This window comes from Streptomyces sp. SP18BB07 (genome assembly GCF_036322545.1).
GTDB lineage: Bacteria > Actinomycetota > Actinomycetes > Streptomycetales > Streptomycetaceae > Streptomyces > Streptomyces deccanensis.
The window spans coordinates 1-57,671 of record NZ_JAQYWT010000316.1; the positions used below are offsets into that span (position 1 = coordinate 1).

The following is a 57,671-nucleotide window of genomic DNA, read 5'->3' on the forward strand; positions in this document are numbered from 1 at the left end:
GGAGGGGTATCTGGCGGTGGACACGGTGGTGTACCGGGGGGGCCGTCAGGGGGGCGTTGCTGCTGAACGGCGTGGAGAAGAGATTTACCACGCCCCCCCCCCCCCGGCCCCCGTCCCGCCCGGCCCCCCCCCCCCTTTGGACGGGCGCGCCGCCGTCCGGGGGGCGGGGGCACCCCCGCGACCAGCCCCCACCGGACCCGCGGATGGGGGTCGAAGGGGCGCAGCCCCTGGGGATGGGACGGGTAGGGGCGGCGGGGGCGAGGAAACCCGGGCGTACGCCCTGCCGCGCTGCTCAGCCCAGCCCCGCCGCCTCCAACAGCCGCTCCGCCTCCATCCGCCGAGCCACCACCGTCTCGTCGTCGTCACCCCCGTCGGCGAACGCGGCCAGCACACCCCGCGCCCGCTCGGCAGCCGCACCACCCCGCCGAAGGTCCGCCTCCAACCACCCCGCCGCCAACTCCGCGGCGGTACGCGCGCCCAGGAAGTCCGGCCCCAGGGACTCGTACACCGACACCGCCCGCTCCACGAACCCCAGCGCCTCCTCGAACACCGGCCCGAACGAGGCGAGTTCCGCGTCCTCGGCCACCGACCGGGCGAGCAGGTCGCCGAACTGCCGGTACGTCTCGCCGAGCTCCGCGACGATCCGCCGCCGGTGCTCCTCGCCGGCGACGTCGGACAGCGCCGCCTCGCAGCCCACCACCGCGTCCCCCATCAGCTCCCGGGCCTCGTCCAGGGTCGCGGGCCCCGCCCCCTCGCGGCTCTCCCGCGCCGCGTACCACGCCCGCGCCCGCAACGCCCGCACGTACCCGTGGACGTTGCCCAGTTCGCCCCAGAGGTCGACCGCGCGCGCGTACGCCCGGTCGGCGTCGGCGGGCAGCCCCGCCCGCGCGAGCGCCTCGGCGGCGAGATGGGCGAGCATGGCGTGGTCGCGCTGCTCGGGCCAGTGCCGGGCGATGTCGGCGGCCCGCAGCCACCGTTCCGCCGCCTCCCGATGCTCGCCCAGCTCGGTGTGGCAGTCGCCGAGCCACCACAGGGTCTGCGCGACGGCCCCGTCCCCGTGCGTCTCGGCGGTGAGATCCGGGAGCGCCGACTCCAGCACCTCGGCCGCCTCCGCCCAGCGCCCCAACCGCAGCAGGAACCCGCCGAGCAGATGCCGGGCCCAGGTGCCGAGCGTCGGCCCCTCGCCCGCCTCGTCGGCCCAGTGCGCCGCCTCCAGGGCGTGCTCGGCGGCCTCCTCCACCCGCTCCCCGGCGCCCAGCAGCTCGGCCAGCTGAAGGCGCAGCTGGGCGTGGCCCACCGGCTCCAGCTCCGTCCCGCCGTGCTCCAACGCCGCCCGGGCCGCCCGCTCCGCGGTCTCCAGATCTCCCAGGTGCTGGGCCAGCCCGGCGAGCCGTGCCTCGTACTGCACCGCGAACCACGGCAGCCCGGCCGCCACATACCGTTCCGCGGCCTCCGCGAACAGTGCGGCGGCGGCCTCCGCGTCCCCGCCGTGCGCGGCCAGCTCCCCGAGCATCGCCCGCGCCTCCGCGGCCCGCGAGGCCAGCCGTACGTCCTCCGCGCGGCGCGGCTCGACGAAGTCCGCCAGCTCCCGCACGGCGGCCTCGGCCAGGGCCACCGCGTCGGCGTCGTCGGCCTCGTGCATCCGCTGCACGAGTATCCGCGCCCGCCCCACCAGCACGGACGCCGTCTGCCGCGCACCCGTCCCGCCGCTCGACCAGAGGGCGAGGATCCGCTCGTACGGCTCGGAGATCAGCTCCACGGCGGCATCCACCTGACCCGTGAGGGCGTGGACGTTCGCCCCGCGCGCGCGTGCCGCCAGTGCCTCACCGGGGTCGCCGGCCGCCTCGTACATCTCGGCCGCGCGTTCGAAGAGGGGGAGGCCCTCCGGCCCGAGACCGATCGCCTCGTGGTCGACGATCTCCGCGCGGTCCCAGGCGTCCAGGTCCGCGCCCTCGCTGTCGGCGGCGCGTGCCACGGCGGCCCAGGCCTCGACGGAACCGGGATGCAGGGACGCGGAGAGCCGCCGCGCCTCGGCGAGGAGGCCGGGCAGGCCCTCCGGGGCCGCGGTGGTCGCCGTCTCCTCCTCGGCGGGCTTCCGGGGCGCGGGCACCGTCACCGGGGCCCGCTGCGCCCGCACCCCCAGCGGCAGCCGGTCCAGCAGGGGGCGCTGGTCCATCCGCTCCCGGACATGGGTGCTGACGTACGCCGTGCCGTTGCGCGCGTCGAAGAGCGCGGCCAGCGAAAGGGCCTCCTCGCGCGCGTGGGAGGCCAGTTCGCGGGCGGTCCACGCGCGGCCGGCGGGACCGGGGACGGTCTGCTCGCCCAGCCCGCGCGCCGTGAGGCGGTCCATCAGCAGGGCCACCACGCTCAGGAAGTCCAGCTTGCTGCGGGGGTCCCCGGAATCGGTGAAGTACGCCGGACGCTCGGCCAGCAGCTCCAGGCCGCGCGCCTCGTTGCCGGTCAGGGCGCAGAACTCCACGTGGTCCGCGTACGCGCCCCGCATGCTCTCCATGGCCCGCACCAGCCGGAAACCGCGCAGATGGTGCGCGCGAGCCTCGTCCGGGCGCCCCAGGCGCAGCAGCGGCACCAGCGAGGACGCCAGGACGGTGTGCGGCTCGTGGGCGCAGGTGTACTCGCCCTCCAGGACCGGCGCCCACAGCTCCAGCGCCTCGGCGTCCTCGCGCCGCCGCGCCCGCCACCAGCCCTGCCCGTGCAGCTCGCACGCGTGACAGTCGGCCATCGTGTCGCGGTCGGCGGCCAGCCACGCCCCGTACGCCCGCTCGGCCCGGGCCAGGTCGCCGATGTGCGCGGCCACACTGAACTCGGCGCTGCGCACGGCCCGTTCCGAGTGCCCCGCGAGCCGGTAGCGGTGCTCCATCTCGCCGAGCCACTTCTCGATGGAGGCCAGCGGGATGTGCGGCTGGTTCAGCATGCCGGCCGACATCCACTTGAACACCCAGTGCAGGGAGTGGACCTCGTACTCGTCGAAGTCCTCCGGCCGTTCGTCCCACATGCGCAGCAGACGCGCGAAGGGGACGAACATCTTCGCCTTCTCGGAGCTGTAGTTGTAGACCTTCAGCTGGTGCCCGAGCGCCTCGATCACGGCGAGGGGCACGTTCAGCTTCTCGGCCTCGGCGAGCAGTCGCTCCGCGCGCGCGTTGCGCGCCGGACCCTCGGGCTGCTCGTAGTTCTCCGCCATGGCCCGACGCAGCTCGTCGAAGTCCATGGCGTCCACGACGTCACTCACCGGCGACCACCCTCCCCGAAGCCCGGACCGGACCCCTGACCCGGGCCGGACCCCGGCTCGGTGTGCGTGGCCCACTCCAGCAGGCCGATGAAGGCGCGGTTCAGGAGCGCCGAGTCCGCAGGCCTGAGCGGCCGCTGGGCCATCAGCAGGGCCTGCCCGTACAGGGACTCCGTGGCCGTCCCGATCAGCTCCCGGTCGGACAGGGAACTGATCCGCCGGATCAGCGGGTTGAGATGGTTGAGCACCAGCCGCGCGCGCGGGGCGCTGCCCCGCAGCGAACCGAGGATGCCCGCCCACAGGTCGTCGGCCTGCTCCTCCGCCTCCGCACGGGCCTGCTCGTGCCGCGAGGACCGGTCGTCCAGGTGCAGCGCGGGCACCGACAACGGATGGAAGGCCCGCAGCACCACGTCACAGCCCAGGGGGTCGAGCTTCGCCCGCGCGGCCGACAGGAAGCCCGCCAGCGCCAGCTCGTCGTCCGGGTCCAGCACGTCCAGGTGCGCGGTCACCGTGTCGGCGTCCAGCTCGGCGACCACCGTCCCCGGACGCACCGACGGCAGCGCCTCGACCAGCTCGCTGTCGTACGTGTAACCGCCGTTGACGACCCCGACGCCCTGCGCGGACGCGATCGGCGCGACCTGCCGGTACTCCTCGACCGTCCGCGTGAAGTGCACCACCGGGTGCCGCTGCGCGAACTCCTCCAGGGACAGCCGCCCGTCGGTCGTCTCGAAGGGCAGCCACGGCAGCATCGTGCGCAACATCTCCCGGTCGTGCCGGGCCAGCGCCTTCACACCCAGGTAGTGCACCGACAGGAAGGCCGCCAACCGCTCCGGATCACCCGCGGCGAGCCCCGTGAGCCAGCCCCGGATCCGCTCGCCGAGCGCCTCCCGCACGGCCGCCAGCGTCTCGTCCTCGTACAGCGACTCCCGCGACGCCGTGGGCCGCAGGCTGTCCGTGTCGAGGACACAGCGCACGAAGAACGCCCAGTCCGGCAGCAGCTGTTCGGCCCGCTCGGTGAGCAGCATGCCCTTCAGATGCACCCGGTGGCTCGCCCGCTGCGCCGGGCTCACGGCGGTCGGCAGGACGTACGCGACGCCCCGGATCCCGGCCAGCGGTACGTCCAGCTCTATGGAGTCCAGCGGCGTGAACCCGAACAGGGCGTGACAGTGCCGGGCCAGGGCCACCCGCCGGCCCGCGGGGGAGGGGTACGCCCGGTCCCAGGGCGCCGGCAGATCGGTGACCGCCTCGTCGCCCACCCGGACGTCGTACGGCAGCAGCGACCCGAAGTCCCGCGCCAGGGTCAGCACGCGCGCGGGGGAGAGCCACTCGGCCGCACCGGGCCGCGCGACCAGATGCACGGTGGTCCCCGGCTCGGGACGCGCCTCGTCGGGCAGCGTCCGCACGGTGTACGAGCCGTCGTCGGCGGCCGTCCACTCCACGGGCGGCGCGTCCGGAGTACGGGCGCTGCGGCTGACCACACGGATGCGCTCGGCGACCACGAAACAGGCGAGCAACCCGATGCCGAACTGCCCCAGGAAGTCCGAGCGGACCTCCTGGATGCCCCCGTCGTCGCGCTTGGAGCTGCGACCGATCGTGGCGAGCAGGTTGTGCACATCGGCCTCGGTGAGCCCGATGCCCGAGTCCTCCACCCGCAGCGTGCCGCCCTCGGCGAACAGCCGTACCCGGGCGGGCGCGTCGGACTGCTCGGCGCGGCGCGCGGTGATCGCGTCCACCGCGTTCTGCAGCAGCTCGCGCAGATAGACCTTCGGACTGGAGTACAGGTGGTGCGAGAGCAGGTCCACCAGGCCACGCAGATCGACCTGGAACGTGTGAGGCGACTGGGGTGCCTGAGGAGTCTGGGGTGCCTGGGATGACTGTGAGGTCATTGAATCCATCGTCGCAGCGCCGGTGGAGAGGGATTCTGGCGACGGCGGCGGGGTCGGGCGGTCCCGTCGGACGGTGACCGCGGACGGAGGAGGCAGGGCCCGACTGCTGGGCCCGGGAGTGCGTCATCCTAGGCGCGAACGACCCGCCTGACCAGCGGATTTCAAGGACGTATACGGGATTGTCAGTGGCGTGGTGTGCAATGGATCTCGTGCCCGCGCTCGAAGAACCGCTCAAGAACACGCTCGGCGCCGCCACCGCGAAGGTGATGGCCGAGCACCTCGGCCTGCACACCGTCGGCGATCTGCTGCACCACTACCCCCGCAGATACGAGGAGCGCGGCCAGCTCACCCACCTCGCCGACCTGCCGATGGACGAGCACGTCACGGTGGTCGCCCAGGTCGCCGACGCCCGCCTGCACAGCTTCGCCTCCGCCAAGGCTCCGCGGGGCAAGGGCCAGCGCCTCGAAGTCACCATCACCGACGGCAGCGGTCGCCTCCAGCTCGTCTTCTTCGGCAACGGCGTGCACAAACCCCACAAGGACCTCCTCCCCGGCACCCGCGCCCTCTTCGCCGGCAAGGTCTCCGTCTTCAACCGCCGACTCCAACTCGCCCACCCGGCCTACGAACTGCTGCGCGGCGACGACGACACGGAGACCGTCGACACCTGGGCCGGCGCCCTCATCCCGATCTACCCGGCCACCGCCAAGCTGGAGTCCTGGAAGATCGCCAAGGCGGTCCAGACGGTCCTCCCGAGCGCCCAGGAGGCCGTGGACCCCCTCCCCGAGTCGTTGCGGGCGGGCCGGGGCCTGGTCTCGCTCCCCGAGGCCCTCCTGAAGATCCACCGCCCCCAGACCAAGGCGGACCGGGACAGCGCCCGCAACCGCCTCAAGTGGGACGAGGCCTTCGTCCTCCAGGTCGCCCTCGCCCGCCGCCGCCACGCCGACGCCCAGCTCCCCGCCGTCGCCCGCCGCCCCGCCCCCGAAGGCCTCCTCACCGCCTTCGACGCCCGCCTCCCCTTCACCCTCACCGAGGGCCAGCGGAAGGTCTCCAGGGAGATCTTCGACGACCTGGCGACCGAACACCCGATGCACCGCCTGCTCCAGGGCGAGGTCGGCTCGGGCAAGGCTCAGCCTCTCGACTCACTGGTGCTTACTCCCGCCGGTTTCCGCCGGATGGAGGATGTGCGTGTGGGGGACGAGGTTGTCGTGCCCGATGGTGAGATCGCGCTGGTCGACGGGGTTTTCCCGCAAGGAGAACGTGATGTCTGGCGGCTGGTGCTGTCCGACGGCAGCTCCGTCGAGTGCGACGACGAGCATCTCTGGATCGTCGACACGAGGAGCGGGTGGCGCCGGGGCCAAGCGCCCGAGGTCATGACGACTCGGGAGATCCGACGGGACACCTTCGAAGCCGACGGTTCTTCGAAGTGGTACCTCCCGACAGCGACTCCCGTCGATCTCGGAGACGACTTCGCGCTGCCTCTCGATCCCTACCTGTTCGGCGTTCTCCTGGGAGCCGGTTCGTTCAGGCACGAGCTACGTCTGTCCATGACCGACGACGGGACCAGGGAAGCGGTGGCGGCGACCCTGGCCCCAGACTGCAGGCTGGTCCCGGTGAAGGGATCCCGACGCGATCACACGATCGAGCCGACCCGCCCCGCGGGCGGCGTTCGCAACCCGGTGGTCCAAGCCTTGCGGGACCTGGACCTCTGGGGCGTGGCGTCGCACGGCACGTTCGTCCCCGACATGTTCAGGAACACGTCGATCAAGAACCGACTCGCCCTGCTCCAAGGACTCATGGACACCGGGGGCACCGTCCCCACAGACGGCCTCGGCGCCTCGTTCTGCTCGGTCTCCCGGAGCCTCGCGGAGGACGTCGCCTGGTTGGTGCGCTCGCTGGGAGGCCACGCGACGCTTCTGCCGAAGCGGGAGGCCTTCGACGTCTCGATGTCCTTGCCCGACCGGTACGCACCGTTCAGGTCGGCGCGCAAGGCCGAACAGGTGCGCCCCCGGCCGGAACACACCACCTTGCGGCGGGGGATCCGGGCCGTCGAGCATGTGGGGCGCAAGCCGGTCCAGTGCATCAGCGTCGCCCACCCGAGCCATGCCTACGTCACCGACAACTTCACGGTCACCCACAACACCATGGTGGCCCTGCGCGCCATGCTCGCCGTCGTCGACGCGGGCGGGCAGGCGGCCATGCTCGCGCCCACCGAGGTGCTCGCCCAGCAGCACCACCGGTCGGTGACGGAGATGATGGGGGAGCTGGCCGAGGGCGGAATGCTGGGCGGCGCCGAGCACGCCACCAAGGTGGTGCTGCTCACCGGCTCGATGGGCGCCGCCGCCCGTCGGCAGGCCCTGCTGGACCTGGTCACCGGCGAGGCCGGCATCGTCATCGGCACGCATGCGCTGATCGAGGACAAGGTCCAGTTCCACGACCTGGGCCTGGTCGTCGTGGACGAGCAGCACCGCTTCGGCGTCGAGCAGCGCGACGCCCTGCGCGGCAAGGGCAAACAGCCGCCGCACCTCCTCGTCATGACGGCCACGCCCATCCCGCGCACGGTCGCCATGACCGTCTTCGGCGACCTGGAGACCTCGGTCCTGGACCAGCTCCCCGCCGGCCGCTCACCCATCGCCAGCCATGTCGTCCCGGCCGCCGACAAGCCCCACTTCCTCGCCCGCGCCTGGGAACGCGTCCGCGAGGAGGTGGCGAACGGCCACCAGGCGTACGTGGTCTGCCCGCGCATCGGCGACGACATCGACGAGCCCGGCGACCCGAAGAAGGCCAGGAAGTCCCCGGAGGACGAGGCCGAGAAGCGCCCACCGCTCGCCGTCCTCGACATCGCCGACCAGCTCGCCAAGGGCCCCCTCCAGGGCCTGAGGGTCGAGGTCCTGCACGGCAGGATGCACCCCGACGACAAGGACGCGGTCATGCGCCGCTTCGCCGCCGGCGAGACCCAGGTCCTGGTCGCCACCACGGTCATCGAGGTCGGCGTGAACGTCCCGAACGCCACCGCCATGGTGATCATGGACGCCGACCGCTTCGGCGTCTCCCAGCTGCACCAGCTCCGCGGCCGGGTGGGCCGGGGCTCCGCCGCCGGGCTCTGCCTCCTCGTCACCGAGATGCCCGAGGCCAGCGCCGCCCGCCAGCGCCTGGGCGCCGTCGCTTCCACCCTCGACGGCTTCGAACTCTCCCGCATCGACCTCGAACAACGCCGCGAGGGCGATGTCCTCGGCCAGGCCCAGTCCGGCGCCCGCACCAGCCTCCGCATGCTCACCGTCATCGACGACGAGGAGATCATCGCGGAGGCGAGGGAGGAAGCGGCGGCGGTGGTCGCGGCCGACCCCGACCTGGAGCACCTCCCCGCGCTGCGGACAGCCCTGAACGCCCTGTTGGACGAGGAGAGGGAGCAGTACTTGGACAAGGGCTGAGGTGCAGCGCCCCGAAGGGGCGCGGGGAACTGCGCGAGCAACCACGACGGACCCGCGGTCGCCCATGCTGATCAGGCGGCACCCCATCAGGCGAACCCTCCGCCGACCCGCAGTCGCCCACGGCAGAACGCACCCCTCACCTCCGGCTGCCAGACTGGACCCACAGCCGCCTCCTCGACCAAGGACCCAAGATGACCCGCGTGATCGCCGGCGCCGCCGGCGGACGCCGCCTCGCCGTCCCGCCGGGCAACGGCACCCGCCCCACCTCCGACCGTGCCCGGGAGGGCCTCTTCTCCACCTGGCAGTCCCTCCTCGGCGGCCCCCTCGACGGCGAACGGGTCCTCGACCTGTACGCCGGCTCCGGCGCCGTGGGCCTGGAGGCCCTCTCCAGAGGCGCGGCCCACACCCTGCTCGTGGAGGCCGACGCCCGCGCCGCGAGAACGATCCGCGACAACGTCCGATCGCTCGGCCTGCCCGGCGCCGAGGTGAGACCGGGCAAAGCCGAACAGATCATCCAGGGCCCGGCGCCGGCCGAGCCGTACGACCTCGTCTTCCTGGACCCCCCGTACGCCGTCTCGGACGACGATCTTCGGGAGATACTGCTCACACTCCGTACCGGGGGCTGGCTCGGCGACGAAGCCCTCGTCACCGTGGAGCGCAGCACCAGAGGCGGTGAATTCGCCTGGCCGACCGGTTTCGAAGCCATCAGGGCCCGTCGCTACGGCGAGGGAACGTTTTGGTACGGTCGCGCCGCCTCTACGTGCGAAGACGCACGATGACCGGACCGGAGAGCGAGGGATTCCAAGTGCGCCGTGCCGTCTGTCCCGGGTCGTTCGACCCCATCACCAACGGACACCTCGACATCATTGGCCGCGCCTCCAAGTTGTACGACGAGGTCTATGTCGCGGTGATGATCAACAAGTCCAAGAAGGGCCTCTTCGAGGTCGACGAGCGGATCGAGCTGATCCGCCAGGTCACCGCCGAGTACGCGAACGTACGGGTGGAGGCCTTCCACGGGCTGCTGGTCGACTTCTGCAAGCAGCGCGACATCCCGGCCATCGTCAAGGGCCTGCGCGCGGTCAGCGACTTCGACTACGAGTTGCAGATGGCCCAGATGAACATCGGCCTGTCGGGCGTGGAGACCCTCTTCGTGCCCACCAACCCCACCTACAGCTTCCTGTCGTCCTCCCTGGTCAAGGAGGTCGCCACCTGGGGCGGCGACGTCTCCCACCTGGTGCCCCCCCTGGTCCTCGAAGCGCTGGCCGAGCGACTGAAGCGGGACTGAGCGGACGAACGTCCCCCGCTGGCCGTACAGTCGACCCGACCGTCTCCAACACAGCTGTAGAGAGTGGCGAGCACACGGTGGACCACACGGTGGACGTGCAGAAGAAGCTCGACGAGATCGTCTCGGTGGTCTCCGGCGCCCGATCCATGCCCATGTCGGCCTCGTGCGTGGTCAACCGCGCCGAACTGCTCTCCCTGCTCGACGAACTGCGTGCGGCCCTGCCCGACTCCCTCGCCCAGGCGCGGGAGCTGATCGGCGATCGCGACCACATGGTCGAGCGGGCCCGCCAGGAGGCCGAGCGGATCGTCGCGAATGCGCACGCCGAGCGCGGCTCCCTGATCTCCGACACCGAGGTCGCCCGCCGTTCCCAGAACGAGGCCGACCGCATCCTCGGCGAGGCCCGCCAGGAGGCCGAGGAGGTCCGCGCAGAGGCCGACGAGTACGTCGACTCCAAGCTCGCCAACTTCGAGGTCGTCCTCACCAAGACCCTCGGTTCGGTGGGCCGTGGCCGCGAGAAGCTCCTGGGCACGGGCCCCGGCCTCGACGAGCAGGGCTACGAGGACGAGGACGCCCCCGAGCGCAGCCACGACCCCGAGACCCTGCGCAAGGACGCCGACGCCTACGTGGACGCCAAGCTCGGCGCCTTCGAGGCGGTCCTCGCCAAGACCCTGGAGGCCGTCGGCCGCGGCCGGCAGAAGCTGCACGGCCGGATCGCCACCGACGACCTCGGCGCCCTCGCCCTGAACGACGACGGCACCTCCCCGCAGCCCACCAGCGACGCCGACTACCTGGCCGGCCTCGCCGAACTGGCCGACACCCCCGCCCCCCAGTCCCCGTCCCTGCCGGAGCAGCCCTCGTACGGGCAGCAGCAGGACTCCTACGCGGCGACGGCGTACCAGCAGGACCCCTACGGCTACCAGCAGCAGTACGCCCAGCCCCAGCAGGCCGCCGACCCCTACGGCTACCAGCAGGCCGACCCGTACGCGGCCGGCTACCCGCAGCAGCCCGCGTACGACCCGAACCAGGGACAGCCGACCCCCCAGGGGCACCAGGACCAGCAGGGGCACCAGGGGTACGCGCAGCCGCAGGCGAACACGCTCGACGAGACCAGCCTCTTCGACACCACCATGATCACGGCGGAGCAGTTGCGCCGCTACGAGCAGGGCCGCTGACAGCGGATTGGGCCGATAGCGAAAGGTCCAGTATCCTGGCTCTTCGGTCGCGTGTACGTCCGCGATCAACGCTGCCCGGGAATCATCGAAGGGCGGTGTTCTCGAGCTTCAAGATCGAAAGCAGGAATGGCCCTGAACGCCCGCCTCGACCACCGCAACCCTCTCGTGTTCGACACACACGAGCTGGGGCGGCGTCCTGGCGCGCTGCAGCGCCTGACCCGCGAGATCGACGCTCCCAAGGATCTCGGGATCCACGGAGTGATCGGAGTGCCGGAAGGCGCGCCGGTGGAGCTCGGACTCCGTCTGGAGTCGGTCATGGAAGGTGTGCTTGTCACAGGCACCGCCCGTGCACGGGCCAAGGGGGAGTGCGTAAGGTGTCTGGAGCCGCTGGAGCTGGAGCTCGAAGCGGACTTCCAGGAGATGTTCTCGTACCCTGACGCCGACGACCGGGGCCGCCCCAAGGCGGAGCCGGCCGACGACGCCGAGGAAGACGAGGACAGGCTCTTCATCGAGGACGGCCTGTTCGACCTCGAACCCGTGCTGCGTGATGCGGTGGTGCTCGCACTGCCGATGCAGCCGGTGTGCCAGGACGACTGCCCCGGCCTGTGCTCCGAGTGCGGAGTGCGGCTGGCGGACGACCCGGCCCACCACCACGACGCCGTCGACATCCGTTGGGCGGCACTGCAGGGACTCGCCGGTTCACTCGAAGACGGCGAGAAGGACGAGATGAGCGGCGCCGATTCCGGTGTCGACGAGAAGCAGGAGAAGTAGCCGTGGCTGTTCCGAAGCGGAAGATGTCGCGCAGCAACACGCGCCACCGCCGGTCGCAGTGGAAGGCTGCGGTCCCCACCCTGGTTGCGTGCGAGCGCTGCCACGAGCCCAAGCTGCAGCACATCGCGTGCCCGTCTTGCGGCACCTACAACAAGCGCCAGGTCCTCGAGGTCTGAGCGGCTGGTGAGAGGCTCTATGTCTGACGCCAAGGCGGAGACCAACGCCAAGAAAAAGGCGGAGAACACAGCCTCGTCCCACACGCTTCTGGAAGGGCGGCTCGGCTACCAGCTCGAGTCCGCCCTTCTGGTGCGTGCGCTGACGCACCGTTCGTACGCGTACGAGAACGGCGGTCTGCCCACCAACGAGCGTCTGGAGTTCCTCGGGGACTCCGTGCTCGGCCTCGTGGTCACGGACACGCTGTACCGCACCCACCCCGACCTGCCCGAAGGCCAACTGGCCAAGCTGCGGGCCGCGGTGGTCAACTCTCGTGCGCTGGCGGAGGTGGGCCGCGGGCTCGACCTCGGCTCCTTCATCCGGCTCGGCCGCGGTGAAGAGGGCACAGGCGGCCGGGACAAGGCATCCATCCTCGCCGACACCCTCGAAGCGGTGATCGGTGCGGTCTATCTCGACCAGGGGCTCGACTCCGCGGCGGAGCTGGTGCACCGCCTGTTCGACCCGTTGATCGAGAAGTCCTCGAATCTCGGAGCCGGCCTGGACTGGAAGACCAGTCTCCAGGAGCTCACCGCGACCGAGGGGCTCGGTGTGCCCGAGTACCTGGTCACGGAGACCGGCCCCGACCATGAGAAGACCTTCACAGCTGCCGCCCGCGTCGGAGGCGTCTCGTACGGCACCGGCACCGGCCGCAGCAAGAAGGAAGCGGAGCAGCAGGCGGCCGAGTCCGCCTGGCGGGCGATCCGCGCCGCGGCGGACGAGCGGGCGAAGGCGGCGGCCGAGGCCGTGGCCGCGGCCGCCGTCGACGACACCGCGGACACACCTTCGGACACCGCCCCGGCCTGACCGCCGGGTGCCGCCGCCCCCGGGCCCCCGCGAGGGGATGCGGGGGCGGCTGCGGTGGGTTCTCCGGGTGCGGCCCGGTGGGGCTTCTCGCGCAGTTCCCCGCGCCCCTAAAAGCATCAGGCCCCTGCGGGCCTGAAAGACCACGGCCCTGCGGGCCTGAAAAGCACGGGGCGCAGCCCCTGTCTTTTCAGGGGCGCGGGGAACTGCGCGACCAGCCCCCACCGAACCCGCACCCGCCCCCAACTCCACCCCCCTCACGCCCCCCGCCCCACCTCCGGAGGACCCCGTGCCAGAACTGCCCGAGGTCGAGGTCGTCCGGCGGGGCCTGGAGCGTTGGGTGGCGCACCGCACCGTCGCCGATGTGGAGGTGCTGCACCCCCGGGCGATCCGCCGTCACCTGGCCGGCCCGGAGGACTTCGCGCACCGGCTCAAGGGGCACCGCATCGGTGAGCCCAGCCGACGTGGGAAGTACCTGTGGCTGCCCGTGGAGGACACCGGGATCGCCGTCCTCGCGCACCTCGGCATGAGCGGCCAACTGCTCGTGCAGCCGCACGACGCGGCCGACGAGAAGCACCTCAGGATCCGTGTCCGCTTCGCGGACGACCTCGCCACCGAGCTGCGTTTCGTCGACCAACGCACCTTCGGGGGACTGTCGTTGCACGACACCACCCCCGACGGTCTGCCGGACGTCATCGCGCACATCGCCCGCGACCCCCTCGACCCGCAGTTCGACGCCGAGGCCTTCCACCAGGCGCTGCGGCGGAAGCGTACGACGATCAAACGGGCCCTGCTCGACCAGTCGTTGATCAGCGGGGTCGGCAACATCTACGCGGACGAGGCACTTTGGCGGGCGAGGATCCACTACGAGCGGCCCACCGCCGGTTTCACCCGCCCCCGCACCACCGAACTCCTGGGCCACGTACGGGACGTGATGAACGCGGCCCTCGCGGTGGGCGGCACCAGCTTCGACAGCCTCTACGTCAACGTGAACGGCGAGTCGGGGTACTTCGACCGGTCTCTGGACGCGTACGGCCGTGAGGGGCAGCCCTGCCGCCGCTGTGCCACGCCCATGCGGCGGCGGCCGTGGATGAACCGGTCCAGCTACTTCTGCCCGACGTGTCAGCGGGCGCCGCGCGTCGCGTCGTAGCGCTCGCGGGACCGGAGCACCTCCTCCATGCGGTCCTCCACGCAGGTGATGAGGGACAGCAGGCGCTCGGAGACCTCGCGGCCGAGCGGAGTGAGGCTGTAGTCGACGCGGGGTGGGTTGGTGGGCTGCGCATCGCGGTGGACCAGGCCGTCGCGCTCCAGGGCGTGCAGGGTCTGAGAGAGCATCTTCTCGCTGACGCCGTCGACGCGGCGGCGCAGTTCGTTGAAGCGCAGGGAACTCTCGTGCAGCGCGCCCATCGTGAGCACGCCCCAACGGCCCGTGACATGCTCCAGTGTGCCCCGGGAAGGACAGTTCCTGGCGAACACGTCGAAGGCCAGCTCGTCGACGTTCACGGCGTCCGTGCCCGCGACGGCCCGCGCGGGCGTCACAGCGGTCTGCGCGGCTGATTCCATACCCCGAGGATACTCCGACACAGCGCTAGCCAGAAGATTGCACTAACTGCTGGTTAGCGCGGAGGGTGAGAGCAGTCCCTTGGCCGGGAGGGCTCGCAGCTTTTCGCCCGCGGTTGTCTCAGTAGCCGAAGTCCTGCGTCCACCACGGGCCGCCGTCGCCCAGGACGACGCCGACTCCGAGGGTCTTGAAGTCGCAGTTCAGGATGTTCGCCCGGTGGCCGGGGCTGTTCATCCAGGCCTCCATGACCGCTTCGGCGGTGGCCTGGCCGCGGGCGATGTTCTCGCCGCCGAGACCGGTGATCCCGAGGGCGGCCGCGCGGTCCCACGGGTCCGAGCCGTCGGGGTCGGTGTGGTCGAAGAAGCCGCGCAGAGCCATGTCCTCGCTGAACGCCTCGGCCAGCTTCGCCAGATCGCTGTTGGCCGCCACCGGCTGGCAGCCCGCCTTGGCCCGCTCCTCGTTGACCAGCAGGAGGACCGCGGCCTCGGCCTGGGTCTCGGAGGAGAGCTCCGCCGGAGAAGTGGTGTCCTTCTCCTTGCCCTTCTCCTTCTCCTTCTCCTTGGTGGGCTTGTCGGACGGCGTCTTGGTCTTCTGCGAGCCGGGGCCCTTGTCCGCCTCTTCGGCGGGCTTCTTCTCGGACGGCATGGTCGAGGGGGCCGGGGTCGAAGGAGAGGCCTCGCGCTGGGCGTCGCGGCTGGTGGACTCGTCCTCGCGCTGTTCCTGCGCGGCGCCGTCCGTGCCGCCCTGCTGGGTCGGCGCACCCGTCGGCGAGCCGGCGGGCACCACCGTCTCGTTGGCGTTGCCGCCACTGATCGTGTACTGGTCGCCGCCCGGCAGGACCCCGGTGGCCACCGCGACGGTGCCGAGGGCGACGGCGGCGGAGACACCGAGGAGACCGGTCTTCACGGGCGTCACGGTCTTCTTCTTGCGGCGGCGCGAGCCACCGCTCCGCGCGGAGGCCTTGGCGTCGGCCTCCAGGAACTCGGCGAACCCGTACAGGTTCTCCGGACCGTAGTGCGGCTCATCGGAGACGAAGCCCCGGTCAGTGACCCCGGCGGCGCGGCCCCCCCTGGCGGCGCGGCCGGCGGCGGAGCGTCGGTGGCGTCCCATGTCTTGGCCTTCCTCGTCCTTGCGGTGTCCTGCGGTCAACGTTGGGGAGTCCGTCAACGTTGTGATCGTGTTCTTCACGAATCTCACACGAAGGAGTGAGTTTCATATGAGATTCATTGGGTCGGGACGGTACAGCATGGCGCCAGGGGAGGGTGAGACCCGGGAGACATTGGCCCGTTAGCGTGCAGGCATGAGCGAGGATGTACGGCTGGTCGTCTGGGTGCGTGGACGGGTGCAAGGTGTGGGTTTCCGCTGGTTCACCCGGGCCAGGGCCCTGGAGATCGGCGGCCTGAGTGGTTTTGCTCTCAATCTGGCCGACGGACGGGTCCAGGTGGTCGCCGAGGGCCCGCGCGAGGCGTGCCAGGGGCTACTGGAGTGGCTCCAGAGTGACGACACGCCCGGGCGCGTGGTGGGTGTGACCGAGATCTGGGACACACCGCGCGGGGGGTACGAGGGCTTCGCCATCCGCTGATCCGCCGGGTGCGACGAGTCGCGCGCGAGCGGAGGGGAGCGCCACCGGCATATGCCAGGAGCATGCACAAACCAGAAATGTGCAGGTGATTGCCAAGACGCGTTAGTCGTGGCAGGCTCCGACCAAAGGATGATCCCCTCGCTCCGCCGGCCAGGAGAGGTCCCGGAAACGCCGCAGCGTCGCCCGTTCGGGGCCGCGCGGCAGTGGGATGCCCGCCATTGCGGGGCGTGATCGTGTTGACCGTCAAACTTTTTGGTGAGACGCTAAAAGCAACCCCGCGCACCTTAGCTGTTTGGCATGAAGACGGCAGCAAAAACTCAACAGTGCCAAGCATCGCGGGTGCGATTCCCTCACGACCCACACCGCTTCGGTCGGTCACTCAGTGTGGAGGACCATCCATCATGGCAAAGGCGCTTCTCGGTTACGTCGGCGGCTCCGACCCGCGACTCCTCGCCGAGATGCGACGGCTCCAGCAGCGTGTCCAGGACCTGGAATCCGAGCTCGGACGCATCCAGGCGGAGAACGACGCGTTGACGGCTGCCGCTTCTCACGACTCGCTCATGGAGCTCGACGCACGCCAGGCGGAGCCTGCGCTCACCTGATCACTGCATCGCAGCACGACAGACAGCAGTGGTTGGGCTGCCCGTATCAACCGCTAAGTTGTCAGATCTGCAAGGGACGCCTTCTCTCGAGGCGTCCCTTCTTTCTGTCCCAAGCTGTTCCGAGCCCCGCCTGGCCCCCGGCCCCCGACCCACCTCACCCTCTTTAACGTCTGATGTGCCCTGCACGTTCATGGGTGAAACCGCGCGTTCATGGAGTGAGACAAGGCCGGAAGGTAGAGTCCAGCGCCGTGCACCTCAAGGCCCTGACCCTCCGAGGGTTCAAATCGTTCGCCTCGGCGACCACGCTCCGGTTCGAACCGGGCATCACGTGCGTCGTCGGGCCCAACGGTTCGGGCAAGTCCAACGTCGTGGACGCGCTCAGCTGGGTCATGGGCGAACAGGGGGCCAAGTCGCTGCGCGGCGGCAAGATGGAGGACGTCATCTTCGCCGGCACCACCGGGCGTCCCCCGCTCGGCCGCGCGGAGGTGTCCCTGACCATCGACAACTCCGACGGGGCCCTCCCCATCGAGTACTCCGAGGTCACGATCACGCGGATCATGTTCCGCAACGGCGGCAGCGAGTACCAGATCAACGGCGACACCTGCCGGCTCCTCGACATCCAGGACCTGCTCTCCGACTCCGGCATCGGCCGCGAGATGCACGTCATCGTCGGCCAGGGCCAGCTCGACTCCGTCCTGCACGCCGACCCCATGGGCCGCCGCGCCTTCATCGAGGAGGCCGCCGGGGTCCTCAAGCACCGCAAGCGCAAGGAGAAGGCGCTCCGGAAACTGGACGCCATGCAGGCCAACCTGGCCCGCGTCCAGGACCTCACCGACGAACTCCGCCGCCAGCTCAAACCGCTGGGCCGCCAGGCCGCCGTCGCCCGCCGGGCCGCCGTCATCCAGGCCGACCTGCGCGACGCACGCCTGCGACTGCTCGCCGACGATCTCGTACGCCTCCACGCGGCGCTCCGTACGGAAGTCGCCGACGAGGCCGCGCTGAAGCAGCGCAAGGAGGCCGCCGAAACCGAGCTGAAGAAGGCGCTCCATCGGGAGGCCCAGCTGGAGGGCGAGGTGCGCCGGCTCACTCCGCGCCTCCAGCGTGCCCAGGAGACCTGGTACGAGCTGTCGCAGCTCGCCGAACGGGTGCGCGGCACGATCTCCCTCGCCGACGCCCGGGTCAAGAGCGCCACCTCCGCGCCCCCCGAGGAGCGGCGCGGCCGTGACCCGGAGGACATGGAGCGCGAGGCGGCCCGCATCCGTGAACAGGAGGCCGAACTCGAAGCGGCCCTGGAGGCGGCCGAGCGCGCCCTGGAGGACACGGTCGAGCACCGCGCCGAGCTGGAGCGCGAACTGATGGTCGAGGAACGCCGGCTGAAGGACGTCGCCCGTTCCATCGCCGACCGCCGCGAGAGCCTCGCCCGCCTGGGCGGCCAGGTCAACGCCGCCCGCTCCCGGGCGGCCTCCGCCCAGTCCGAGATCGACCGCCTCGCCGCCGCCCGTGACGAGGCGCGCGAGCGTGCCGCCGCGGCGCAGGAGGAGTACGAGGCGCTCAAGGCCGAGGTCGACCACCTCGACGCCGACGACTCCGACCTGGCCGAACAGCACGACGCCGCGAAGCGCGCCCTGGCCGAGGCCGAGACCGCCCTCACCGCCGCCCGTGAGGCCACGACCACAGCCGAACGCCGCCGCGCCGCCACCCAGGCCCGCCACGAAGCCCTCGCCCTCGGCCTGCGCCGCAAGGACGGTACGGGCGCGCTGCTCGGTGCGAAGGACCGCCTCGGCGGGGTGCTGGGTCCGGCCGCCGAACTGCTGACGGTCACCCCGGGACACGAGGTCGCCCTCGCGGCCGCCTTCGGCGCGGCGGCCGACGCGATCGCGGTGACCTCACCCTCCGCCGCGGCGGAGGCGATCCGGTTGCTGCGCAAGCAGGACGCCGGACGAGCGGCGCTGCTGACCGCAGGAGGGCCGGAGGACCCGACGCCGGTTCCCTCGGCGGAGCCCGAAAGGGGCGCGGGGAACCGCGCGACCAGCCACGACGGACCCGCGGACGAACACCGGCCGCACCCGGGGATTCCAGCGGAGCGCCTGGTCCGCGCCCCCTCCGACCTCACCCCCGCCGTCCGCCGCCTCCTCCACGGCATCGTCGTCGTGGACACCCTCGAAGACGCCGAGGCCCTCGTATACACGCGCCCCGATCTCACCGCGGTCACCGCCGAGGGCGACCTGCTCGGGGCTCACTTCGCCCACGGCGGCTCGGCCGGGGCACCGAGCCTGCTGGAGGTGCAGGCCGCCGTCGACGAGGCGGCGGCCGAGCTGGAGGAACTGGCCGTACGGTGCGAGGAGTTGGCCGAGGCCCAGCAGAACGCCGTCGAGCTGCGCCGGGAGCGGGCCGGGACCGTGGAGGAGCTGGGGGAGCGGCGCCGGGCGGGCGAGCGGGAGAAGTCCGCCGTCGCCCAGCAGCTCGGGCGGCTGGCCGGGCAGGCGCGGGGCGCCGCCGGGGAGGCCGAACGGTCCACGGCCGCCGCCGCACGTGCCCAGGAGGCGCTCGACAAGGCCGTACAGGACGCGGAGGAGCTGGCCGAACGGCTCGCGGTGGCCGAGGAGATGCCCGTCGAGGAGGAGCCGGACACCTTCGTACGGGATCGGCTCGCGGCGGACGGGGCCAACGCGCGGCAGACCGAGATGGAGGCCCGTCTCCAGGTGCGGACGCATGAGGAGCGGGTCAAGGGGCTCGCGGGGCGCGCGGATTCACTCGACCGCGCCGCGCGGGCCGAGCGCGAGGCGCGGGCGCGGGCCGAACAGCGCAGGGCGCGGCTGCGGCACGAGGCTGCCGTGGCCGAGGCGGTCGCCTCCGGCGCCCGGCAGTTGCTCCGCCATGTCGAGGTCTCCCTCGGCCGCGCGGAGCAGGAACGCACCGCCGCCGACGCGGCCAAGGCACGCCGTGAGCAGGAACTCGGGCAGGCCCGTGGCGAGGGGCGTGAACTCAAGGCCGAGCTGGACAAGCTGACCGACTCCGTCCATCGGGGCGAGGTGCTCGGTGCCGAGAAGCGGATGCGGATCGAGCAGCTGGAGACCAAGGCGCTGGAGGAGTTGGGTGTCGAGCCGGAGGGGCTGATCGCGGAGTACGGGCCCGACCAGCTCGTACCGCCGTCGCCGCCGGCGGAGGGGGAGGAGCTGCCGGAGGACCCGGAGCATCCCCGCAACCAGCCGAAGACGTTCCACCGGGCCGAGCAGGAGAAGCGGCTCAGGGCGGCCGAGCGGGCGTACCAGCAGCTCGGCAAGGTCAATCCGCTGGCGCTGGAGGAATTCGCGGCGCTGGAGGAGCGGCACAAGTTCCTCAGCGAGCAGCTGGAGGACCTGAAGAAGACCCGCGCCGATCTGCTGCAGGTGGTGAAGGAGGTCGACGAGCGGGTCGAGCAGGTCTTCACCGAGGCGTACTGGGACACCGCACGGGAGTTCGAGGGTGTATTCGGTCGGCTCTTCCCGGGCGGCGAGGGACGGCTGATCCTCACCGACCCGGACAACATGCTCACCACCGGTGTCGACGTCGAGGCCAGGCCGCCGGGCAAGAAGGTCAAGCGGCTCTCGCTGCTCTCGGGCGGCGAGCGGTCGCTGACCGCCGTCGCCATGCTGGTGTCGATCTTCAAGGCGCGGCCCAGTCCGTTCTATGTGATGGACGAGGTCGAGGCGGCGCTCGACGACACCAACCTCCAGCGGCTGATCCGGATCATGCAGGAGCTGCAGGAGGCGTCCCAGCTGATCGTGATCACCCACCAGAAGCGGACCATGGAGGTCGCCGACGCGCTGTACGGCGTGTCGATGCAGGGCGACGGTGTCTCGAAGGTGATCAGCCAGCGGCTGCGTTAGGCGATTCCGAGCGCGGGTAGGCGGGGCTGGTCCAGCAGATCATCAGGCCCGTTCCCCCGACATCGGCGACGTGCCCGCCGAGGAGTACAGACGTGACCAGCACAGCGCAGCCCAGGGCAGGAGCTCGCGGCGCCCAGCCCGACCATCTCTCGCACGTGATCTTCATCGCGGCGGCGGCCGCGATGGGCGGTTTCCTCTTCGGCTACGACAGCGCCGTGATCAACGGCGCCGTCGAAGCCATCCGCCACCGCTACGACATCGGCTCCACGGCCCTGGCACAGGTCATCGCCGTCGCCCTCATCGGCTGTGCCGTCGGGGCGGCCACGGCGGGCCGGATAGCCGACCGCATCGGCCGTATCCGGTGCATGCAGATCGCGGCCGCCCTCTTCACGGTCAGCGCCGTCGGTTCCGCGCTCCCCTTCGCGCTCTGGGACCTCGCCTTCTGGCGGATCGTCGGCGGCTTCGCCATCGGCATGGCGTCCGTCATCGGCCCCGCCTACATCGCCGAGGTCGCCCCGCCCGCCTACCGGGGCCGGCTCGGCTCGTTCCAGCAGGCCGCGATCGTCGTCGGCATCGCCGTCTCCCAGCTCGTCAACTGGGGCATCCTCAACGCCGCCGACGGCGACCAGCGTGGTGAGCTGCTCGGCCTGGAGGCCTGGCAGATCATGCTCGGCGTCATGGTCGTCCCGGCCGTGCTCTACGGCCTGCTCTCCTTCGCGATCCCCGAGTCCCCGCGCTTTTTGATCTCCGTCGGCAAGGACGAGCGCGCCCGTGAGGTGCTCGCCGAGGTCGAGGGCGAGGACGTCGACCTGGACGCCCGGGTGGCCGAGATCGAGTCGGCCATGCGGCGCGAGGACAAGTCGACCTTCAAGGACCTGCTCGGCGGCAGCTTCCTCTTCAAGCCGATCGTCTGGATCGGCATCGGCCTGTCGGTCTTCCAGCAGTTCGTGGGTATCAACGTCGCCTTCTACTACTCCGCGACGCTGTGGCAGTCCGTGGGCGTCGACCCCAGCGAGTCGTTCTTCTACTCCTTCACGACCTCGATCATCAACATCGTCGGCACCGTCATCGCGATGATCTTCGTCGACCGGATCGGCCGCAAGCCGCTCGCCCTCATCGGCTCCGTCGGCATGGTCATCGGCCTCGCCCTGGAGGCCTGGGCCTTCTCCTACGACCTCGTCGACGGCAAGCTCCCCGCCACCCAGGGCTGGGTCGCCCTGGTCGCCGCCCATGTCTTCGTCCTCTTCTTCGCCCTCTCCTGGGGTGTCGTCGTATGGGTGATGCTCGGCGAGATGTTCCCGAACAGGATCCGTGCCGCCGCCCTGGGTGTCGCCGCGTCCGCCCAGTGGATCGCCAACTGGGCCATCACCGCGAGCTTCCCGTCCCTGGCCGACTGGAACCTCTCGGTGACGTACGTGATCTACACGGTCTTCGCCGCGCTCTCCATCCCGTTCGTCTGGAAGTTCGTGAAGGAGACGAAGGGCAAGGCGCTGGAGGAGATGGGCTAGCCCGTACCCCACCGCCGTCCCGGCCCGACCGCCGTCCCGGCCCGACCGCCGAGCGGGCCGGGACAGCGGTTCGCCCGGGCGGCCGAACGTCAGCCGGCGAGGCGGGGCAGCACCCGCTCGGCGAACAGGCGCAGACCCCGCCACCCCTCCTCGAGGGGCATCCCGCCGGCCAGTGGATGCAGGACGTAGTTGTCCAGGCCCAGCGCCACACACTCGTCCGGCGTGACGATCCGGTACACGCCCTCCGCGCGCAGCTCCGCCACCGTCGCCGCCCCCGACCGCACGGCCGACCGGATGCCGGCCGACTGCCAGGAGGCGTACGTCCGCGCCTCGTGCAGGAAGTGGCCGCCGTACTCGGCCCACGCCCGGTCCGGATCCTCCGCCACGTGCAGCAGCGGCGTCTCGGCGGCGGGCATCATCGTCCAGCCTTCCGTGCCGTACTCCACGAGCCGCTCCTTGTAGTACGCCTCCAGCTCCGGCAGATGCGCGCTCGGGAAGAAGGGGAGTCCCAGACGTGCCGCCCGGCGCGCCGCGGCCCTGGAGGAACCGCCGACCAGCAGCAGCGGATGGGGCTCGGTGCCCGGACGCGGGGTGACCCGGACCGTGCGCCCCCGGTAGGTGAACGGCTCACCCGTCCACGCCCGGAGCAGCGTCTCCAGCACCTCGTCCTGCCGCTTGCCGCGCCTCTCCCACTCCACGTCGAACTGCGCGTACTCCTCCGGCCGGTACCCGATCCCGGCCACGGTCACCAGCCGCCCGCCGCTCACCAGATCCAGTACGGCGATGTCCTCCGCCAGCCGCAGCGGATCGTGCAGCGGCCCGATCATCGCCGACACCGTGACCGCGATCCGCCGCGTCGCCCCGAACACCGCCCCCGCGAAGACGAACGGCGACGGCAGCCAGTTGTTCTCGACCCCGTGGTGCTCCTCCGTCTGTACGGTGCTGATGCCCTGCTCGTCGGCGTACGCGGCCATCTCGACGGCGGCCCGGTAGCGGGCCCGGAGCGAGCTGGGCATGGCGCCGGGCTCGACCAGATTGAAACGGACGACCGTGACGGGCATGGGGACCCCCTTCGGGCGGCTGTGAAGGGGGACGTTAGCTGACGGTTCGTCAGGTAGCCAGGGGTGTGGAAGGGCCGTGTCCCCCCGTACGGCGATCGAACGCGTCGGGGAGCGGTCCCGCATACTGGTCCCGTTATGGAACTCATCCTTGCTGTAGTCATCGCCGTGGTCGTGCTCGGCGTGCTGGGCGGGCTCGTCGTAGGCAGCCGCAGGAAGAAGCCGCTGCCCCCGGCTCCCCCCACGACACCCGACATCACCGCCCCCCCGGCCGAGCCGCACGTCGGCGACGAGGCCGAGACGCCGCGCGACGAACCGCGCCGGACGATCGAGGAGGTGGATCTCCCGGACGGTTCGGCGTCGGCGCCCGTGGCCGTCGCGGAACCGCCCGCCGCCCCCGAGATCGAGATCCCCGAACCGGCCGCCGGCCGTCTGGTACGGCTGCGCGCCCGGCTCTCCCGCTCCCAGAACGCGCTGGGCAAGGGGCTGCTCACACTGCTCTCGCGCGAGCACCTCGACGACGACACCTGGGAGGAGATCGAGGACACCCTCCTCACCGCCGACGTCGGCGTCCAGCCCACCCAGGAACTGGTCGAACGGCTGCGCGAGCGGGTGAGGGTGCTCGGCACCCGTACCCCTGCGGAGCTGCGCACGCTGCTGCGCGAGGAGCTGCTGAAGATCCTCGTCCCCGAGTTCGACCGCGCGGTCCACACCGAATCGCCGCTCGACACCCCGGGCATCGTGATGGTCGTCGGCGTCAACGGCACCGGCAAGACCACCACCACCGGCAAGCTCGCGCGCGTCCTCGTCGCCGACGGCAAGAACGTCGTCCTCGGCGCCGCCGACACCTTCCGTGCCGCGGCCGCCGACCAGCTCCAGACCTGGGGCGAGCGCGTCGGTGCCCGTACCGTGCGCGGTCCCGAGGGCGGCGACCCGGCGTCGATCGCCTTCGACGCGGTCAAGGAGGGCATCGACGAGGGCGCCGATGTCGTCCTCATCGACACCGCCGGCCGGCTGCACACCAAGACCGGCCTCATGGACGAGCTCGGCAAGGTCAAGCGCGTCGTCGAGAAACACGCGCCGCTGGACGAGATCCTGCTCGTCCTCGACGCCACCACCGGTCAGAACGGTCTCGTCCAGGCGCGGGTCTTCGCCGAGGTCGTCGACATCACCGGCATCGTCCTCACCAAGCTCGACGGCACCGCCAAGGGCGGCATCGTCATCGCCGTGCAGCGCGAGCTGGGGGTGCCCGTGAAGCTCGTCGGCCTGGGAGAGGGAGCGGACGACCTGGCGCCGTTCGAGCCGGAGGCGTTCGTGGATGCGCTGATCGGCGACTGAGCCTGCGAGAGCCTCCGAAATTTCGGAAGTGGTAGCGGAGAAGCGCCCGCCCCCGAGGTGCAGTCGGGGACGGGCGCTTTGCTGTGCGGGCAGCGGCCGGGCTCAGGCCCGGGACCGGTGCGCCACATAGGCCAGGGTGCCCAGCAGCAGTCGCGCGGCCGGTGGCCTGGTCGCCGAGTCGAGCGCGGGGGAGCGGAGCCAGCGGACCGGGCCGAGGCCGCCGCGGTCGGACGGCGGGGCGGTGACATGGGTGCCGGGGCCGAGACCGCGCAGGTCCAGGGCGCAGGGGTCGTCCCAGCCCATGCGGTAGAGCAGGGAGGGCAGCTCGGCGGCGGCGCCGGGGGCGACGAAGAAGTGGGCGCGGCCCTCGGGGGTGGCGATCACGGGGCCGACGGGGAGGCCCATGCGTTCCAGGCGGGCCAGCGCGTGTCGCCCGGCCGACTCGGCGACCTCGATCACGTCGAACGAGCGGCCCACCGGCAGCATCACGGAGGCGCCGGGGAACTCGGCCCAGGCCTCGGTCACCTCGTCGAGCGTCGCTCCGGCGCGGACGGGAGGCGCGAAGCCGAGGGGATGTGCGCCGGGTGCGGAGCAGGTGGTCCTGCCGCACGAGCACGCGCCCGAAGCCGTCCGCGCGCCGGGGACGACATCCCATCCCCAGAGGCCGGTGAACTCGGCCACGGCCGTGCACTCCGAGGAACGGCCGCGTCGACGCGTGCCGGATCGCATCTCCCGGATGCCGCCGATCGTGAAGCCCATGCCCCCTCCAACGGGTCCAGCGCGCGGGTGGTTACGCGACGGAGTCGGAATGCGACGCTCTGCTTCCGTGCGGGCGGCGCACCACGGCATCCTGGGTGGTGCGGTCGTCGACGCGCGCCCCTGAATGCATCGCTCCGCCCGCTCCCGGCCGTCATGTGTCAAGTGAATCGCGGACGGGCGACCGTTAGTTCATTCGAAGGGGTGGCGAATGGTGGCGTTTCTGGAATCGCCGTGGCCGGACGCGTGATCGTAGGATTACTTTGAGTGCACGGGGTCTGGGGACGTACACGCTCGTGGGTATGCCGGAGGCAAGTCGTCTTTCCGTTCGATGGGTGACGAGGGTCGGACGTACGGCGTGGTAACCGGCATTCTGGTAGGGCTTGGCGCACACAGCGCACAAGTGGTTTCAGGGATGGGGGCGTTCCAGTGGGCGGCAACGGCGGAAGCGGCACGAACGCTGAGAAGCGCCCGAACGAACTGCTCGGTTCGTGGTTCGTCCGCAGCGGCTGGTCCAAGGGCGAGCTCGCCCGGCAGGTGAACCGCCGGGCCCGCCAGCTCGGCGCCAACCACATCTCCACCGACACCTCCCGCGTACGACGGTGGCTCGACGGGGAGAACCCGCGCGAGCCGATCCCGCGGATCCTGTCCGAGCTGTTCTCCGAGCGGTTCGGCTGTGTCGTCGCCGTGGAGGACCTGGGGCTGCGCGCGGCCCACCAGTCCCCGTCCGTCTCCGGTGTCGACCTGCCCTGGACGGGCCCGCAGACCGTGGCGCTGATCAGCGAGTTCTCGCGCAGCGACCTGATGCTGGCGCGGCGCGGCTTCCTCGGGAGCTCGCTCGCCCTCTCCGCGGGCCCGGCCCTCATCGAGCCGATGCAGCGCTGGCTCGTCCCCGCACCCCCCGCCCCGCGCGCCGAGCCCGAGCCATCGTCCGCCGCCCGCCGCGCCGGCCGGCTCTCCCAGCCGGAGCTGGACCTCCTCGAATCCACGACCGTGATGTTTCGGCAGTGGGACGCCCAGTGCGGCGGCGGTCTGCGCCGCAAGGCGGTCGTCGGCCAGTTGCACGAGGTGACCGACCTCCTCCAGGAGCCACAGCCCGAGGCCACCACCCGGAGACTGTTCAAGGTCGCCGCCGAACTGGCCGAACTGGCCGGCTGGATGAGCTACGACATCGGCCTTCAGCCCACCGCCCAGAAGTACTTCGTCCTCGCCCTGCACGCGGCCAAGGAGGCCGGCGACAAGCCCCTCGGTTCGTATGTCCTGTCCAGTATGAGCCGACAGATGATCCACCTCGGCCGCCCCGACGACGCCCTCGAACTGATCCATCTCGCCCAGTACGGCAGTCGTGACTGCGCGAGCCCCCGCACCCAGTCGATGCTGTATGCGATGGAGGCCCGCGCCTACGCCAACATGGGCCAGCCCGGGAAGTGCAAACGGGCCGTGCGGATGGCCGAGGACGTCTTCGCGGACGCCGAGGAGTGGGACGACCCGGACCCCGACTGGATCCGCTTCTTCAACGAGGCGGAGCTGCACGGCGAGAACTCCCACTCCTACCGCGACCTCGCCTATGTCGCCGGCCGCAGCCCCACCTACGCCTCCCTCGCCGAACCTGTGATGCGCCGGGCCGTCGAACTCTTCTCGACGGACACCGAACACCAGCGGTCGTACGCGCTGAACCTCATCGGCATGGCCACCGTGCACCTGCTCCAGCGCGAGCCCGAGCAGGGGGTCGCCATGGCCAAGGAGGCCATGGACGTCGCAGGCAAGGTCCGCTCCGAGCGCGTCAACACCCGCATCCGCAAGACCGTCGACACGGCCGTACGCGATTTCGGTGGTCTCGCGGAGGTCGTCGACCTCACCGACCAGCTCGCCGTCCACCTCCCGGAGACCGCCGAAGCGGTCTGACCCGGCCCGGCAACCGCCGGGGCCCCTCCACGCCGGCCGCGGCCGGCCATCCCGAACTGCCCGACTCGGCTCCCCCATGCCAGGTCATCGGATGGTCTGCCGCGGTCGGTCCGTTCGAGGCGCCGCACCGGGGATTCCCTCGGAAGTTCCATCGGATACGAAACCGTTATCCGCCGAGGGCCCCGCAGAGGCTGGGCCCCACACGGGATGAATCCTCCGCGATTCACGTTTCACCTGTCTGTAACGTGATGGGTGCCTTCGTCACCTCCGGGAAACATTTCCAAACTCCCGGCGAAACGGTGCTGCGTCAGTCTCCTCAGCACAGTCGGCCCTCCCCGATAGCTCCCAAGCTGCCGCATCCGCACGGGCCGTTCCGACCACGAGGAGATACCGGCATTGAACGGCACAGATACCGGATTCGTATTGATCAGTGCGGCGCTCGTCATGGTGATGACGCCGGGCCTGGCGCTCTTCTACGGCGGCATGGTTCGTGCCAAGAGCGTGCTGAACATGCTGATGATGTCCTTCATCTCGCTGGGCATCGTCAGCATCCTGTGGGTGCTGTACGGCTACTCGCTCGCCTTCAGCGGTGACCAGGGCGGCTTCATCGGCGACCTGGAGGCGATCGGCCTCAAGGGCATCGACGTCACCAGCACGGTCGACAGCTTCGTCGCGGGCGCCAACGGCGAGCCGCACAAGATCGCCGCGTTCGCCTTCATCCTGTTCCAGATGCTGTTCGCGGTCATCACCCCGGCCCTGATGAGCGGTGCGCTGGCCGACCGCGTCAAGTTCGGCGCCTGGATGGTCTTCGTCGCGCTCTGGGTCACCCTGGTGTACTTCCCGGTCGCGCACTGGGTGTGGGCGCCGGGTGGCTGGCTCTTCGAGATGGGCGTCATCGACTTCGCCGGTGGTACGGCGGTCCACATCAACGCCGGTATCGGCGCGCTCGCCGCGGTCCTCGTCGTGGGCAAGCGGATCGGCTTCAAGAAGGACCCGATGCGGCCGCACAGCCTGCCGCTGGTCATGATCGGCACCGCCCTGCTGTGGTTCGGCTGGTTCGGCTTCAACGCCGGTTCCTGGCTCGGTGTCGACGGCACGACCGCCCGCATGGCGATCAACACGCAGATCGCGACCGCCGCGGCCATCATCGGCTGGCTGATCTACGAGCGCATCCGTCACGGTGCGTTCACCACCCTCGGTGCCTGCTCCGGTGCCGTCGCGGGCCTCGTCGCGATCACCCCGTCCGGTGGTCACGTCAACGCCTTCGGCGCCATCCTGATCGGCATCGTCGCCGGCGCTGTCTGCTCCTGGGCCGTCAGCCTCAAGTACAAGCTCGGCTACGACGACTCCCTCGACGTCGTGGGCGTCCACCTGGTCGGCGGTGTCCTCGGCACCCTGATGGTCGGCTTCCTCGCCACCGACGGGATCGGCGGCCTCGACCAGTTCGGCAAGCAGGCCACCGGTGCCTTCTCCGTCATGGGCTACACCTTCGTGGTGACCTGGATCATCGCCTTCGCCATCCAGAAGACGATCGGCTTCCGGGCGTCCGAGGAGGACGAGGTCACCGGTGTCGACCAGGCCCTGCACGCCGAGACCGCGTACGACTTCAGCTCGGCCGCCGGTTCGCACATCTCCTCCAGCACCACGAGCAGCGTCGCTGCCGCCACCGAGAGCAAGAAGGTCGAGGCATGAAGCTGATCACCGCGGTCGTCAAGCCGCACCGGCTCGACGAGATCAAGGAAGCCCTGCAGGCCTTCGGGGTGCACGGACTTACGGTGACCGAGGCCAGTGGGTACGGTCGGCAGCGGGGACACACCGAGGTGTACCGCGGCGCCGAGTACACGGTCGACCTGGTTCCCAAGATCCGGATCGAGGTACTGGCCGAGGACGACGACGCCGAGCAGCTGATCGACGTCATCGTCAAGGCCGCCCGCACCGGCAAGATCGGTGACGGCAAGGTCTGGTCCCTCCCGGTCGAGACGGCCGTACGGGTCCGGACCGGCGAGCGCGGCCCGGACGCGCTCTGACCGAAGAGAAGAACAGGAGTCACTGGGTGACGAGTACGGACGTACGTACGGATGCAGAGGACTCGGGACCCAGCGGCTATGCGGCGGCCCGGCTGCGCCTCCTCCAGGAGGAGGCGCAGTCCGGGCCGCCGCGCCGTTCGGCCCTGGCCGAGCTGACGGACGACTGGCTCGCGGGACTGTTCGGCGCGGGCACCACCGAACTGCGCGGGGCCTCACTGGTCGCCGTCGGGGGATACGGGCGGGGCGAGCTGTCGCCCCGCAGCGACCTGGATCTGCTGCTCCTGCACGACGGGTCCGACGAGCGGGCGGTGGCCGCGCTGGCCGACCGCATCTGGTACCCCGTCTGGGACCTGGGGCTGGCCCTCGACCACTCCGTGCGCACCCCCGCCGAGGCCCGCAAGACCGCCGGCGAGGACCTCAAGGTGCAGCTCGGGCTGCTGGACGCCCGGCATATCGCCGGTGACCTGGGCCTGACCGCCGGGCTGCGGACCTCCGTCCTCGCCGACTGGCGCAATCAAGCCCCCAAACGCCTCCCGGAGCTCCAGGAGCTGTGCGCCGAGCGGGCCGAGCGGCAGGGGGAACTGCAGTACCTGCTGGAACCCGACCTCAAGGAGGCGCGCGGCGGGTTGCGCGACGCCACCGCCCTGCGCGCCGTAGCCGCCTCCTGGCTCGCGGACGCCCCGCGCGAGGGGCTCGCGGACGCCCGGCGCCGCCTCCTCGACGTACGGGACGCGCTGCATCTCACCACCGGGCGCGCGACCGACCGGCTCGCGCTCCAGGAACAGGACCAGGTCGCCGCCGAGCTGGGGCTGCTGGACGCCGACACCCTGCTGCGCCAGGTGTACGAGGCAGCGCGGGTCATCTCGTACGCCAGTGATGTGACCTGGCGTGAAGTGGGGCGCGTACTGCGGTCGCGCGCCGTGCGGCCCCGGCTGCGCGCCATGCTCGGCGGGGGCAAGCCTGCCCCCGAGCGGTCGCCGCTCGCCGAGGGCGTGGTCGAACAGGACGGCGAGGTCGTGCTCGCGCGCGCCGCCCGGCCGGAGCGGGATCCGGTGCTGCCCCTGCGCGCCGCCGCCGCTGCCGCCCAGGCCGGACTGCCGCTGTCTCTGCACGCCGTACGCCGCCTCGCGGCCACCGCCCGGCCGCTGCCGACGCCCTGGCCGGCGGAGGCGCGCGAGCAGCTCGTCACCCTGCTGGGCTCCGGGCGTCCGACCGTCGACGTCTGGGAGGCGCTGGAGGCCGAAGGCCTGATCACCCACCTGCTGCCCGACTGGGAGCGGGTGCGCTGCCGGCCGCAGCGCAACGCCGTGCACATCTGGACCGTCGACCGGCACCTCATCGAGACCGCGGTCCAGGCCTCCGAGATGACCCGCCGGGTGCACCGGCCCGACCTCCTGCTCGTCGCCGCGCTGCTGCACGACATCGGCAAGGGCTGGCCCGGCGACCACTCCGTCGCCGGCGAGATCATCGCCAAGGACGTGGCCGCCAGGATCGGCTTCGACCGAGAGGACGTGGCGGTCCTCTCCACCCTCGTACGCCACCACCTGCTGCTCGTCGACACGGCCACCCGGCGTGACCTGGAGGATCCGGCCACCGTGCGGTCCGTGGCCGACGCCGTCGGATCTCCGGGCACGCTCGAACTGCTGCACGCGCTGACCGAGGCGGACGCGCTGGCCACCGGGCCCGCCGCCTGGTCGTCGTGGCGGGCCTCGCTCGTGACCGAACTGGTCCAGCGGGTCGACGCGCTGTTCGCCGGCGACGAGCCGGAGGAGCCGGAGCCCGGCGAGACCAGCGCCGAGCAGGAGCGGCTCGCCATCGAGGCGTTCCGCACGGGCGGGCCGGTGCTGTCGCTGCGCGCGCAGACGGAGGCCGCCGCCGAGGAGAAGGACGAGAAGGCCGACCCCGAGCCGCTCGGGGTCGAACTCCTCATCGCCGTGCCCGACCAGGCGGGCGTCCTGCCCGCGGTCGCCGGTGTGCTCGCCATGCACCGGCTCACCGTGCGCACGGCCGAACTGCGGACCTTCGACCTCCCGGACGGCGTCGAGGGCTCGGTCCTGCTGCTGAACTGGCGGGTGGCCGCCGAGTACGGCTCGCTGCCGCAGGCCGCCCGGCTCCGCGCCGACCTCGTACGGGCGTTGGACGGCTCCCTGGACATCGCCGGGCGGCTGGCCGAGCGGGACGCGGCCTATCCCCGGCGGCGGGGCGTGGTCGCGCCGCCGCCGCGGGTCACGGTGGCCGCGGCGGCCTCCCGGCACGCCACGGTCATCGAGGTCCGCGCCCAGGACGCGCCGGGGCTCCTGCACCGGATCGGACGGGCCCTGGAGGACGCGCACGTACGGATGCGCAGCGCGCACGTCAGCACGCTGGGCGCCAACGCGGTGGACGCCTTCTATGTGACCGGGCCGAAGGGGGCGCCGCTGCCGGCCGACGAGGCGGCTTCGGTGGCGCGCAAGCTGGAGGAGACGCTGCGCGGCTGAGCACGTCGGGTACGGGGCCATCCGGTGCCGTACCCGACGCGGCCGGGCTCCGCCATCACTATCCACAGGGGTGGAGACCCGACCACACCCAGACAGATACCCTGGAGGGCAGCCCACCCTGCCCCCGACTCCGAGGACCGACACCGCCGTGTTCGATACGCTCTCCGATCGCCTCTCAGCGACTTTCAAGAACCTGCGCGGCAAGGGGCGCCTCTCCGAGGCGGACATCGACGCCACGGCGCGCGAGATCCGCATCGCGCTGCTCGAAGCGGACGTCGCGCTGCCGGTCGTCCGGGCTTTCATCAAGAACGTCAAGGAGCGCGCGCTCGGCGCCGAGGTCTCCAAGGCACTCAACCCCGCCCAGCAGGTCCTCAAGATCGTCAACGAGGAGCTGGTCGGGATCCTCGGCGGCGAGACCCGTCGTCTGCGCTTCGCCAAGCAGCCGCCGACCGTGATCATGCTCGCGGGTCTCCAGGGTGCCGGTAAGACGACCCTCGCGGGCAAGCTGGGCCGCTGGCTGAAGGAGCAGGGCCACTCGCCGCTCCTCGTCGCCTGTGACCTCCAGCGCCCGAACGCCGTGAACCAGCTCAGCGTGGTCGCCGAGCGCGCAGGTGTCGCGGTCTACGCCCCGGAGCCGGGCAACGGCGTGGGCGACCCGGTCAAGGTCGCCAAGGACTCCATCGAGTTCGCGAAGTCGAAGGTCCACGACATCGTGGTCGTCGACACGGCCGGTCGCCTCGGTATCGACCAGGAGATGATGCAGCAGGCGGCGGACATCCGGGACGCCGTCTCCCCGGACGAGATCCTCTTCGTCGTCGACGCGATGATCGGTCAGGACGCCGTCAACACGGCGGAGGCCTTCCGTGACGGCGTCGGCTTCGACGGCGTCGTCCTCTCCAAGCTCGACGGCGACGCCCGCGGTGGTGCCGCCCTGTCGATCGCCTCGGTCACCGGCAAGCCGATCATGTTCGCGTCGAACGGCGAGAAGCTCGACGAGTTCGACGCCTTCCACCCCGACCGGATGGCCTCCCGCATCCTCGACATGGGTGACCTGCTCACCCTGATCGAGCAGGCGGAGAAGACCTTCAGCCAGGAAGAGGCCGCCAAGATGGCCTCCAAGCTGGCGTCCAAGAAGGGGCAGGACTTCACGCTCGACGACTTCCTGGCCCAGATGGAGCAGGTCAGGAAGATGGGCAGCATCAGCAAGCTGCTCGGCATGCTGCCCGGCATGGGGCAGATCAAGGACCAGATCAACAACATCGACGAGCGTGACGTCGACCGCACGGCCGCGATCATCAAGTCGATGACCCCGGCCGAGCGCCAGGAGCCGACGATCATCAACGGCTCGCGCCGCGCCCGTATCGCCAAGGGCTCCGGTGTCGAGGTCAGCGCGGTGAAGAGCCTCGTCGAGCGGTTCTTCGAGGCCCGCAAGATGATGTCCCGCATGGCCCAGGGCGGCGGCATGCCCGGGATGCCGGGGATGCCCGGCATGGGTGGCGGTCCGGGCCGGAGCAAGAAGCAGCCCAAGCAGGCCAAGGGCAAGCAGCGCTCGGGCAACCCGATGAAGCGCAAGCAGCAGGAGCAGGAAGAGGCCGCCCGCCGGGCAGCCGCGGCCCAGGGCGGCGCCCTCGGACTGCCGGGCCAGCAGGGCGCTCAGGACTTCGAGCTGCCGGACGAGTTCAAGAAGTTCATGGGCTGACCGCGATTCCGCGGGGACGAACGGCGGACGCCGCGTGACCGGCCGGGGGGTGTGGCCGGGCGCGCGGCGCCGGATGCCGTGTGCGTGACGGCAAGGTGTGGTGTCGCTCGTGGTGCTCCTGCTGACAACTCCCGTACGCGGATGTGTTGTTCTGCTGGACGATGCGTCAGGTTAGGCGCATGGCGCGGCACTTGGCCAAGAGAAAGCGCTACCGACCCGCTTTCTTCACGCCATTCACAACACCGTTCACACCCGCACCGGAAGATGCCGCGAGGACCTGCTCAGGGTGTCCGCCTCAGGGTGTCCGCGCGATGAGGTAGCGGAACACGTTCGGCATCCAGACCGTCCCGTCCCGGCGACGGTGCGGATGCAATGCCTCGGTCAGTTCCTTGTCCACCTGCTCCTGGTCGGTGGCCCCGATCGCCGCGTCGAACAGGCCGGTCGACAGCAGCCCCCGTACGGCGTTGTCCACGTTGGCGTACCCGAAGGGGCAGGCCACGCGTCCCGAGCCGTCCGGCTTCAGGCCCGCCCGCTGGGCGACCTCCTCCAGGTCGTCGCGCAGCGCCGGGCGCCAACTGCCGGCGCTGCGCAGGGGATCGGCGAGCTTGGTGGCCACGCGGAGCACGGCGGACGTGGTGCAGCGCTCCGGTGGGCCCCAGCCGGCGAGGACCACGGGGGTGCCGCGTTCCGCCAGTGGCGTCGCTGCGGCGAGCAGTTCACCGAGCCCCTCCGAGTCACCGGCCAGACAGCCGATCGGCTCGAAGGCGGTCACCAGGTTGTAGAGCGGGTCACCGGGCCTGTGGGACACGTCCTCGGGGTCACCTTCGACGACCCGGGGGACGGCGCACGCGCGCGCGCCCCAGGACTGCGGCCGCAGCCGCTCCCTCGCCAGTGCCGTTCTCTCCGGCGCCTCTGAGTCGATGCCGGTGACCGAGGCTCCTCGCCCAGCCGCCATCAGCAGCGCGAGCCCCGAACCGCAGCCGAGGCCGAGCAGCCGCGTGCCGGTACCGACGTCGAGCCGTCGGTACACGGCCTCGTACAGCGGTACCAGCATCCGTTCCTGGATCTCCGCCCAGTCACGCGCGCGTGCACACCGGTCCACGCGGGGTGCGGTCCCCGCGCGAGGCAGTTGCTGCCGCACGAGCGTAGGTGTCATATCGAAAGCGCCCCAATCCGCCGTGAGTTGCCGTTGCCGGATTTCCTGGCCCCCGTGGCAGTGCGCGCTCGCACTCCCCCCGTATGCCAGGTAACTCCGCGCGCGGCGACTCGTCCAGGGGTCGCGGACACCGGTTTGCGAACTGTCCAGGGAAGGAAAAAAGAATTCACATCGTCGCAATATGCCCCCGTACCATTCCGTCATGGCAAAGGCACCCGTACTCACGCCCCGCGCGGACGATTTCCCGCGCTGGTACCAGGATCTGATCACCAAGGCCGAGCTGGCCGACAACGGCCCGGTGCGCGGCACCATGGTCATCCGACCGTACGGGTACGGGCTGTGGGAGCGGATGCAGCAGGAGATGGACGCCCGGATCAAGGAGACGGGCACGCAGAACGCGTACTTCCCGCTCCTGATCCCGCAGTCCTACCTCACCCGGGAGGCCGAGCACGTCGAGGGCTTCGCGCCCGAGCTGGCCGTGGTGACACACGGCGGCGGCAAGGAACTCGAAGAGCCCGCCGTCGTCCGCCCCACCTCCGAGATGATCATCAACGCCTCCTTCTCGAAGTGGGTCCAGAGCTACCGCGACCTCCCTCTGCTGATCAACCAGTGGGCGAACGTGGTCCGTTGGGAACTGCGTCCCCGGCTCTTCCTGCGCACGAGCGAATTCCTCTGGCAGGAGGGCCACACGGCGCACGCGACGTACGAGGAGGCGCGCGACTTCGCCGCGCACATCCACCGGGAGGTCTACGAGGACTTCATGGTGAACGTCCTCGCGATGGACGTCGTCCCCGGCCGCAAGACCGTCAAGGAGCGCTTCGCGGGCGCCATCAACACCCTCACGCTCGAAGGCATGATGGGCGACGGCAAGGCCCTCCAGATGGCCACCAGCCACGAACTGGGCCAGAACTTCGCCAAGGCCTTCAACACCCGGTACCTGTCGAAGGACGGCACTCAGGAACTCGTCTGGCAGACCTCCTGGGGCTCCACCACCCGCATGATCGGCGCCCTGGTGATGATGCACGGCGACGACCACGGTCTCCGGGTGCCGCCCCGGCTGGCCCAGGTCCAGGCCGTCGTGGTCGCCATCAAGGGTGACGACGCGGTTCTGGCCAAGGTCCGTGAACTCGGTGCCCGGCTGAAGGCGGCGGGCGTCCGCGTGCGGGTGGACGACCGCACGGACGTCCCGTTCGGCCGCCGCGCCGTCGACTGGGAGCTCAAGGGCGTCCCCGTGCGCATCGAGGTCGGCCCCCGTGACCTGGAGAACGGCACCGCGATGCTCGCCCGCCGCATCCCGGGCGGCAAGGAGCCGGTCGCGCTCGACTCGCTCGTGCACCTGCTCCCCACCGTCCTCGAGGAGGACCAGGCGCTCCTGCTGAGGCAGTCGCGCGAGCGGCGCGAGTCCCGCACGACCGAGGTGTCCACGCTCGACGAGGCGATCGAGGCGGCCACCGCCGGCGGCTGGGCGCGGATCCCCTGGTCGACGCTGGGCGAGGACGGCGAGAACAGGCTCGGGGAGCACGCGGTGACCGTAAGGTGTCTGGTCGCCGAGGACGGGTCGGTGCCCGACTCCTATGACGCACCCGGTAACGTCGCCGTCGTGGCGCGCGCTTACTAGAGCACTCCGTTCCGCCGGGAGAGCGACCGAAACGTCCCTTGCGCATCTGCCGAACCCAGGTGCCCCGGCGCGCGGACCTCGTCTACGCGCCGGGGCGTACGTGTTACTACGTACCGCCTTGTGGCGAGCTGTGAGGCTTCTCCGCAGATCAGCGCACCCGCCCTCGTCAGGACGCACTAGTGGCAACTGACGGGTACGTGCAAATTATTTGGGATGGCCCGGAATCGGAACACAGCGGCACTCAGGCTCGTTGTCATTACGTGAGCACGACACAGACACCACCTGTTCTCGCCGCAGAGCTGGCACAGGCGTGGGCCGACATCCAACGGCACCACCCCGAACTGCCGGATCTTGCCGCTCCCGAGTCCCTGATCGGAGAGTCTTCGTCCGCTTGCGGTCACGAACTCTCCTTCGAGCGACTGCTCCATGAGGCAGTCCATGGCATCGCCGCCGCGCGCGGGGTCCGCGACACCTCCCGCGCCGGCCGGTACCACAACCGGAGATTCCTCGCGATCGCCGAGGAGCTCGGCCTCGACCACCCCGAGGAACCGCATCCCAGCAGCGGTTTCTCGCTGGTCACGCTCAACCCCGAGGCCAAGCGTCGCTATCGCCCGACCATCGACAGACTGCAGCGCGCCCTCAAGGCCCACACCGCGGCGACGTCCGCGGACACGGCCCGCAGCTTCCGGGGCCCGGCCGCCCGCCACGGCTCCTCCGGTGGCGGCGTCCGTGTCAAGGCCGTCTGTGACTGCGGCCGCAACGTCCGCGTCGTCCCGTCCGTACTCGCCCAGGCCCCCATCGTCTGCGGCGGCTGCGGCAAGCCCTTCCGGATCCCGGAGGTCGTGGGCGCGGCGTGAGACGAGGGCGAGCCGAGAAGACGGCGAGCTGAACCGACGGCTGCTCGTGGCAGCCGTATCCGGCTCGCGGTCGATGGTCCGCCCTCGCTGCGGTGGATGCAGGCGGCACCCGGTCAGGGCCGGTGAGCGACCTCCCCGGCGCCGGGTGCCGCTTCGGCATGGCTCCGCGCAGCCCGGGTCGGAGGTGAACCCCCGGGTGTGGCACAATGGCTAGCTGTACTCGACAGTCGCACAGGACCCCTCTCTCCTCCGGCTGACGCGTCCATCGGGCACTCGGGTACCGCAACCCCACGCGGCATTCTCGCCGTGCCCAACCACGTCAAATCCAGGAGAACCCACTCCCGTGGCAGTCAAGATCAAGCTGAAGCGTCTGGGCAAGATCCGTTCGCCTCACTACCGCATCGTCGTCGCCGACTCCCGTACCCGTCGTGACGGTCGTGCGATCGAGGAGATCGGCAAGTACCACCCGACGTACAACCCCTCGGTCATCGAGGTCGACGCGGACCGCGTCGCCTACTGGCTGGGTGTCGGCGCGCAGCCGACCGAGCCCGTGCTCGCCATCCTGAAGAAGACCGGCGACTGGCAGAAGTTCAAGGGCGAGCCCGCTCCGGCGCCGCTCCTCGTGGCTCAGCCGAAGTCCTCCCGCCCGTCGTTCGAGGCCCTCGGCGGCGACGACGAGGGCAAGGGTGAGGCGATCACCCAGAAGAAGAAGGCCGACAAGAAGGACGAGGCTGCCGCCGAGTCCGAGTCGACCGAGGCCTGAGCATGCTCGAGGAGGCTCTCGAGCACCTCGTCAAGGGCATCGTCGACTACCCCGACGACGTGCAGGTCGCTTCGCGCAACCTGCGTCGGGGGCGCGTACTCGAGGTCCGGGTCCACCCCGACGACCTCGGCAAGGTGATCGGCCGCAACGGCCGTACCGCCCGCGCCCTGCGTACTGTCGTGGGTGCCATCGGCGGCCGCGGAGTCCGTGTCGACCTCGTCGACGTGGACCACGTCCGCTGACGAAGATTCGCAGCACCGGCTCGGGCCGGGGAGGGCCACTGGGCCGTCCCCGGCCCGTAGTCGTATGCGTCGCACCAGTCGTATGCGTTGGATGAGTTGTATGACAGGAGATCGAGCACAGTGCAGCTCGTAGTCGCACGGATCGGCCGCGCCCACGGCATCAAGGGCGAGGTCACCGTCGAGGTCCGCACCGACGAACCGGAACTCCGGCTCGGCCCCGGCGCCGTCCTGCTCACGGACCCCGCCTCGACGGGCCCCCTGACCATCGAGACGGGCCGGGTCCACAGCGGCCGGCTGCTCCTGCGCTTCGAGGGCGTCCGGGACCGCAACGCCGCCGAGGCTCTCCGCAACACCCTGCTGATCGCCGAGGTGGACCCGGAGGAACTGCCGGAGGAAGAGGACGAGTACTACGACCACCAGCTGATGGACCTGGACGTGGTCACCAAGGACGGCGTCGAGGTCGGCCGGATCACCGAGATCTCTCACCTCCCCTCCCAGGACCTGTTCATCGTCGAACGGCCCGACGGCAGCGAGGTGATGATCCCGTTCGTCGAGGAGATCGTCACCGAGATCGACCTGGAGGAGCAGAGGGCGGTCATCGACCCGCCGCCCGGTCTGATCGACGACCAGGCCGAGATCGCCTCCTCGCGGGACGCCGAGGATTCGGCGGACTCGGAGGACAAGGCCTGATGCGGCTCGACGTCGTCACGATCTTCCCCGAGTACCTCGAACCGCTGAACGTCTCCCTCGTCGGCAAGGCCCGCGCGCGTGGCCAGCTGGATGTGCACGTCCACGACCTGCGGGAATGGACGTACGACCGGCACAACACGGTCGACGACACCCCGTACGGCGGCGGCCCCGGCATGGTCATGAAGACCGACCCCTGGGGCGACGCGCTCGACGACGTGCTGGCGCAGGGATACGAGACGGGATCCGCACGGCCCGCGCTCATCGTCCCCACCCCCAGCGGCCGCCCCTTCACCCAGGCGCTCGCCGTCGAACTCTCCGAGCGCCCCTGGCTGGTCTTCACGCCGGCGCGCTACGAGGGCATCGACCGGCGCGTGATCGACGAGTACGCCACTCGCATGCCGGTGTACGAGGTGTCCATCGGCGACTACGTCCTCGCCGGCGGCGAGGCGGCCGTCCTCGTCGTCACCGAGGCCGTGGCGCGGCTGCTGCCCGGTGTCCTCGGAAACGCCGAGTCCCACCGCGACGACTCCTTCGCGCCCGGCGCCATGGCCAACCTCCTGGAGGGGCCGGTCTACACCAAGCCCCCCGAGTGGCGCGGCCGGGACATCCCCGAGGTGCTGCTCAGCGGCCACCACGGCAAGATCGCGCGCTGGCGGCGGGACGAGGCGCTGAAGCGTACGGCCGCCAACCGGCCCGACCTCATCGAGCGCTGCGACCCGAAGGCCTTCGACAAGAAGGACCGCGAGATGCTCTCCATCCTGGGCTGGGCCCCGGATCCGGAGGGCGAACCGTTCGGCCGATTTTGGCGGCGGCCGGAGGGCGTGGAAGAATAGGCCGCTGTTGTGCGTCGTCCGGCGCGCGCCCCTGCCACAGGGGGACACGACGCCCGCCCCGACCCGGACAGCATCCTCTCGTAACACCTAGCTCCCGCCTATGACCTGTGGCATGGGCGAAGAAAGCAGACGACATGTCTCACCTGCTCGACTCCCTCGACTCCGCGTCGCTGCGGAGCGACATCCCGGCGTTCCGCCCGGGTGACACCGTCAACGTCCACGTGCGCGTCATCGAGGGCAACCGCTCCCGTGTGCAGCAGTTCAAGGGCGTGGTGATCCGTCGCCAGGGCGCCGGTGTCCGCGAGACCTTCACGGTCCGCAAGGTCTCGTTCTCCGTCGGCGTCGAGCGCACCTTCCCGGTGCACACCCCGATCGTCGAGAAGATCGAGCTCGTCACCCGCGGTGACGTCCGTCGCGCCAAGCTGTACTACCTGCGCGAGCTGCGCGGCAAGGCGGCGAAGATCAAGGAGAAGCGCGACAACTGATCGCGCGTTCGAGTCACAAGAGGTCGTCACATCGGGGCCGGATAGCATCTGGCCCCGATGGACACCGAAGCACAGCAGCACGTGGAGCGCGACCGTTCCCCCCGCCCTTCCGGCGTCGAGGTCTCCGAGGAGATCTCCGACACAGGAGGGTCGGGGGAGCGGTCGCGTTTCGCATGGGTGGACCGGGCCACCGCATGGGTACCGGGTGGGAGATACACCCTGACCGTGCTGATCTGCCTGCTTTTTCTGGCGCTCTTCAGCAACTTCGTGATGCAGCCGTTCCAGATTCCCAGCAGCTCCATGGCTGGCTCATTGAGGATCGGGGACCGCGTTCTCGTAAATAAGTTGGCGTACCGTTTCGGATCTGAGCCGCGGCGCGGTGACGTCGTCGTCTTCGACGGCACCGGCTATTTCGGGAACGCCGACTACGTCAAGCGCGTTGTCGGCGTGGGGGGAGACCGGGTGGTCTGCTGCGACCAGGAGGGGAGGCTTGAGGTGAACGGCCGGTGGGTCGACGAGTCGTCGTTTCTGTACCCGGGCGACAGCCCGTCGAACGTCCCCTTCGACGTGGTCGTCCCCGAGGGCAGACTGTTCCTCCTCGGCGACCACCGCAGTGACTCCAGTGACTCCCGTGACCATCTCGGGTCCCCCGGCGGCGGCATGGTCCCCCTCGACTCCGTGATCGGCCGGGCCGAGTGGATCGCCTGGCCCGCCGACCACTGGACGCGTCTGGACCGCCCCGGCGCGTACGCGCGCGTGCCCGCCGCCGGCGGTGCGCATGGGTAACCGAGGCAAACCCCGCGGTGCCGCACCCAGCACCGCAGCCGACAATCTGCTGCCCACCGGCACCCGGCGGTCCGGCGGGGCCGCCCGGCCGAGCCGGGTCGAGCGGCGCAGGCTCGCCCGCAAGATCAAGCGGCGCAGACGTCGTTCCGCGGTCAAGGAGATCCCGCTCCTCGTCGGTGTCGCCGTCCTCATAGCCCTCGTCCTGAAGACGTTCCTCGTCCAGGCGTTCGTGATCCCGTCGGGCTCCATGGAGCAGACGATCCAGATCGGTGACCGTGTCCTGGTCGACAAGCTCACGCCCTGGTTCGGCTCCAAACCCACCCGTGGGGACGTCGTCGTCTTCAAGGACCCGGGCGGTTGGCTGGAGGACGAGCAGACGACGGTCAGCGCCGAGGACCCGATCGTCATCAAGCAGATAAAGGAAGGCCTGCAGTTCATCGGCCTCCTCCCCTCCGACGACGAGAAGGACCTGATCAAGCGCGTCGTCGCGGTCGGCGGTGACACCGTCAAGTGCTGTGACACCCAGGGCCGCGTCACCGTCAACGGCATGCCCCTGGACGAGACGGCGTACATCCACCCCGGCAACCAGCCCTCGACCCAGCGGTTCGAGGTGACCGTGCCGCAGGGCCGCCTCTGGGTGATGGGCGACCACCGGGAGAACTCCGCCGACTCGCGCGCCCATCAGTCCGACGATTCGAAGACGGCTCAGTTCGGCGGTACGGTGCCGGAGGCCTCCGTCGTCGGCCGGGCCGTCGTCATCGCCTGGCCGGTGGGCCACTGGGGGCAGTTGGAGGAGCCTGACACGTTCTCCGCCGTGCCGAGCGGGTCGACCGTCGCCCTCGGCGCTTCGCATAGGGTGGCCTCCTCGGATCGAAACGGATTGATCCCTCTCCCGACCCCTGCGGAACTCCCGCTCGTTATGGGAGTGGTGGGCCTGCACCGGCTGTGGCGCGGGCGGCGGTACGGAGTGAGGAGTGGATGTGGGGGATTTGGCGGTCGGCGCACGGTCCGGACACGGTGGTTCCGAAGAACGGCCGGAGCGATCCGACGAGGCGGCTTCCCCGGCCGCGGAGAACGTGGAGGACGTGGAGAACGCCGTGCATTCCGAGGGTCCCGCCGGATCCGGGAGTGACTCCCCGGACGGCGACGCGACGGACGGCGAGAACGACGCCCGGACCTCGGCCGACGACGGCGACGGCGACCAGAACGAGCGGCCCAGGAAGAAGCAGCGCTCCTTCTGGAAGGAACTGCCGATCCTGATCGGTATCGCCCTGGTCCTCGCGCTGCTGATCAAGACGTTCCTGGTGCAGGCGTTCTCCATCCCCTCCGACTCGATGCAGAACACCCTGCAGGAGGGCGACCGGGTCCTGGTCGACAAGCTCACCCCGTGGTTCGGCTCCGAGCCCGAGCGCGGCGAGGTCGTCGTCTTCCACGACCCGGACGGCTGGCTGGACGGCGAGCCCACCCTGGAGCCCAACGCCATGCAGCGGGTCCTCGGCTGGATCGGCCTGATGCCGTCCGCCGAGGAGAAGGACCTCATCAAGCGCGTCGTCGGCGTGGCCGGCGACACCGTGGAGTGCAAGGGCACCGGCCCGCTCAAGGTCAACGGCAAGGCGCTGAACGAGCCGTACGTCTACCCGGGCAACACCCCCTGCACCGTCGACGACACCGGCGGCCAGTTCAAGGTGAAGGTGCCCGAGGGCAAAATCTGGGTCATGGGTGACCACCGGCAGAACTCGCTGGACTCCCGCTACCACCAGAACGACAGCAACAAGGGCATGGTCCCGGTGAGCCAGGTCGTGGGCCGCGCCATCGTGGTCGCCTGGCCGCCCACCCGCTGGTCCACGCTGCCGGTTCCCGACACCTTCGACCAGAACCTGAGCGCCGCCGCCCCCGGCGCGCTCGGCCTCGCGGGCGCGGTGCCGCTGGTGCTGTGGCGCAGGCGCCGCCTTCTGGCCACCGAAAGCCCGAGGGTTTCTGGCACGGGTACCGCCGGGTAGGGTGCCGTCCCAGATCGCCGATCATCCGCGGCCCGCACGGGGCCCCGGACGGTCGATTCTCCGACCTGGGGGAGCACTGGGATGAGCGGGACGACAAGTCGTACGGACGAGGGCCGCGGACGGCTCGGCAGCAAGCTGTCGGGACTGGCCGTGGCCCTCGGCTGTGTGCTCTTCCTGGGTGGCTTCCTCTGGGGCGCGGTGGCCTACGCGCCCTACACCGTGCCGACCGACTCGATGTCCCCCACCATCACCTCCGGGGACCGCATACTCGCCGAGCGGGTGGACGGTTCCGAGGTCGAGCGCGGTGACGTCGTGGTCTTCCGGCAGGAGAGCTGGGGCAACGCCCCCATGGTCAAGCGGGTCGTCGCGGTGGGCGGGGACACCGTCGCCTGCTGCACCGGCGGCAAGCTGACCGTCAACGGCAAGCAGATCGACGAGGGATACCTCCCCGAGGGTCAGCAGGCCGAGCTGACCGGCATCCCGGAGATCACCGTCCCCAAGGGCCGGCTGTTCCTCCTCGGTGACGAGCGCAGCGGCTCCCTGGACTCCACCGCCCACCTCACGGAGGCCGGCAACGGCACGGTGCCGCGCAGCCACGTGGACGCCCGCGTGGACGCCGTCGTCTGGCCCATGGACGGCATGCTGGCCCGCCCCACGGGCTTCGAGAAGCTGGGGGCGCTCTCCTCTCCGGGCCCGCTGCGGCTGATCACCGCCGCGCTGGTCGTGGGCATGGTGCTCGTGCTGGGCGGCGCGGCCTACGGGCCCGTCGCCAAGCGGCTCGGCGGACGCGGCCGTACGACGCGGGCGGAGCCGGCCGGTGTCGCCTGAGGGCGCGGACGGGGGCACGAACGCGAACGCGGACTCGGACGGGAACACGAACGCGAACGCGGACTCGTACGGGGATACGTACGAGGGTGGACTGCGCAGGGTGGCCCGGGTGATCCTGCTGGATCCGCGGGACCGCATCCTGCTGCTCCACGGGCACGAGCCGGACGATCCCGCCGACGACTGGTGGTTCACGCCCGGCGGCGGTGTGGAGGGCACGGAGACCCGCGAGGAGGCCGCCCTGCGGGAGCTCGTGGAGGAGACCGGGATCACGGACGTGGAACTCGGCCCCGTGCTCTGGCGGCGGATGTGCTCCTTCCCCTTCGCCGGACGCCGCTGGGACCAGGACGAGTGGTACTACCTGGCCCGGACCCCCGATACGCACCAGGTGGCGCCCGTCGCCACGGGCCTCACGGAGCTGGAACGACGCAGTGTGGCCGGAGCACGCTGGTGGACGTGCGGGGAACTGACCCGGACGCATGAGACGGTGTACCCGACCAGACTCGCCGAACTGCTTCGCACACTGCTCGACGAGGGTCCCCCCGCCAGACCCGTGGTCCTCGACACCGAAATTGTCTAGGGGCTCGCGGGACTGGCGCACAATGGTGGGATCGCACGGCTGAAGGGGAACATGCCATGAGCGCCGAGGACCTCGAGAAGTACGAGACCGAGATGGAGCTGAAGCTCTACCGGGAGTACCGCGATGTCGTCGGTCTGTTCAAATACGTGATCGAGACCGAGCGGCGTTTCTATCTCACCAATGACTATGAGATGCAGGTGCACTCGGTCCAGGGTGAGGTGTTCTTCGAGGTGTCGATGGCGGACGCCTGGGTGTGGGACATGTACCGGCCGGCTCGGTTCGTGAAGCAGGTGCGGGTACTCACGTTCAAGGACGTGAACATTGAGGAGCTGAACAAGAGCGACCTGGAGCTGCCGGGCAGCTGAGTCGGCTCGCGGGTGAGTGGGTCGTCATTCGTGTGGGTGATGAAGTTATCCACAATCGGCTGGTTGTCCACCAAGATCCAATAGCGGGCTGAGCTGCCCTCAGTGTTGGCGCCGGAGGTGGTGCCGACATGAGCGAGGCACGAGGCAACAACGCGCGAGGTGCGCTCGGCAAGTACGGCGAGGAACTGGCCGCGCGGCGGCTGGTCGCGGCCGGGATGACGGTCCTGGAGCGCAACTGGCGCGGCGGCAGGGCCGGCGAGATCGACATCGTGGCCCGCGACGGAGACGCGCTGGTCGTCTGCGAGGTGAAGACCCGCAGGGCCGGCCCCTTCGAACATCCCATGGCGGCCGTCACGACGGCCAAGGCCGAACGACTGCGGGGCCTCGCCGAACGCTGGCTGCAGGAACACGGAGGGAGCCCGCCGGGCGGCGTCCGCATCGACGTCGTCGGCGTCGTCCTCCCCGACCGCGGCGCCCCCGTCGTCGAGCACGTACGGGGGGTGGCCTGATGGGATTCGCCCGCACGTGCTCCGTGGCCCTCGTCGGAGTCGAGGGAGTCGTCGTCGAGGTCCAGGCCGACCTGGAACCGGGCGTGGCGGCCTTCACACTTGTCGGCCTGCCGGACAAGAGCCTGACGGAGAGCAAGGACCGGGTCAGGGCGGCGGTGGTCAATTCGGGCTGCGCATGGCCGCAGAAGAAGCTCACGGTCGGTTTGAGTCCGGCGTCGGTCCCGAAGAGCGGCAGCGGGTTCGACCTCGCCATTGCGGCCGCGACACTCGGAGCCGCAGAGCGGATCGATCCTAGGGTGCTCGCCGACATCGTCATGATCGGAGAGCTGGGTCTGGACGGCCGGGTCAGGGCGGTCCGAGGCGTCCTGCCCGCGGTACTCGCGGCGGCCGAGGCCGGATACGAGCAGGTCGTGGTCCCCGAGTGCGCGGTGCCCGAGGCCTCGCTCGTCCCCGGGGTGTCCGTGCTGGGCGTACGCAGCCTTCGCCAGTTGATCGCCGTGCTCACGGACGAGCCTGTGCCCGATGAGGATCCGCTGGGCGACATCCGTCCGGATCCGTTCCTCGCGGGCCTCTCCCTCCCCGGAACCGGCCTCGGCACGGGGGTCGGTGGCGACGAACAGCCACGCGACCTCGCCGATGTGGCCGGTCAGCACACGGCACGGGCAGCCCTGGAGGTCGCCGCGGCGGGCAGGCACCACATCTTCTTCAAGGGGCCACCGGGTGCGGGCAAGACCATGCTCGCTGAACGCCTGCCGGGCCTGCTGCCGAAACTCGGCTCGCAGGAGTCGCTGGAGGTCACCGCCGTCCACTCGGTCGCCGGCACCCTGCCGCCGGGTCACCCGCTGGTCGACAAACCGCCGTACTGCGCCCCGCACCACTCTGCGACCATGGCCTCGCTTGTCGGCGGCGGGACGGGGCTGCCGCGCCCCGGAGCCGTCTCTTTGGCGCACCACGGGGTGCTTTTCATGGACGAGGCTGCGGAATTCCACAGCAGTGTGCTGGACTCCCTGCGCCAGCCACTGGAATCGGGACTCGTGGTGGTGGCGCGGGCGGCTGGGATGCTGAGGATGCCCGCGAGGTTCCTCATGGTGCTGGCTGCCAACCCCTGCCCCTGCGGCCGCCACGGCATGGGGGACGACATCTGCGAGTGCAGGCCCTCTTCGATCAAGCGGTACCGGGCCCGGTTGTCCGGTCCACTCATGGACCGCGTCGACCTGCGGGTCACCGTGCAGCCGGTCGCGAGGGCGGAGCTGCTGAGCCTGCACACCGGCGCCGAGTCGACCGCGACCGTGGCCGCACGGGTCCGCACCGCACGGGAGCGGGCGGCCAAGCGGTACGAGGAGACGCCCTGGCGGACGAACAGCGAGGTCCCCGGCCATGAGCTCCGTACCCGCTGGCACGTGCAGCCCGGGGCGCTGCGCAAGGCCGAGGACGATCTGGACCGGGGCCTGCTGACAGCACGCGGCCTGGACCGTGTGCTGCGGGTCGCCTGGACGGTCGCGGATCTCGCCGGACGGGACCGTCCCTCGGAGCGCGACGTGAACTGGGCGCTGGAGCTGCGCACCGGCATTCGCCGCGGCGCCGTCCTGGAAGGGGCCGGCACGTGACGGACGACGAGCGGCTCGCCCGGGTCGCCCTCGCGCGGATCGTCGAGCCCGGGGACGAGGTCGGTGGGCGGTGGCTGCGACAGTACGGTGCCCGGAAGACCCTCCAGCGCCTGACGACGGAGGGTGAGCCGCTGCCCTGGGTCACGCCCAAGCGTTGGGAGGCGCTCAGGGCGCGAGCCGCCCACATCCGCCCCGAGCGTGATCTCGAGGACGCGGCTGCGGCCGGCGTCCGGTACCTCGTCCCCGGTGACGGTGAGTGGCCCGGGCAGCTTGATGATCTCGGGGACGGGCGGCCCGTGGGGTTGTGGGTGCGGGGGACGGCGAATGTGCGGATGTGGGCGTTGCGGTCGGTGGCCGTCGTGGGGGCGCGGGCCTGTACGGAGTACGGGGCTCACATGGCCGCCGCACTGGGCGCGGGGCTGGCCGAGCGGGGCTGGGTGGTGGTGTCCGGGGGCGCGTACGGCGTGGACGGCGCCGCGCACCGCGGCGTGCTCGGCGTCGGCGGAGCGACCGTCGCCGTGCTGGCCTGCGGGGTGGACCGGCCGTATCCCCGGGGCCATGTCCAGCTGATCGGCAGGATCGCGGAACAGGGGCTCGTGGTGGGGGAGTTGCCGCCGGGGGAACACCCGACACCGAGCCGGTTCATCCTGCGCAACCGGGTCATCGCCGCGCTCACCAGGGGAACGGTGGTCGTGGAGGCGGCCCACCGCAGCGGCGCCCTGGTCACGGCGCGGGCGGCACAGCGGCTGGGCCGGTTCACCATGGGGGTGCCGGGCCCCGCCACCTCGGCGCTCTCGGCCGGTGTGCACGACCTGCTGCGGGGCGAGGCCGTCCTCGTGTCCGACGCCGCCGAAGTCGTCGAGCTGGTGGGTGACATGGGAGAGCTGGCGCCCGACCGCCGGGGCCCCGTTCTCCCCCGTGACCTGCTGGAACCCGGAGCGCGGCAGGTGCTGGCCGCACTGCCGGGGCGGGGTGCCGCGGCCCCCGACGAGATCGCCCGCGGCGCGGGCACGACCGTGGACGACGCGGTCGGGAGACTGTACGAACTGCGCGCACTCGGTTACGTCGAACGACACGGCGACGGCTGGAAGTTGACACGCCAGGCGATGATCTCCGTCTCGCCCGATCGGAGGTCGGGTTGACGGCGGGTGTTCGGCCGTCCGGGGGAACGCCGACGGCCTTGCCGTTTCCGGCAGTTGGCGCACCGGAGCGGTCACACAGCGCGATTCCCGCGCCCCGGGGGGACATCTAGCGGAACGTATCTGCGCACCGGCGATCCCCCGGCCTTCGCGCACTGCGACTCCCCAGTCACGCTACGCTCACGAGGATTCCGACTCAGGACAGGCAACTCGACATCAGAACGACAGCTCACCCAGGCACCCCCAGTTCACGGCAGAACGGCACAAGGCGACGAATGCCCCAGCACACCTCCGGGTCTGACCGGGCGGCGGTACCCACCGCCGCTCGCGGCACCGTGCGCCCACCCGCCCCCTCGACACTCGACGAGCTGTGGCGGACGTACAAGACGACGGGCGACGACCGGCTGCGCGAGCAGCTGATCCTGCACTATTCACCGCTGGTGAAGTACGTGGCGGGCCGGGTGAGCGTCGGCCTGCCGACCAACGTCGAGCAGGCGGACTTCGTCTCCTCCGGGGTCTTCGGGCTCATCGACGCGATCGAGAAGTTCGACATCGACCGGGAGATCAAGTTCGAGACGTACGCGATCACCCGGATCCGGGGCGCCATGATCGACGAACTGCGCGCGCTGGACTGGATCCCCCGGTCGGTGCGGCAGAAGGCCCGCAACGTCGAGCGGGCCTACGCCACGCTGGAGTCCCGGCTCAGACGCACCCCGAGCGAGGGCGAGGTCGCCGCCGAGATGGGTATCGCGGTCGACGAACTCCACGCGGTCTTCAGCCAGTTGTCACTGGCCAACGTGGTGGCGCTGGAGGAGCTGCTGCATGCCGGGGGCGAGGGCGGCGACCGCCTGAGCCTGATGGACACGCTGGAGGACACCGCCGCGGACAACCCGGTCGAGGTCGCCGAGGACCGGGAGCTGCGCCGCTTCCTGGCACGGGCCATCAATACGCTGCCCGAGCGGGAGAAGACCGTCGTCACGCTCTACTACTACGAGGGGCTCACCCTCGCGGAGATCGGGAACGTCCTGGGGGTCACCGAGAGCCGGGTGAGCCAGATCCACACGAAGTCGGTGCTGCAGCTGCGGGCGAAGCTGGCGAGTTTCGGCCGTTGACCCGCCGACCCGCTCCGGCGTCGACACGGGGCTCGTCGGGGAAGGCACTCCCGTCGGTCGCGGTCCGTCCGTACAGTGGATGACGTGCCAAGGATTCGAGCGGCCTCTGTGGCCGAGCACAGGTCGATGCAGCGAGCCGCCCTGCTGGACGCGGCTCGCTCGTTGCTGTCCGAGGGCGGGACGGATGCGTTGACGTTCCCCGCGCTCGCCGAGCGTACGGGGCTGGCGCGGTCGTCCGTGTACGAGTACTTCCGGTCGCGGGCCTCCGTGGTCGAGGAGCTGTGCGAGGTCGACTTTCCCGTGTGGGCGGCGGAGGTCGAGGCGGCGATGGCCGCGGTCGAACGGCCCGACGGCAAGGTCGAGGCCTACGTCCGCAAGCAGTTGGAGCTGGTCGGGGACCGGCGGCACCGGGCCGTGGTGGCGATCTCGGCGAGCGAGCTGGACGCCGGCGCGCGGGAGAAGATCCGGGCCGCGCACGGTGGGCTCGTGGCGATGATCGTGGAGGCGTTGGCGGACCTCGGGCAGGCGGAACCCCGCCTGGGGGCGATGCTGTTGCAGGGGGTCGTGGACGCGGCTGTGCGACGTATCGAGCTGGGCGCCGCCGAGGACCCCACCGCGATCACCGAGGCGGCTGTGGCCATGGCGCTCCGGGGTGTGCGGGGCTGAGGCCGCGCCACCCGGCACCGCATCCCGCCTCGCTCGTAGATGGGTCGGCAGCGCGTGGCTATCCGGGGACCGGCAGCAGGCGTGACGGGCCCCTTCGTAGGAGCCAGGGCGGTAGCAGCGCGAGTGGATCGAGATAGGTGTCCCCTCTGCGTAGTCCCCAGTGGAGGCACGCCGTCGGGCAGTGGGAAGGAGCGGCCTCCAGCGTGCCCATAGGGGTGCCTGCCGTCACCTCGTCGCCCTTCTTCGCCGAGGTCCGGACCGGTTCGTAGGTCGTGCGCAGGGGCGGGTCGCCGGTGCCGGTCAGCTCGATCGAGACGACGCCCCGGCCCGCCACCCGGCCCGCGAACGCCACGCGGCCCGGAGCCACCGCGCGGACCGGGGAGCCCGGCGGCGCGGCGAGGTCGACGCCCCGGTGGCCCCGGGCGTAGGGGGTCGGCGGTGGCTCCCAGGCCCGCGCCACCAAGGGGCGCAGGCCGACGGGCCAGACGCGGGCCACGGCGGGGACGGGCCCCTCGGCCGCAGGCGGTGCCGGGGCGGCGTCCTGTCCCGGGGCCGCGCGGGGTGCCGTCGTCCAGGCCGTGAGCAGGAGCGCCGACATCAGGCACACCAGCAGCGCCGGCCACGCGCCGCTACGTCGTGGGGGTGTGGCCCCGTGGGGCATCTCGTCCGACATGGGGAAAGCGTCCCGCGAGTGGCGCGATCATGGCCGGGATCTGTGGAGTACTCGTCGGTTGTGGATATCGGCGTCACCCGGGGCCTCCCGGGTCCCGTACACTTCTGGTGGCGATCCGGGTCACCGGGTCGACTTCGCACGCCCCGGTACGAGGTCCGTCAGATTCGTCGGACGGTCCGTATCAGCGCCCCTCGGTCCTTCGCGGCAACGGCGCAAAGCGGGCGTCAGGCGCGGGAGCCGTCCGGTTCTCGCGGCACAACCGAGAAATTCAAGGAGAACGGCCATGGCCGTCGTCACGATGCGGGAGCTGCTGGAGAGCGGCGTCCACTTCGGTCACCAGACCCGTCGCTGGAACCCGAAGATGAAGCGCTTCATCTTCACCGAGCGCAACGGCATCTACATCATCGACCTGCTCCAGTCGCTGTCGTACATCGACCGCGCCTACGAGTTCGTCAAGGAGACCGTCGCCCACGGCGGCACGGTCATGTTCGTCGGCACGAAGAAGCAGGCGCAGGAGGCCATCGCCGAGCAGGCCACCCGCGTCGGCATGCCCTACGTCAACCAGCGCTGGCTGGGCGGCATGCTCACCAACTTCTCGACCGTCTACAAGCGTCTGCAGCGCCTCAAGGAGCTCGAGCAGATCGACTTCGAGGACGTCGCGGCGTCGGGTCTGACCAAGAAGGAGCTCCTGGTCCTCTCGCGTGAGAAGGCCAAGCTGGAGAAGACCCTCGGCGGTATCCGCGAGATGCAGAAGGTGCCCAGCGCCGTCTGGATCGTGGACACCAAGAAGGAGCACATCGCGGTCGGCGAGGCCCGGAAGCTCAACATCCCGGTCGTCGCCATCCTCGACACCAACTGCGACCCCGACGAGGTCGACTACAAGATCCCCGGCAACGACGACGCGATCCGCTCCGTCACGCTGCTCACCCGCGTGATCGCGGACGCGGTCGCCGAGGGTCTCATCTCCCGTTCCCGCGTCGCCACCGAGGGCAAGGGCGACAAGGCCGCCGGCGAGCCGCTGGCCGCCTGGGAGCGCGACCTGCTCGAGGGCGAGAAGAAGGCGGACGAGGCTCCGGCCGCCGCTGAGGCTCCGGCTGCAGCCGAGGCCCCCGCTGAGGCTCCGGCCGAGGCCGTTGCCGAGGCTCCCGCCGCCGAGGAGGCCCCGGCCGCCGCCGAGGCTCCGGCCGCGGACGCCGAGCAGGCCTGACCTTCACGGTCGTAGGGCTGTCGACATGACGGCGGGTGGCGCCGAACGCGCCACCCGCCGTTCACCCACAGCCCGTAGATCTTCGGCGGGCGCCCGCCCTACGAGCGGCGGCTGACGCCGACTTCGAGACTTCGAACTCCGGGAAGAGATTCACAGATCATGGCGAACTACACCGCCGCCGACGTCAAGAAGCTCCGTGAGCTCACCGGCGCCGGCATGATGGACTGCAAGAAGGCGCTGGACGAGGCCGACGGCAGCGTCGACAAGGCCGTCGAGGCCCTGCGCATCAAGGGCCAGAAGGGCGTCGCCAAGCGCGAGGGCCGCTCCGCCGAGAACGGCGCCGTGGTCTCCGTCATCGCCGACGACAACACCTCCGGTGTCCTCGTCGAGCTGAAGTGCGAGACGGACTTCGTCGCCAAGGGCGAGAAGTTCCAGGCCGCCGCGAACGCCATCGCCGCCCACGTCGCCGCGACCTCCCCGGCCGACCTCGAGGCCCTGCTCGCCTCCGAGATCGAGGCCGGCAAGACCGTCCAGGCGTACGTCGACGAGGCCAACGCCAACCTCGGCGAGAAGATCGTCCTCGACCGCTTCGCGCAGTACGCCGACGGCTTCGTCTTCTCCTACATGCACCGCACCATGCCGGACCTGCCCCCGCAGATCGGTGTCCTGGTCGAGCTGGACAAGGCCGACGCCGACGTGGCCAAGGGCATCGCCCAGCACATCGCCGCCTTCGCGCCGAAGTACCTCTCCAAGGAGGACGTGCCGGCCGAGGTCGTCGAGTCCGAGCGCCGCGTCGCCGAGGAGACCACCCGCGCCGAGGGCAAGCCCGAGGCCGCCCTGCCGAAGATCGTCGAGGGTCGCCTCAACGGCTTCTTCAAGGACGCCACGCTGCTCGGCCAGCCCTACGCGCTGGACAACAAGAAGTCCGTCCAGAAGGTCCTGGACGAGGCCGGTGTCACCCTGAAGCGCTTCACGCGCATCAAGGTCGGCATCTGAGTCCGTTACGCGACCAGCGCCCGGCCCCGATAGGGTCGAGTGCAGTCGTTCGCGTACGCCGCCCCGTGCGCGCGTGAAGCGATAGGACGACAGCAGATCTGACGAGGAGGCCATTGCCGCGCATGGGATGTGAACACCACCCCACCGGCAATGGCCTTCTTCGTATGTGCGACACGTAAAGAGGCGAGATCTCCATGACCACCAAGCCCGAGAAGAGCGACGTACGCAAAGCGGACCGCGGACGGTTCATGCTGAAGCTGTCCGGAGAGGCGTTCTCCGGGGGCGGTGGCCTCGGCGTCGACCCCGACGTGGTGCACGCGATCGCCCGGGAGATCGCGGCAGTCGTACGCGACGGCGCGGAGATCGCCGTCGTCATCGGCGGCGGCAACTTCTTCCGCGGCGCCGAACTCCAGCAGCGCGGCATGGACCGGGCCCGCTCCGACTACATGGGCATGCTCGGCACGGTCATGAACTGCCTCGCCCTCCAGGACTTCCTGGAGAAGGAGGGCATCGACAGCCGCGTCCAGACCGCCATCACCATGGGCCAGGTCGCCGAGCCGTACATCCCGCTGCGCGCCGTGCGCCACCTGGAGAAGGGCCGTGTGGTCATCTTCGGCGCCGGTATGGGCATGCCCTACTTCTCCACCGACACCACCGCCGCCCAGCGCGCCCTGGAGATCGACGCCGAGGCGCTGCTGATGGGCAAGAACGGGGTGGACGGGGTCTACGACTCCGACCCCAAGACCAACCCGGACGCGGTCAAGTTCGACTCCCTCGGCTACGGCGAGGTCATCACCCGCGAGTTGAAGGTCGCCGACGCCACCGCGATCACGCTCTGCCGTGACAACAAGCTCCCGATCCTCGTGTTCGAGCTTCTCAAGGAGGGCAATATCGCGCGGGCCGTCAAGGGTGAGAAGATCGGCACTCTCGTGGGTGATCAGGGAAGCCGGGCCTGACCGGGTCCTTCCCCTGCCCGGGGGACGGAGCCTGACCGGGGGATGGACAATGTCCTGCCGGTCGGGAACCGTGCAGGAACAAGACGCGACGCAGCCGGCCGCCGACATGACCAAGAACAGCTGCCGGGCCTACTCAAGACACGCAGGAGCAAGTGGTGATCGAAGAGACCCTCCTCGAGGCCGAGGAGAAGATGGAGAAGGCCGTCGTGGTCGCCAAGGACGACTTCGCCGCGATCCGCACCGGTCGTGCGCACCCGGCGATGTTCAACAAGATCGTGGCTGACTACTACGGCGCGCTGACGCCGATCAACCAGCTCGCCTCGTTCTCGGTGCCGGAGCCGCGCATGGCCGTGGTGACCCCGTTCGACAAGACCGCCCTGCGCAACATCGAGCAGGCGATCCGCGACTCCGACCTCGGCGTCAACCCGAGCAACGACGGCAACATCATCCGGGTGGTGTTCCCCGAGCTGACCGAGGAGCGCCGCCGCGACTACATCAAGGTCGCCAAGAGCAAGGCGGAGGACTCCAAGGTGTCCATCCGCTCGGTCCGCCGCAAGGCCAAGGACGCGATCGACAAGCTCGTCAAGGACGGCGAGGTCGGCGAGGACGAGGGCCGCCGTGCGGAGAAGGAGCTCGACGACACCACCGCGAAGTACGTGGCCCAGGTGGACGAGCTGCTCAAGCACAAGGAAGCGGAGCTCCTCGAGGTCTGATGAACGACTCTTCCTGGGGGGCGCCGCCACAAGCCGGGTACTGGGCGCCGACCGACCGGGGACCTGTCCAGGGGCATGCCCCGGCGGGTCCCCCGTACGATGCGCCTGAGGCCCAGCAGACTCGCCCCATGCCCATCGTGCCCGATGTACCCGCGCATGGCGGGAACCAGGACGACGACCGGGGGGCCGCTCGGCAGGCCGGCCCCCCGTTCCGTGACGAGATGCCGTCGGCGCAGCCCCACGGGGCGGCGCCGCAGAAGCCGGAGCCCATGCCCGACGCCCCACAGCCCGCCCCGCAGAAGAAGAGCGCGGGCCGTGACCTGGGCGCCGCCATAGGGGTCGGCGTCGCGCTCGGGGCCGTCATCGTCGCGTCCCTGTTCATCGTCAAGGCCGCGTTCGTCGGCGTGATAGCGGTCGCCGTGGTGGTCGGGCTGTGGGAGCTCACCTCGCGCCTGCAGGAACGCAAGGGCATCAAGGCGCCGCTCGTACCGCTCGCGGTGGGCGGGGCCGCGATGGTCGTCGCCGGGTACGTCCGTGGGCCCGAGGGGGCCTGGGTGGCCATGGCGCTCACGGCGCTCGCCGTCCTGGTCTGGCGGATGACGGAACCGCCGGAGAACTACCTCAAGGACGTCACGGCGGGGGTCTTCGCGGCCTTCTACGTGCCGTTCCTGGCCACATTCGTCGCGCTCATGCTCACCGCCGACGATGGGCCGCAGCGGGTCCTGCTGTATCTGGTCCTGACCATCGTCAGCGACACGGGGGCGTACGCCGTCGGCTGGCGCTTCGGCAGGCACAAGCTCGCGCCCCGCATCAGCCCCGGCAAGACCCGCGAGGGGCTGCTCGGTGCGATCGCCTTCGCCATGGTCGCGGGCGCGCTGCTCATGCAGTTCGTCATCGACGACGGCGCCTGGTGGCAGGGTCTTCTCCTCGGTCTCGCCGTCGCGGCCAGCGCCACGCTGGGCGACCTCGGCGAGTCCATGATCAAGCGGGACCTCGGCATCAAGGACATGGGCACGCTCCTGCCGGGCCACGGCGGCATCATGGACCGCCTGGACTCCCTCCTGCCGACGGCACCCGTGGTGTGGCTGCTGCTGGTGCTGTTCGTGGGATCCGGCTGACCCGACTGACCGAAATCAAGTACGTCGCTGACGTGCCGTATCGCCGATGAGGCCCGCTGCCTGCCCGAGAGGACAGCCGGGCCTCATTCGTGTCCGGATTCCCTGTGGCCGGAAAAGATCTCAAAGTCCGTGCCCACGTGTTGCAGTATGTGCTGGTCCACAAGATCAAGTGCGGAAAACAACGGGAGAGCACAGATGAGGACACGTGTGAGGGCCAGGGCGGGAGCGCTCGTGGGGGTGCTGGCCGTCGTGGCCACGACGATGGTGGCCGGGGCCGGTCCGGCGGCTGCTGAGGACAGCTTCAGCTTCAGCTACGCCGACATCAGCGGTTCCAAGGACTACGTCATCACCGTCAACAACAACACCTGGAGCGAGGCCGCGGGTCACGCCATCTGGCGGGCCGATCCGAGCGGCGGGTCCACCGGCGACACACTGATCGCCGATGACATCCTGCCGGACGGCTACGGGATCGAGGCCCACCTCAGCGACGGCCGCATCGCGACGACGCGCGGGCACAGTGCCAACTACTCCGACGAGACCTCGGGCAACCTCACCGAGGGCTCCACGTGGTCGATGTGGGTGTGCGTGGTGAAGGGCTCCTTCTCGAAGTGCTCCTCGAAGATCGGCGTCAAGGCCTGATCGTGAGCACACATATGAAGGCTCGGCTCGGCGCGCTGGCCGCGACACTGGCCGTCGTGACCACGACGGTGATCGGCGGGGCGGGTACGGCCGCGGCGGCCGACAGCTTCAGCTTCGGTTACTCGACGAACACCTCGGGCGACGCCGTCATCGGCGTCAGGAACAACTCCTGGGGCGAGGCGGCGGGGAACGCCATGTGGCAGAAGGACCCCAGCGGCAGCGAACCGGGCGACGCCCTGAGCGCCTATGACGTCCTCGCGGACGGCTACGGGATCGAGGCCCATCTCAGCACCGGCCGGGTCGCGACCACCCGCGGCCATGCCTCCCCCTACTCCGTGACCGTCACGGGCAACCTGCCCGAGGACACCGGATACACGATGTGGGTGTGCGTGGTGAAGGGCGACTTCTCGAAGTGCTCGGAGAAGTACGCGGTGCGCGCCTGACCTGAACGTCGTGCCCGCGGCCCACCACGGGCCGCGGGCACGTCTGCCAGGGCTGGGGCGGATCGTGAGGCGGGCGGATGCTTGGTGCGCTGGGTCACTCTCGTCGATCTGCGACACTGGGAGGGTTATGCCGAAGCCCGGAGAACTCACATTCGTCGCCCCCCGCGGAGCCAAGAAGCCGCCGCGGCATCTTGCTGATCTTTCGCCTGTGGAGCGGAAGGAGGCTGTTGCCGCGATCGGGGAGAAGCCGTTTCGCGCCAAGCAGCTGTCGCAGCACTACTTCGCGCGGTACGCGCACGACCCGGAGCAGTGGACCGACATCCCCGCCGGTGCGCGGACGAAGCTCCAGGAGGCGCTGCTTCCGGAGCTGATGACGGTCGTGCGGCATCTGTCGACGGACCAGGAGACCACGCGCAAGACGCTGTGGCGGCTGTTCGACGGGACGCTCGTCGAGTCGGTGCTCATGCGGTACCCGGACCGGGTCACCATGTGCATCAGCTCGCAGGCCGGGTGCGGGATGAACTGCCCGTTCTGTGCCACCGGGCAGGCCGGGCTCGACCGGAACCTGTCCACCGCCGAGATCGTCCATCAGATCGTCGACGGGATGCGGGCGCTCAGGGACGGGGAGATCCCCGGCGGGCCCGCGCGGCTCTCCAACATCGTCTTCATGGGGATGGGCGAGCCGCTCGCCAACTACAACCGGGTCGTCGGGGCCATCCGCCGGCTCACCGATCCGGAGCCGGACGGGCTGGGGCTGTCGCAGCGCGGGATCACCGTGTCGACCGTCGGGCTGGTGCCCGCCATCCACCGGTTCTCCGACGAGGGCTTCAAGTGCCGGCTCGCCATCTCCCTGCACGCTCCGGACGACGAACTGCGTGACACGCTCGTCCCCGTGAACACCCGGTGGAAGGTGCGCGAGGTCCTGGACGCCGGGTGGGAGTACGCGGCCAGGTCCGGGCGTCGGCTGTCCATCGAGTACGCGCTGATCCGGGACATCAACGACCAGGCGTGGCGCGGTGACCGGCTGGGTCGGCTGCTCAGGGGCAAGCCGGTCCATGTGAACCTGATTCCGCTGAACCCGACACCGGGCTCCAAGTGGACCGCCTCCCGGCCCGAGGACGAGAAGGCGTTCGTCGAGGCCATCGCCGCCCATGGCGTGCCGGTGACCGTCCGGGACACCCGGGGGCAGGAGATCGACGGGGCGTGCGGTCAGCTGGCGGCCACCGAGCGGTAGCCGGAGGGACGGCTGGAGGCCACCGCCAGGAGTCGGAATCCGGCCACGGGGTACGCTGACCTCCGTACACATCTTCATATTCCGACAGGGGAGCGCCACAGCGCTGAGAGTGCGGCATCCGGGCCGCAGACCCTCTGAACCTCGCCCAGGTCATTCTGGGTAGGAAGTTCGGTCATCACTCAAGCTGTTGCGCCCTGCCCGGGAGCCTTCGGCATCGCCGAGGGGTCCGGGCAGGGCCGCGTCTCTTCCTGGTCACTCCAGGAGGAATCCAGTGCAC

At 70.6% G+C, this 57,671-nt stretch carries 52 protein-coding genes and 1 pseudogene (1 of these 53 running past the window's edge); 45 read left to right on the plus strand and 8 right to left on the minus strand.

All coding sequences use genetic code 11. The features are described 5' to 3' along the window. Nucleotides 1-292: 292 nt before the first annotated feature. Together PUR53_RS20985 and PUR53_RS20990 are read right to left on the minus strand one after the other, a co-directional pair. Nucleotides 293-3,226 carry a tetratricopeptide repeat protein gene (locus tag PUR53_RS20985; protein WP_329909352.1) on the minus strand — a complete coding sequence of 978 codons (2,934 nt, stop codon included), beginning with the start codon at nt 3,224-3,226 and terminating at the stop codon, nt 293-295. A 17-nt stretch (nt 3,227-3,243) separates the two neighbouring features. Further along, nucleotides 3,244-5,139: an HSP90 family protein gene (locus PUR53_RS20990; RefSeq protein WP_329909273.1), complete on the minus strand. Its 1,896-nt coding sequence runs from the start codon at nt 5,137-5,139 to the stop codon at nt 3,244-3,246. Nucleotides 5,140-5,330: 191 nt separating this feature from the next. Between PUR53_RS20990 and PUR53_RS20995 the strand changes: the two genes are divergently transcribed. The 8 genes from PUR53_RS20995 to mutM all read left to right on the plus strand — a co-directional run bounded on the left by PUR53_RS20995 (nt 5,331) and on the right by mutM (nt 13,950). After that, the gene (locus PUR53_RS20995) at nt 5,331-8,558 is read left to right on the plus strand and encodes a helicase-related protein (RefSeq protein ID WP_329909275.1); all 3,228 of its coding nucleotides are present in this window, start codon (nt 5,331-5,333) and stop codon (nt 8,556-8,558) included. A 146-nt stretch (nt 8,559-8,704) separates the two neighbouring features. Next, nucleotides 8,705-9,337, plus strand: a complete 633-nt coding sequence (gene rsmD, locus PUR53_RS21000) for a 16S rRNA (guanine(966)-N(2))-methyltransferase RsmD (RefSeq protein ID WP_329898946.1) — start codon at nt 8,705-8,707, stop codon at nt 9,335-9,337. Between the two features lie 26 nt (nt 9,338-9,363). After that, entirely contained in the window at nt 9,364-9,843 is a 480-nt protein-coding gene (coaD, locus tag PUR53_RS21005; RefSeq protein WP_033526906.1) for a pantetheine-phosphate adenylyltransferase, read from the plus strand. An 89-nt stretch (nt 9,844-9,932) separates the two neighbouring features. Beyond that, nucleotides 9,933-11,015: a cell division initiation protein gene (locus PUR53_RS21010; protein ID WP_329898947.1), complete on the plus strand. Its 1,083-nt coding sequence runs from the start codon at nt 9,933-9,935 to the stop codon at nt 11,013-11,015. 126 nt (nt 11,016-11,141) lie between these two features. Further along, entirely contained in the window at nt 11,142-11,786 is a 645-nt protein-coding gene (locus PUR53_RS21015) for a YceD family protein (RefSeq protein ID WP_329898811.1), read from the plus strand. Nucleotides 11,787-11,788: 2 nt separating this feature from the next. After that, nucleotides 11,789-11,962, plus strand: coding sequence for a 50S ribosomal protein L32 (gene rpmF / locus PUR53_RS21020; protein WP_007493396.1), 174 nt, complete (start codon nt 11,789-11,791; stop codon nt 11,960-11,962). A gap of 19 nt (nt 11,963-11,981) precedes the next feature. Then, on the plus strand, nt 11,982-12,803 hold the full coding sequence (gene rnc / locus PUR53_RS21025; RefSeq protein WP_443078193.1) for a ribonuclease III: 822 nt from the start codon (nt 11,982-11,984) through the stop codon (nt 12,801-12,803). A gap of 286 nt (nt 12,804-13,089) precedes the next feature. Then, nucleotides 13,090-13,950 (plus strand): bifunctional DNA-formamidopyrimidine glycosylase/DNA-(apurinic or apyrimidinic site) lyase, encoded by an 861-nt coding sequence (mutM, locus tag PUR53_RS21030; RefSeq protein ID WP_329909276.1) that lies wholly within the window; start codon nt 13,090-13,092, stop codon nt 13,948-13,950. On the opposite strand, the gene PUR53_RS21035 is transcribed toward mutM, so the two are convergent. Together PUR53_RS21035 and PUR53_RS21040 are read right to left on the minus strand one after the other, a co-directional pair. Further along, nucleotides 13,923-14,363, minus strand: a complete 441-nt coding sequence (locus PUR53_RS21035; RefSeq protein ID WP_329898814.1) for a winged helix-turn-helix transcriptional regulator — start codon at nt 14,361-14,363, stop codon at nt 13,923-13,925. The genes mutM and PUR53_RS21035 overlap by 28 nt on opposite strands. A gap of 118 nt (nt 14,364-14,481) precedes the next feature. Next, nucleotides 14,482-15,471: a CAP domain-containing protein gene (locus PUR53_RS21040; protein WP_329909278.1), complete on the minus strand. Its 990-nt coding sequence runs from the start codon at nt 15,469-15,471 to the stop codon at nt 14,482-14,484. Nucleotides 15,472-15,661: 190 nt separating this feature from the next. On the opposite strand from PUR53_RS21040, the gene PUR53_RS21045 reads away from it, so the two are divergent. From PUR53_RS21045 to PUR53_RS21060, 4 genes are all read left to right on the plus strand, one after another. Further along, on the plus strand, nt 15,662-15,943 hold the full coding sequence (locus PUR53_RS21045; protein ID WP_329909279.1) for an acylphosphatase: 282 nt from the start codon (nt 15,662-15,664) through the stop codon (nt 15,941-15,943). 401 nt (nt 15,944-16,344) lie between these two features. Then, a complete protein-coding gene (locus PUR53_RS21050) occupies nt 16,345-16,545 on the plus strand; it encodes a hypothetical protein (protein ID WP_005479841.1) in 201 nt (66 codons plus the stop codon). A gap of 248 nt (nt 16,546-16,793) precedes the next feature. Further along, nucleotides 16,794-20,414 (plus strand): chromosome segregation protein SMC, encoded by a 3,621-nt coding sequence (smc, locus tag PUR53_RS21055; protein ID WP_329898816.1) that lies wholly within the window; start codon nt 16,794-16,796, stop codon nt 20,412-20,414. Between the two features lie 92 nt (nt 20,415-20,506). Then, nucleotides 20,507-21,922 (plus strand): sugar porter family MFS transporter, encoded by a 1,416-nt coding sequence (locus PUR53_RS21060; protein ID WP_329898817.1) that lies wholly within the window; start codon nt 20,507-20,509, stop codon nt 21,920-21,922. 89 nt (nt 21,923-22,011) lie between these two features. Here PUR53_RS21060 and PUR53_RS21065 read toward each other — a convergent pair whose 3' ends face one another. After that, on the minus strand, nt 22,012-22,983 hold the full coding sequence (locus tag PUR53_RS21065) for an LLM class flavin-dependent oxidoreductase (RefSeq protein WP_329909280.1): 972 nt from the start codon (nt 22,981-22,983) through the stop codon (nt 22,012-22,014). A gap of 135 nt (nt 22,984-23,118) precedes the next feature. On the opposite strand from PUR53_RS21065, the gene ftsY reads away from it, so the two are divergent. Beyond that, nucleotides 23,119-24,318 (plus strand): signal recognition particle-docking protein FtsY, encoded by a 1,200-nt coding sequence (ftsY, locus tag PUR53_RS21070; RefSeq protein WP_329909282.1) that lies wholly within the window; start codon nt 23,119-23,121, stop codon nt 24,316-24,318. Between the two features lie 102 nt (nt 24,319-24,420). Here ftsY and PUR53_RS21075 read toward each other — a convergent pair whose 3' ends face one another. Next, nucleotides 24,421-25,077, minus strand: a complete 657-nt coding sequence (locus PUR53_RS21075; protein WP_329909283.1) for a bifunctional DNA primase/polymerase — start codon at nt 25,075-25,077, stop codon at nt 24,421-24,423. A gap of 426 nt (nt 25,078-25,503) precedes the next feature. Here PUR53_RS21075 and nsdA point away from each other — a divergent pair, with 426 nt between their 5' ends. The 5 genes from nsdA (at nt 25,504) to ffh (ending at nt 33,182) form a co-directional block, all read left to right on the plus strand. Further along, entirely contained in the window at nt 25,504-26,979 is a 1,476-nt protein-coding gene (gene nsdA, locus PUR53_RS21080) for a transcriptional repressor NsdA (RefSeq protein ID WP_329898821.1), read from the plus strand. Between the two features lie 396 nt (nt 26,980-27,375). After that, entirely contained in the window at nt 27,376-28,671 is a 1,296-nt protein-coding gene (locus tag PUR53_RS21085; RefSeq protein WP_329898822.1) for an ammonium transporter, read from the plus strand. After that, nucleotides 28,668-29,006: a P-II family nitrogen regulator gene (locus tag PUR53_RS21090; protein WP_003997576.1), complete on the plus strand. Its 339-nt coding sequence runs from the start codon at nt 28,668-28,670 to the stop codon at nt 29,004-29,006. The genes PUR53_RS21085 and PUR53_RS21090 overlap by 4 nt, the downstream gene beginning before the upstream one ends. A gap of 26 nt (nt 29,007-29,032) precedes the next feature. Next, nucleotides 29,033-31,483, plus strand: a complete 2,451-nt coding sequence (locus PUR53_RS21095) for a [protein-PII] uridylyltransferase (RefSeq protein ID WP_329898823.1) — start codon at nt 29,033-29,035, stop codon at nt 31,481-31,483. Nucleotides 31,484-31,631: 148 nt separating this feature from the next. Next, nucleotides 31,632-33,182, plus strand: coding sequence for a signal recognition particle protein (gene ffh, locus PUR53_RS21100; protein ID WP_329909284.1), 1,551 nt, complete (start codon nt 31,632-31,634; stop codon nt 33,180-33,182). Nucleotides 33,183-33,477: 295 nt separating this feature from the next. On the opposite strand, the gene PUR53_RS21105 is transcribed toward ffh, so the two are convergent. Next, a complete protein-coding gene (locus tag PUR53_RS21105) occupies nt 33,478-34,236 on the minus strand; it encodes an SAM-dependent methyltransferase (protein WP_329898948.1) in 759 nt (252 codons plus the stop codon). A 304-nt stretch (nt 34,237-34,540) separates the two neighbouring features. Here PUR53_RS21105 and proS point away from each other — a divergent pair, with 304 nt between their 5' ends. The 18 genes and pseudogenes from proS to PUR53_RS21195 all read left to right on the plus strand — a co-directional run bounded on the left by proS (nt 34,541) and on the right by PUR53_RS21195 (nt 49,415). Next, nucleotides 34,541-35,956, plus strand: a complete 1,416-nt coding sequence (gene proS / locus PUR53_RS21110; protein WP_329909285.1) for a proline--tRNA ligase — start codon at nt 34,541-34,543, stop codon at nt 35,954-35,956. A gap of 260 nt (nt 35,957-36,216) precedes the next feature. Continuing rightward, the gene (locus tag PUR53_RS21115; RefSeq protein ID WP_033526923.1) at nt 36,217-36,813 is read left to right on the plus strand and encodes a hypothetical protein; all 597 of its coding nucleotides are present in this window, start codon (nt 36,217-36,219) and stop codon (nt 36,811-36,813) included. A 343-nt stretch (nt 36,814-37,156) separates the two neighbouring features. Further along, a complete protein-coding gene (gene rpsP, locus PUR53_RS21120; protein ID WP_329898826.1) occupies nt 37,157-37,576 on the plus strand; it encodes a 30S ribosomal protein S16 in 420 nt (139 codons plus the stop codon). 2 nt (nt 37,577-37,578) lie between these two features. After that, nucleotides 37,579-37,818: an RNA-binding protein gene (locus tag PUR53_RS21125; protein WP_033526925.1), complete on the plus strand. Its 240-nt coding sequence runs from the start codon at nt 37,579-37,581 to the stop codon at nt 37,816-37,818. A gap of 120 nt (nt 37,819-37,938) precedes the next feature. Further along, complete coding sequence (gene rimM, locus PUR53_RS21130; protein WP_329898827.1) at nt 37,939-38,508, plus strand: ribosome maturation factor RimM; 570 nt, start codon at nt 37,939-37,941, stop codon at nt 38,506-38,508. Next, the gene (gene trmD / locus PUR53_RS21135; protein WP_329898828.1) at nt 38,508-39,341 is read left to right on the plus strand and encodes a tRNA (guanosine(37)-N1)-methyltransferase TrmD; all 834 of its coding nucleotides are present in this window, start codon (nt 38,508-38,510) and stop codon (nt 39,339-39,341) included. Before rimM ends, trmD begins: the two co-directional genes overlap by 1 nt. Nucleotides 39,342-39,475: 134 nt before the next feature. Next, the gene (rplS, locus tag PUR53_RS21140; protein WP_033526928.1) at nt 39,476-39,826 is read left to right on the plus strand and encodes a 50S ribosomal protein L19; all 351 of its coding nucleotides are present in this window, start codon (nt 39,476-39,478) and stop codon (nt 39,824-39,826) included. A gap of 57 nt (nt 39,827-39,883) precedes the next feature. Next, nucleotides 39,884-40,612, plus strand: coding sequence for a signal peptidase I (gene lepB / locus PUR53_RS21145; protein ID WP_329898829.1), 729 nt, complete (start codon nt 39,884-39,886; stop codon nt 40,610-40,612). Then, nucleotides 40,605-41,705: pseudogene (gene lepB, locus PUR53_RS21150) on the plus strand (signal peptidase I); the annotation flags it as partial. The gene lepB (PUR53_RS21145) and the pseudogene lepB (PUR53_RS21150), both read left to right, overlap by 8 nt. Further along, the gene (lepB, locus tag PUR53_RS21155; RefSeq protein WP_443078195.1) at nt 41,593-42,612 is read left to right on the plus strand and encodes a signal peptidase I; all 1,020 of its coding nucleotides are present in this window, start codon (nt 41,593-41,595) and stop codon (nt 42,610-42,612) included. The pseudogene lepB (PUR53_RS21150) and the gene lepB (PUR53_RS21155), both read left to right, overlap by 113 nt. Nucleotides 42,613-42,693: 81 nt before the next feature. Next, a complete protein-coding gene (gene lepB, locus PUR53_RS21160; protein WP_329898832.1) occupies nt 42,694-43,440 on the plus strand; it encodes a signal peptidase I in 747 nt (248 codons plus the stop codon). Nucleotides 43,441-43,531: 91 nt separating this feature from the next. Continuing rightward, nucleotides 43,532-44,017, plus strand: a complete 486-nt coding sequence (locus tag PUR53_RS21165; protein WP_329909354.1) for an NUDIX hydrolase — start codon at nt 43,532-43,534, stop codon at nt 44,015-44,017. 56 nt (nt 44,018-44,073) lie between these two features. Then, complete coding sequence (locus tag PUR53_RS21170; protein WP_005311352.1) at nt 44,074-44,382, plus strand: DUF2469 domain-containing protein; 309 nt, start codon at nt 44,074-44,076, stop codon at nt 44,380-44,382. A gap of 128 nt (nt 44,383-44,510) precedes the next feature. Then, the gene (locus PUR53_RS21175; protein WP_329898833.1) at nt 44,511-44,891 is read left to right on the plus strand and encodes a YraN family protein; all 381 of its coding nucleotides are present in this window, start codon (nt 44,511-44,513) and stop codon (nt 44,889-44,891) included. Beyond that, nucleotides 44,891-46,498: a YifB family Mg chelatase-like AAA ATPase gene (locus tag PUR53_RS21180; protein WP_329909287.1), complete on the plus strand. Its 1,608-nt coding sequence runs from the start codon at nt 44,891-44,893 to the stop codon at nt 46,496-46,498. Before PUR53_RS21175 ends, PUR53_RS21180 begins: the two co-directional genes overlap by 1 nt. Beyond that, complete coding sequence (gene dprA, locus PUR53_RS21185) at nt 46,495-47,640, plus strand: DNA-processing protein DprA (RefSeq protein ID WP_329898835.1); 1,146 nt, start codon at nt 46,495-46,497, stop codon at nt 47,638-47,640. The genes PUR53_RS21180 and dprA overlap by 4 nt, the downstream gene beginning before the upstream one ends. A 272-nt stretch (nt 47,641-47,912) precedes the next feature. After that, nucleotides 47,913-48,749 carry an RNA polymerase sigma factor WhiG gene (whiG, locus tag PUR53_RS21190; protein WP_329898836.1) on the plus strand — a complete coding sequence of 279 codons (837 nt, stop codon included), beginning with the start codon at nt 47,913-47,915 and terminating at the stop codon, nt 48,747-48,749. A 108-nt stretch (nt 48,750-48,857) separates the two neighbouring features. Beyond that, nucleotides 48,858-49,415, plus strand: coding sequence for a TetR/AcrR family transcriptional regulator (locus PUR53_RS21195; protein WP_329898950.1), 558 nt, complete (start codon nt 48,858-48,860; stop codon nt 49,413-49,415). Between the two features lie 58 nt (nt 49,416-49,473). On the opposite strand, the gene PUR53_RS21200 is transcribed toward PUR53_RS21195, so the two are convergent. Then, a complete protein-coding gene (locus PUR53_RS21200) occupies nt 49,474-50,088 on the minus strand; it encodes a M23 family metallopeptidase (protein WP_329909289.1) in 615 nt (204 codons plus the stop codon). 283 nt (nt 50,089-50,371) lie between these two features. Here PUR53_RS21200 and rpsB point away from each other — a divergent pair, with 283 nt between their 5' ends. The 9 genes from rpsB to PUR53_RS21245 form a co-directional block, all read left to right on the plus strand. Continuing rightward, nucleotides 50,372-51,295 carry a 30S ribosomal protein S2 gene (rpsB, locus tag PUR53_RS21205; protein ID WP_329898838.1) on the plus strand — a complete coding sequence of 308 codons (924 nt, stop codon included), beginning with the start codon at nt 50,372-50,374 and terminating at the stop codon, nt 51,293-51,295. 159 nt (nt 51,296-51,454) lie between these two features. After that, complete coding sequence (tsf, locus tag PUR53_RS21210) at nt 51,455-52,291, plus strand: translation elongation factor Ts (RefSeq protein WP_329898839.1); 837 nt, start codon at nt 51,455-51,457, stop codon at nt 52,289-52,291. Between the two features lie 194 nt (nt 52,292-52,485). Next, nucleotides 52,486-53,247 carry a UMP kinase gene (gene pyrH / locus PUR53_RS21215; RefSeq protein WP_013000392.1) on the plus strand — a complete coding sequence of 254 codons (762 nt, stop codon included), beginning with the start codon at nt 52,486-52,488 and terminating at the stop codon, nt 53,245-53,247. Between the two features lie 155 nt (nt 53,248-53,402). After that, nucleotides 53,403-53,960, plus strand: coding sequence for a ribosome recycling factor (frr, locus tag PUR53_RS21220; protein WP_045561444.1), 558 nt, complete (start codon nt 53,403-53,405; stop codon nt 53,958-53,960). After that, on the plus strand, nt 53,960-55,078 hold the full coding sequence (locus tag PUR53_RS21225) for a phosphatidate cytidylyltransferase (RefSeq protein ID WP_329898840.1): 1,119 nt from the start codon (nt 53,960-53,962) through the stop codon (nt 55,076-55,078). Before frr ends, PUR53_RS21225 begins: the two co-directional genes overlap by 1 nt. A gap of 195 nt (nt 55,079-55,273) precedes the next feature. Continuing rightward, on the plus strand, nt 55,274-55,717 hold the full coding sequence (locus PUR53_RS21230; RefSeq protein WP_329898841.1) for a hypothetical protein: 444 nt from the start codon (nt 55,274-55,276) through the stop codon (nt 55,715-55,717). 2 nt (nt 55,718-55,719) lie between these two features. After that, nucleotides 55,720-56,160 carry a hypothetical protein gene (locus PUR53_RS21235; protein WP_329909290.1) on the plus strand — a complete coding sequence of 147 codons (441 nt, stop codon included), beginning with the start codon at nt 55,720-55,722 and terminating at the stop codon, nt 56,158-56,160. 127 nt (nt 56,161-56,287) lie between these two features. Beyond that, nucleotides 56,288-57,394, plus strand: a complete 1,107-nt coding sequence (rlmN, locus tag PUR53_RS21240; protein WP_329898854.1) for a 23S rRNA (adenine(2503)-C(2))-methyltransferase RlmN — start codon at nt 56,288-56,290, stop codon at nt 57,392-57,394. A gap of 271 nt (nt 57,395-57,665) precedes the next feature. Continuing rightward, nucleotides 57,666-57,671, plus strand: partial view of a thiamine ABC transporter substrate-binding protein gene (locus PUR53_RS21245; RefSeq protein ID WP_329909292.1) — the 5' end (the start) only. The gene runs 1,074 nt beyond the window's last position; the window shows 6 of its 1,080 coding nt (coding positions 1-6); its start codon is at nt 57,666-57,668; its stop codon lies beyond the right edge, outside the window.

Bases quoted from the DNA above. Each gene is read 5' to 3' on its own strand.
- PUR53_RS21180 (WP_329909287.1), top strand. From the start codon at position 44,891: ATGGGATTCGCCCGCACGTGCTCCGTGGCCCTCGTCGGAGTCGAGGGA.
- rlmN (WP_329898854.1), top strand. From the start codon at position 56,288: ATGCCGAAGCCCGGAGAACTCACATTCGTCGCCCCCCGCGGAGCCAAG.
- PUR53_RS21230 (WP_329898841.1), top strand. From the start codon at position 55,274: ATGAGGACACGTGTGAGGGCCAGGGCGGGAGCGCTCGTGGGGGTGCTG.
- rnc (WP_443078193.1), top strand. From the start codon at position 11,982: ATGTCTGACGCCAAGGCGGAGACCAACGCCAAGAAAAAGGCGGAGAAC.
- PUR53_RS21050 (WP_005479841.1), top strand. From the start codon at position 16,345: ATGGCAAAGGCGCTTCTCGGTTACGTCGGCGGCTCCGACCCGCGACTC.
- PUR53_RS21090 (WP_003997576.1), top strand. From the start codon at position 28,668: ATGAAGCTGATCACCGCGGTCGTCAAGCCGCACCGGCTCGACGAGATC.
- PUR53_RS20995 (WP_329909275.1), top strand. From the start codon at position 5,331: ATGGATCTCGTGCCCGCGCTCGAAGAACCGCTCAAGAACACGCTCGGC.
- PUR53_RS21225 (WP_329898840.1), top strand. From the start codon at position 53,960: ATGAACGACTCTTCCTGGGGGGCGCCGCCACAAGCCGGGTACTGGGCG.
- rplS (WP_033526928.1), top strand. From the start codon at position 39,476: ATGTCTCACCTGCTCGACTCCCTCGACTCCGCGTCGCTGCGGAGCGAC.
- rpsB (WP_329898838.1), top strand. From the start codon at position 50,372: ATGGCCGTCGTCACGATGCGGGAGCTGCTGGAGAGCGGCGTCCACTTC.
- PUR53_RS21200 (WP_329909289.1), bottom strand. From the start codon at position 50,088: ATGTCGGACGAGATGCCCCACGGGGCCACACCCCCACGACGTAGCGGC.
- PUR53_RS21075 (WP_329909283.1), bottom strand. From the start codon at position 25,077: ATGGGCTTCACGATCGGCGGCATCCGGGAGATGCGATCCGGCACGCGT.
- PUR53_RS21045 (WP_329909279.1), top strand. From the start codon at position 15,662: ATGAGCGAGGATGTACGGCTGGTCGTCTGGGTGCGTGGACGGGTGCAA.
- PUR53_RS20985 (WP_329909352.1), bottom strand. From the start codon at position 3,226: ATGGACTTCGACGAGCTGCGTCGGGCCATGGCGGAGAACTACGAGCAG.
- PUR53_RS21015 (WP_329898811.1), top strand. From the start codon at position 11,142: ATGGCCCTGAACGCCCGCCTCGACCACCGCAACCCTCTCGTGTTCGAC.
- lepB (WP_329898829.1), top strand. From the start codon at position 39,884: ATGGACACCGAAGCACAGCAGCACGTGGAGCGCGACCGTTCCCCCCGC.
- PUR53_RS21170 (WP_005311352.1), top strand. From the start codon at position 44,074: ATGAGCGCCGAGGACCTCGAGAAGTACGAGACCGAGATGGAGCTGAAG.
- PUR53_RS21035 (WP_329898814.1), bottom strand. From the start codon at position 14,363: ATGGAATCAGCCGCGCAGACCGCTGTGACGCCCGCGCGGGCCGTCGCG.
- PUR53_RS21065 (WP_329909280.1), bottom strand. From the start codon at position 22,983: ATGCCCGTCACGGTCGTCCGTTTCAATCTGGTCGAGCCCGGCGCCATG.
- PUR53_RS21105 (WP_329898948.1), bottom strand. From the start codon at position 34,236: ATGCTGGTACCGCTGTACGAGGCCGTGTACCGACGGCTCGACGTCGGT.
- whiG (WP_329898836.1), top strand. From the start codon at position 47,913: ATGCCCCAGCACACCTCCGGGTCTGACCGGGCGGCGGTACCCACCGCC.
- PUR53_RS21125 (WP_033526925.1), top strand. From the start codon at position 37,579: ATGCTCGAGGAGGCTCTCGAGCACCTCGTCAAGGGCATCGTCGACTAC.
- PUR53_RS21040 (WP_329909278.1), bottom strand. From the start codon at position 15,471: ATGGGACGCCACCGACGCTCCGCCGCCGGCCGCGCCGCCAGGGGGGGC.
- lepB (WP_329898832.1), top strand. From the start codon at position 42,694: ATGAGCGGGACGACAAGTCGTACGGACGAGGGCCGCGGACGGCTCGGC.
- pyrH (WP_013000392.1), top strand. From the start codon at position 52,486: ATGACCACCAAGCCCGAGAAGAGCGACGTACGCAAAGCGGACCGCGGA.
- proS (WP_329909285.1), top strand. From the start codon at position 34,541: ATGGCAAAGGCACCCGTACTCACGCCCCGCGCGGACGATTTCCCGCGC.
- ftsY (WP_329909282.1), top strand. From the start codon at position 23,119: ATGGAACTCATCCTTGCTGTAGTCATCGCCGTGGTCGTGCTCGGCGTG.
- PUR53_RS21175 (WP_329898833.1), top strand. From the start codon at position 44,511: ATGAGCGAGGCACGAGGCAACAACGCGCGAGGTGCGCTCGGCAAGTAC.
- PUR53_RS20990 (WP_329909273.1), bottom strand. From the start codon at position 5,139: ATGGATTCAATGACCTCACAGTCATCCCAGGCACCCCAGACTCCTCAG.
- tsf (WP_329898839.1), top strand. From the start codon at position 51,455: ATGGCGAACTACACCGCCGCCGACGTCAAGAAGCTCCGTGAGCTCACC.
- trmD (WP_329898828.1), top strand. From the start codon at position 38,508: ATGCGGCTCGACGTCGTCACGATCTTCCCCGAGTACCTCGAACCGCTG.